The organism is Streptococcus catagoni, assembly GCF_011421425.1.
GTDB classification, from domain to species: Bacteria; Bacillota; Bacilli; order Lactobacillales; family Streptococcaceae; genus Streptococcus; species Streptococcus catagoni.
Genome location: NZ_WPCW01000002.1, coordinates 57,672 through 115,342, shown reverse-complemented (window position 1 = coordinate 115,342; position 57,671 = coordinate 57,672). Strand labels below are relative to the sequence as shown.

The window sequence follows — 57,671 nt, the reverse complement described above, 5'->3', positions numbered from 1 at the left end:
AGCTGTCTTGGCCCACTCTCCATTAACAGCCTCATAAAAATTATCCTTATAATCGACCATTTTTTCTCCTTAAATCTTTTTATTTCTTTTGAACAAGGTTCATTTTTATAATCTCTTATATTGTACCAAAAAATGACGACTTATGCACTAGGCTCTTGATATGACTTGCTTTTTACCAAATGAGACAAAAAAATTCCCTAGAAAATAATCTAGGGAATAACTGCCTTACAGTTGACATAAGTCTTTAGCTTCACGAACAATGTCTTTGAGACTAAGATGATAGGTATCTAACAAGTAATCATTCTTTCCAACCTGACCAAAACTTTCTTTAATACCCATTCTTTTAACCACAGTATCCTTTTCAGCTGATAAAAGCTCACATATGGCTGAACCAATACCCCCAATTTGATTATGGTTTTCCACTGTTAGAATTTTTTTACCTCTTAGCTGCTCCGCCAAATCTTCAGGAAGTGGCTTGACCCTAAAGAGGTCAATAACCTGGACAGAATAACCCTCTTTTAACAAGTGTTCTGCTGCTTCTAAAGCACTTGACACCATGATCCCTGAACTTAGGATAGTTAGGTGTTTTCCTTCTTTAAGGATCCGATAACCAGCTGAAAAATCTTCTCCACCTTGATAAATTGGCTTAGGCGTCTTACGGATTGTACGGATATATTTCAGACCATCCACTTCCAAAGTTTCTTCTAAAATTGCCTGAAATTGAATGTCATCACTGACTTCAAAGACCGTTGACTTAGGAATCAGCCTTATTAAACCAAGTTCTTCAAAGGGCATATGGGTTCCGCCATTCATTTCTGCACTAACCCCTGCATCTGAGCCAATAATAGTTGCATCTAACTGAGCATAGGCCAAGGAAATAAATAACTGATCAAAAACACGTCTGGAAGCAAAAGGTCCAAAGGTATGAAGATAAGGTCGATAGCCCTTGACTGAAAGACCAGCAGCTAAACAGACCATCTCAGCTTCCATGATTCCTAAGTTTACATAACGTTTTCCAAGCTTTTCTGCTAACTTATTAGTTGCCATTGAGCTTGATAAATCAGCTTCTAGAACAGTTATTTCTGGATGGCTTTGGCTAGCCTCTTCTAGGAAATCACGATAAACATGACGCATTTCTTTTACCTGTCTAGTCATCTGCTCACCTCCATTTCTTCTTTTAAAACCTTAGCAGCATTTTCCAAGACTTCCAGTTGAGCTTGATCCGGTCTTAAATGGTGGTTAGAATCCATTTTTTCAATGGCCTCTACTCCCTGACCCTTAATGGTATCTAATAGGATACATTTTGGTCTCTTACTATCTGAAGCTTTCAAAGATACAATAACATCATAGATTGCTGCAATATCCCCTCCATCTACAGTGACGGCTTCAAAACCAAAGGCTTCAAATTTAGCCTCTAGATCTCCAGTTTGACAAATCTCAGCAGTCAAACCATCTAATTGTTTTTTATTATTATCAACAAAAACAAAGAGATTAGCTAGGTCTTGATGGGCTGCAAATTGAAAGGCTTCCCAACACTGGCCTTCATTTAACTCCCCATCTCCTACAATGGCATAGGTATAATGACTAGAATCTTCTATTTTTTGAGCGTAGGCTATACCTGTCGCTACACTAACCCCTTGACCAAGCGATCCAGTTGTCATATCAATACCTGGGGTCAGATTGCGGTCAGGATGTGAGGGAAGTCTTGTCCCATTAGTATTTAAGGAATGTAGAAACTCTTCATCAAAGAACCCCTTCAAATAAAGGGTGCTATACAAAGCCGGACCGGCATGACCTTTTGACAGAACAAAATAATCACGATCTTTTTCTGCAAAAAGCTCTGGAGTCATAGGCATGACCTTTCCATAAAGAACTGCCAAAACTTCTACTATAGATAAGCTGCCTCCATAATGGCCAAAACCTAAGTTATTTAGAGTTTCTAAAGTATTGATTCTGATTTCCAAAGCTAATTCTTTCAGCTCTGCTAAACTTCTTTCACTTAAAGTCATGACCTAAGCCTCCTTTTTTGATTTCCCGACAAATGAAAGGCCAAAAAGAAGTGCCAAAATAAGAAGAATTCCAAGAGCAATAACTGTCGTACCGCCCATCTTATTAAGGAATCCTAAGATGATTCCTGATAAACCAAAGTCAGCATCTGAGAAGGTAGATCCTTCAAAACCAAGACCACCTAACACAGGCATTAAGAAGACTGGCAAGAAACTAATCAGTACACCTTGTAAGAAGGCACCCACAGTTGCCCCACGGACTCCCCCAGCAGCATTCCCAATAACACCTGCTGTGGCACCACAGAAAAAGTGAGGCACAACACCTGGTAAAATAACAGTTGTACCAGACATGATCATGATAGCCATACTCACTAGCCCACCAGCAAAACTAGAAATAAAACCAATCAATACAGCATTTGGTGCATAAGGGTAAACAATTGGACAATCTAAGGCAGGTTTTGAATTTGGAACCAACTTCTCTGAAATACCCTTGAAGGCCGGAACAATTTCACCTAAAATCAAGCGAACACCAGCTAAGATCACAAAGACACCAGCAGCAAACTGGCCAGCTAATTGTAGGGCATAGACAAGACCATGGGTTCCATTACTTAATTCCTTAGCAATCCAAGCTGGCCCAGCAAAGACAGCAACTATTAAGTAGATGATCGTCATTGAAAGAGTAATACTTACTGTACTATCACGTAAGAAGGAGAGACTCTTAGGAAATTTAATATCTTCTGTTGATTTAGCTTTATCACCAATTAAACTCCCAACAGTACCACTTAACCAGTAACCAAGAGAGCTAAAATGCCCCAGAGCAACTTTGTCATTACCAGTTAATTGAATCATAAATTTCTGAACAAAGGCTGGTGAAACACTCATGATAATGCCTAAAGCAAGGCCTCCAAAAATAATAAGAGGAGCTGATTTAAAACCAGACACAGACATGATAACAGCAATCATACAAGCCATATAAAGGGTATGGTGACCTGTTAAGAAAATGTATTTAAACTTGGTAAAGCGGGCAATGAGAATGTTGAAAATCATACCTGCAAACATAATCAGAGCTGTAGCTGAACCATATTTTGTCAAGGCAACAGCCACAATAGCCTCATTGTTTGGCACGACACCTGACAAGTGGAAGGCGTGCTCAAACATGGTTCCAAAAGGAGTTAAAGAACTTTGTACAATACCAGCTCCGCCTGATACCACAAGAAAACCAACAAAGGTTTTAATACCACCTTTAACAATATCTGGGGTCGCTTTCTTTTGAAGAAGTAAACCAATAATAGCAATTAAAGCAACCAGTATAGCTGGTGTGCTGGCTATATCAACTAAGAATTTCATTTCTTTTTCCTCCTAAATGAGCCCTTTTTCCTGACAGATAGTAGTCACAAGCTCTCTTAGTTCATCCATATCAATGATACTATTGAGAATACGAACATCTCCTAAATGACCAGCTGAATCTTCTAAGTCACGGCCAACAATCCATACATCTGCCGCAGAAGGATCTGCTCCACCTAAGTCATAGTGCTCAACTTCGACCTCAGTCACACCCAAATCTTGTAAAATCGCTTCAATATTCATCTGAACCATAAAGCTTGAGCCTAAACCTGAACCACAGGCTGTACCAATTCTTAACATATTATTATGCCTCCTCTTTAATGATTTCTTTAATATCCTCATAGGAACGAGAATCCAACAAGGCTTGAACCTGCTTTTTATCTCGTAAAATAGTAGTCAAATGAGACAAGGCTTTCAGATGCGTCTCATTGTCAATGGCTGCTATACAAATAAGAAGAAAAATCTCTTGTTTGGGATCATCAAGTAAATAAATCGGCTTTTCCAAAACAAGCATGGACATGCCAACTGCATTGACGCCATCTTCCGGTCTAGCATGGGGAATAGCAATCCCCTTTCCTAAATTAATGAAGGGACCAAATTCCTCCACCTTTGCAATCATGGCCTCTGGGTAAGTTTCCTTGATTTGGCCACTTTCTAATAAGGGCTGAGCCGCTTGACGAATGGCATCCTTCCACCCCAAGGTCTCAGAACTTACCTGATAGGTTTGTTCCGTTATAAGTTCATCTAACACTGGTCGTAAATCCTTTCTTTTTAACTCATGTCTTAATAATTTTCTTAAGGCAAAGCGTAATTCCTCTTCCTGATTAACAGTTGCATACTGGCCAATCGTTGACATTAACTGCTCAGTTTCTAAATCTTGGCCAATATCTGGAAAGTCCTGACCAACTAATGTGACAAGCTGATAAGATTGCTCCTCAGTCATAATCATCGGTACCAAATAACTGGGCTTTTCAGAGGCTATTTCAATGGTTGAGAATATCAGATCATAGCAGCTAGGATCCATCTTTGCTAGCTGATCAACCCTAGAGATTCCCTGAAAGGCTATTTTAGGAAACAATACTTTGAGGTTTTCCTTGACAATCAAAGAAGAGCTAACCCCGTTTGGACAGATAATCACAGCCTTAAAAGCCTTCTTCTGTTTAGGTTTTCCCTTGTTCAAATAACCACCAAAGTGAAGTACAAAATAAGAAATCTCACTATCTGCTATCTCAATGCCTAAGTCCTCAGCCAAGGGCTGCAAAGATTGTCTAACAAGATCAAAGAGCTCTGGGTATTTTTCCTTGATGTGCTGGGTATATTCATTGGCATTAGGCAAGCCATATCTCATCCGATAATAAGCAGGAATTAAATGGCGTTTTAAGTCTGACGTCAGCTGATCCATCTGCTTGAAATTCAAAATCGAAATATCCTGCATCTTACTAACAATACTGATCGTTAAGTCTTGAAAATAATCGTCATCAATCTGACCTTCTCCTTCAAAGGAAGCAGCCAATAAAAGGGAGAAATAGGCAGCATCATTTTTAGACACTATCTGAGCAGCTCCCAGCTGCCCATTCACATTAGCTACTAAGACTTTAGTCAACTCTCCTAATTGCTCAGAAACGGGAATAGCCTGGCAGCTAACATGATCCTTAACCCTTTGATAGCGACAAAGAATAAATATAAGCCCATACAAACATTCTTGCAAACGATCAAGTATGGGTGACATATTAAATGTTTGATAAAAATCCCTTACCTTTTGTTCCAACTGTTCATAAGACAGAGGATAGGACCATTCTGCTAAAACATAATCCAAAGCCCACAGGCCTACTGAAGACTTCAAAAGAGTACTAATGGTTGCAAAGGCCATTTGGTGCTTATGGAGCTCCTCACCGACCAAAGTGTAACCAACTGATCTGGTATAGCGAAGTTCCAAGTGAAATTCCGACATTTTTCTTCTCAAGGCCTTGATATCTGCAAGCGTTGTGTTCTTGCTGACCTTTAAAAAGTCCTGGTAATGATTATTGGAGACAAATTCTCTCCGGCAAAAAGTATAAAGGTAAATGAGGTTGATACGTTCACTCTGTGGAAGATAAACTTGACCTTCATTTAAAAGAGCAAAGATGCTCTCAGCATTATCTTTTACCTGAACAGGAATGGAATACCTGTTTTCAGAATAGATCAGTTTAGGGTAATCATTAGCCTGTAAAAAGTCATTAAGGGATTGAATTTCATCCTTAATTTCTTTAATAGAAAACTTGGTTTTAACTGTCAACTCATAAAGAGTTAAATCCTGATTAGTCATTAAGGTCACTAAAATAACTACTGCTTTACTGTCAACCATTACTTAACCTTTCTGTATTCATTCTATCGAAAACGGTTACATTTAACTAGACCTAATTGAGCCCAATCTCAAAAAGCAAAAAAACAGCTAGCCTTGTGCTCAATTGTCATCTGACCAGCCACCATCTTATTATGACAAAAAACCCAAAAGCCCTCAACTTAAGGCTTCTAATGACATCCCTAGTAGCTGAAATAAAGTTACTGTTAGCCACTCTCATAAGGAGGCAACTTCTTTAAAGGCTCTACTTTCTTCACTAATCCCCTTGCCTATCCTAAGATTTCTTGGGAAATAGCAAACTAAAAAGTGATGATCAAAAAATCATCACTTCAGTTTGAAGAAAAAGTCATTTTTTGCTAGCTTCCTTAGGTGTTGTCGGACAGGTTAAACATTCAGAGGAGTGACTGTTTAAGAAAACCAAAGAATTCCATAGCTAACTTTCGAGCCTAAGGTCTGGAAAGTTCCCAGTGTCTAAAATGTTGATATTAAAGGCATTTTAGACACTTTCAGTACAGCGGAGGTAACCTTAATAAGCTCGCGGTTGTTCGCAGAAATCGGAAATCTATTGATAGCCTGAAGAAGCTTCTTAGCCTATTGATCTAGGTAAATAGACTTTGTCTACGTTCTAAGTCTAGGAGATCTCCTAGTTTGTCTCATATTAGCGGGCTAAAATAGCTATACTTTGGTAAGCTTTTAAAATCAGGGAGTCGCTAATGCTCTGATCCTCATAATTACTAATTAAAAGCTGTCCATGCTGATAATCCCTAGGAAGTTCTATAGTAAGCTCCTCAGCATAAAAATTATTGAGAACAAGCATTTTTTGTCCTTCAAATTCCCGTTCAAAGGCATAGACCTGCTCACTGTCTTTAAATGCAGCCTTGTAGCTTCCTTCAGCTATCAGTGGCATTTCTTTTCTAAGTCTAATGAGTGTTTGATAGAAGGGGAAGATCTTACCATTCTTCTCATTTTCAACATTGATCTCTTTGTAAGATTTTCCCACTTTCAACCAAGGTTGGCCACTAGTAAATCCTGCATGTTGACTAGCATCCCATTGCATAGGAGTACGTGAATTATCGCGGGACTTAGCCTGAATGATCCTAAAGGCCTCGTCTGGCGTCTTACCTTCATCTAACATGATTTGATAGGCATTCAAACTTTCAATATCCACATAATCTGACATGGAATGATATTGCGGATCCAGCATGCCAATTTCTTCACCCATATAAATATAAGGGGTGCCACGAGATAAATGAATGGAAGCTGCTAACATGGTAGCTCCTTCATTTCGGAAGTTCTCCACGTCCACAAAACGGTTTAGGGCTCGGGGTTGGTCGTGGTTATTGTAAAACAGAGCATTCCAGCCATTACCAGCACTCATGCCTTCACCCCAAGAATGGAAAAGATCACGAAGGGCGATAAAGTCAAAATCCATGATTGTCCACTTTTGACCATCCTGGTAATCTACCTTTAGATGATGAAAATTAAAGGCCATGGACAACTCTTCACGTTCTGGAGCAGTGTAAAGAATGCAATTTTCAATGGTGGTGGAAGACATTTCGCCAACCGTTATAAAGGAATCATCTTGACCAAAGCTGGCTTGATTCATCATTTTCAAATAGTCATGGGTAATGGGTCTATCAGTATAAGCTGGCTTGCCATCATTGATTGGACAATCTGTAAGGACTTGGTCTTTACCAATCAGGTTAATCACATCAAAACGAAAGCCCTTAACCCCTTTATCACGCCAGAAATTAACCACCTTAAACAATTCCTCACGAACATTTGGATTTCGCCAATTCAAATCTGCTTGTGTCACATCAAATAAATGCAGATAGTATTTGCCAGTATCCCCAAAAGGTGCCCAGGCATTCCCTCCAAATTTAGACAGCCAATCTGTCGGTTGATCCCTTAAAATAAAGAAATCTTGATAGTACGAGTCCCCTGCCAAGGCCTTTTGGAACCACTCATGTTCTGTCGAACAATGATTGAGTACCATATCCAGCATAAAGTCAATCTTATACTCTTGACCCACACGAATGAGTTCTTCAAAATCTGCCATTGTCCCAAACTCAGGATTGACAGCTTTATAATCTGAAACATCGTAGCCATTATCCCTTTGTGGGCTTGGATAGAATGGATTCAGCCAGACCATATCAATTCCCAATTCACTTAAATAAGGGATTTTCTCAATAATACCACGAAGATCTCCCACACCATTACCCGTCGTATCCTTATAGGATTTTGGGTAAATTTGATAAAGGACTTTACTTTTATCTATTGTCATCTCTAAACCTTTCTTAAAATAGATACAGGAACTGTTGTCAGTTCCTGTATCTTTTATTGGGACAGATTATTTTTTCACTGCTGTCATTAACTCTTGATTACGAGCAACCTGACTTGGTAGAGTGAACTTAAGCTCTACTTCATAGGCATCTTGATTGGTCACCACAAGAGGCGTTTCTGTTGCATAACCAGCCGCTTTAAGAGCCTCCATATCAATGGAAAGCAATTTATCACCAGCCTTGACCATATCACCTTGCTTAACGTGCGAAGTAAAACCTTTACCTTCAAGATTTACAGTATCCATACCAACATGCATTAAAATTTCAAGACCCTCAGTTGAAGCAAGGCCTACCGCATGCTTAGTTGGAAAGAGCACCGTTACCTGACCATCTACAGGAGACACCAGCTCCCCCTCACTAGGTTGAATAAGCACCCCTGGTCCCATAATCCCTTGAGCAAATACTGGATCAAGAGCCTCACTTAAAGGCTTAACCTGACCTGTTAAAGGACTTTTTAGGAGAACAGCAGTAGCTGATTTAGTCATTGCACTGCTTGCTTGAACAGTTTCTCCTGTATTGATAGGATTTCCTGGAGCTGCAGCCGCTTTAAGAGCAAGATCATCCATTCTTGCTTCATCCTCAGTCTTCGTTAAAATATGTGACTTACGGAAGAAGAAAGTTAAAGCTACCGGAACAGCAATGGCTACTGCCATACAGATAAAGAAAGGAATCATATACTTAGCATTAATAGACATGAAGCCTGGAAGGCCACCAACCCCAATAGCATTGGCTTGAACATTGAAAGTTGTTGATAATAAACCAGCAATACCAGAACCCGTCATTCCTGCTACAAATGGGTAAATATATTTGACGTTAACCCCAAAGAGCGCAGGTTCTGTGACACCAAGGTAAGCAGAAATTGTCGCAGCAAGTGACACTTCTGCTTCACGTTCATCATGACGATTCATTAAATAATAGGCAAGTACTGCTGAACCTTGAGAAATATTAGAAAGAGCAATCATTGGCCAAAGACCAGTTGTATGTGTTGCTGTATCAGCAATTAACTGGGTATCAATAGCATTTGTCATATGGTGAAGCCCAGTGATAACAAGTGGGGCATACAAAGCACCAAAGATAGCACCAAACAACCACTTAACAGGACCAGTTAAACCTGCAAGAACAACAAAGGAAATACCCTTACCAATTGTCCAACCTAGAGGTCCTAAGACAGTGTGCGCCAGAATCAGTGCTGGCACTAATGATAAGAAAGGAACAAAAATCATTGAAATGACTTCTGGGATACGTTTTCGCCAGAAAATTTCAAGATAAGAAAGTGACAAACCAGCTAGTAAAGCAGGAATGACCTGTGCTTGATAACCAATACGGTTGATAGTGAAAGAACCAAAATCCCATACCCAGTTTTTAGCAATTTCTGAAGCAGGAGTGCTTGCCACTGCATAGGCATTAAGTAATTGCGGAGAAACCAAACAGATACCAAGAACGATACCAAGAATTTGAGTTGTTCCCATTTTACGTGTTACTGACCAGGTAATACCTACTGGTAAGAAGTGGAAAATCGCTTCACCTGGTAACCATAAGAAACTATTAACACCATTCCAGAAAGGTGAAACCTTTACAATGGTATTCCAAATAGGATCCCCAGCTGCGTCAAAAAGAAGTTTCCCTTTTTCACTTTGTTGCCCAAGAAATTCAAATGGAACACCCTCAAGAATATTACGGAAACCTAGGATAAGACCGCCAACAATGATAGCTGGGATAATTGGCGTGAAAATCTCTGCCAACATGGTCATCACACGTTGAATAGGATTCTGGTTACTCTTTGCAGCTGACTTAGCAGCTTCTTTAGAAACCCCTTCAATACCCGAAACAGCAGTAAAATCACTGTAAAATACTGGCACATCATTACCAATAATCACTTGGAATTGGCCTGCATTAGTAAACGTTCCCTTAACGGCAGGAATTTTTTCAATTTCCTTAACATTGGCCTTGCTATTGTCAACCAAAACAAAGCGCATACGTGTTGCACAGTGTGTTACAGCCTTGATATTTTCTTTTCCACCAATAGCGGTTAGAAGATTCTTAGCATCATTTTCAAATTTTCCCATTTGACTTCCCCTAGGTCCCTTTTCTCCACTTTAATCATTTGACCATGATTAAATAAAAAAATAAAAGTTTGAAATTCTTAAGTAGAATTCAGTCTACACCACAATTGTAATCGATTGCAAACTTGTAGGCAAGTTGTTAGCTTGAAAAAGAGAGCATTTTTGGTAAAATAAATGCAGTTGTATGTCTTAAAATAGACAAATTAGAAAGAATAGCATAAGATGAAAAAATACGAACATATTTTTAAAGACTTAGAAGCAAAAATTTCCAAAGAAATATATGCCATAGACGATTTCCTTCCCACAGAAATTGAACTCAGTCATGAATACCAGGTCAGCCGAGACACTATTAGAAAAGCCTTGAGTCTCCTAGCCAAAGCAGGATTGGTAAAGAAAATGCAAGGACGTGGAACACAAGTCATTAAACACCACCACATTCTATTTCCCATATCTGAGTTAACCAGTTACAAAGAACTAGTTACTTATTTCAATATGGACTCTAAAACCAATGTTATTGCCATTGATAAACTCATCGTAGACCAGGCTATGTCTAAATTTACTGGCTTTCCAGTACATAGCTTCATCTGGCGCATAACACGGCAGAGACTTGTGGACGGGGTTGCCTCCGTTTTAGATATTGACTACCTAGATAAGGGTTTAGTCCCCACAATCAGTCGAGAACTTGCCGAAAAATCACTCTATGAATACCTGGAAAAAGACTTGCACCTAGACATTGCTTTTGCCTTAAAAGAAATCACAATTGATCAAATCAATGATCGGGACAAAATTTTGTTAGACCTGGGTTCAGATCAGCATGTTGTTTCTGTTAAGTCCAAGGTCTATCTGGCCAACAATAACCAATTTCAATTTACAGAAAGCCGTCACAAACTAGAGAAATTCAAATTTGTAGACTTTGCAAAACGAAAATCAAAATAAAGAGGCATTTGGGAGAAAAATACCTAAACTAAGTGAATAAAGACAAAAAAATTGGGACACTGCTAGAATGCAGATCCCAGTTTTTTGATGAGAATCCTTCTTAGATAATTTCTTTACCGGCATTGGCACCAGATTGCAGGTTAAAAATTCTTTCAATATGAACAATACCAACTGCTTTTGGTTCATTCATCTTCCCCTGTGCCCAAAGCTTTGCTTCTTGGTAAATAGGGCCAGAATTTTTGAGCTCTGCTCTTCCCATAAAACGATAGCCCTTTAGGGCCTGGCGATCTATAAAGGCAACTTCAATTTTGCCATTATCCTGAATATTTTCCATGGTTTGGCCGCCAGTATTTTCATTAAAAATCAATGTTTTATCATCATAGTAACGCATAGATCTTTTAGGACCAATATTAGGGTTTCCCAAATGGTCTACTGTTGCTACTACGGCTAATTCTCTAGTAATTAGCTCTTTCATTTCTTCTGTTATCATAACACGTCCTCCTTCTACTTAAATCATACAAGATTGACAGTTTTTACTATCATCAAAGTGCTCGTCATCCGCATAGCTTTCACTTCCTGCCAAGACCTCCTGCCTTACGCGAACATAATAAATAGAGGCACATTTTTGTCTATAGGCCTGAATGTAGGCCCTATTCAAATCCCTGGTACTAGCTTCTTCTTTCATAAAAAGTGTCAGCGAGATCGCTTGATCAACATGCTTTTGTGCTGTTGAAACAAGATCAATGATTGGTTCTGGCCCCAGATCATAGGCTCCCCTTTGATAATACTTATAATTTTCCTCAGACAATTGGTAGGCTGGCACATAAACCCTTCCCAACTTACCCTCTTTTCTCACCTCCACTGGAGAAACCACTGGCTGTAAGCTAGGAGTACATGATGAAAGGTAACTAATAGAACCTGTAGGGGCAACGGCTAGTAAATGTGAGTTGGCTAAGCCATATTTTTTAATGTCTGCAACCAAGTCCTGCCAATCTTTTTGATCTGGCAAAGCAAAATCATACTGTTTGAATAGTTGCCTTACCTGCTGCGTTTCTGGCTCTACAAGCTCTTTCGTGTATTTCTTAAAATAAGAACCATCTGCATAAGCCGACTGGCTAAAAGCTTGAAAAGCCCCATGTATTTTTGCAAGATTCATAGAAGCTTTAAAGGCATAATAAGCCATACTATAGAAAAAACAATTGGTAAAGTCAATGGCTTCTCTGGAATCATAGTAAATCCCATTAGTAGCTAGAAAGCCGTGGAGATTCATAGCCCCTAAGCCCAGAGCATGATTAGCATTATTGCCTTTTTTGATAGATGGAGCACAATCCAGATTGGATGAACGTGACACCTGATCAAGTGCTTTTATGCTATTTGTAATCAGACTTTCAAAATGCCTTCCATCCAACATAGCTTCCGCAATATTTATTGAAGCCAGATTGCAGCAAACATCCTGTCCCAGCTCTTCAAAAGATAAATCTTCACTAAATTGACTAGCTGTATTAACCTGGGCAATCTCCGTGCATAGGTTAGACATAACAATCCTCCCCTCCTTATGGAGTGGATTTCTACGATTGACCGTATCTTCAAACAAAATATAAGGGTAGCCTGATTCAAACTGTAATTCCGCAATCATCTGAAAAAGCTGTCTTGCCTTAATATATGTTTTTTTGATATTAGGATTCTGAAGAAGCTTATCATACTCCTCTGTGATAGAGATATCTGACATTGGTTTGCCATAGACCCGCTCAATATCATAAGGAGAAAAAAGAGCCATATCCTTATTAGCCTTTGCTAATTCAAAAGTAATATCAGGAATAACTAGCCCCAGAGACAAGGATTTAATGCGAATTTTCTCGTCCGCATTTTCCCTTTTACTATCCAAGAAAGTCAAAACTTCCGGATGATGAGCATGCAAATAAACTGCCCCTGCACCCTGTCTTTGCCCTAACTGATTGGCATAAGAAAAGGAATCTTCTAGGAGCTTCATAACTGGAATAATACCTGTGGCCTGATTCTGAATATGCTTGATCGGCGCACCAAATTCTCGTAAATTAGTCAATGATAAGGCAACACCACCTCCTCTTTTGGACAACTGTAAGCTGGTTGAGATAGCTCTTGAAATAGATTCCATATTATCTTCAATCCGCAATAAATAACAAGATACAAACTCTCCACGTCTCTTTTTCCCAGCATTTAAAAAGGTCGGTGTAGCTGGTTGAAAACGGTGCTTTAAGATATCATCCAAGATGGAAAGAGCCAGTTCTTCTTCTCCTCCTGCCAGAAACAAGGCATTCATAAGAGCCCTATCTTGAAAATCTTCTAAGTAATACTTGTTATCATCTGTTTTTAAGGCATAGCTATTATAAAATTTCAAGGCCCCCATAAAAGTCTGAAAGGGTAGGACATCTTGCTTAGCTTTCTCAAAAATCTTATGGATAAAAGAAATATCATAGCTTTCCAATAAATCAGCATCATAATAATGGTGCTTTTTGAGGTAGGCCAATTTTTCATCTAAGCTGTCAAAGGTGAGAGTATTGGGTTTAATCTCATCTTCTAAATAGCATTTAATGGCTTCTTTATCTGCCCCAAAATGATAATGACCATTCTTATCTTTAAAGCGAGTCAGGGCATTATAGGACAAATAGTTTTTTCTTTGATTCATTCTTTTCCTTTCTCAGTCGTTTTTAAATAATTTTTGACAAGGTCAACATCATATTTTGTTCCCAGTAATTCAAACTGGTGTAAGAGGGGAACCTGCAACTTCTTAGCAATAAGCTGACCAGCTAAGGCAAAGGTATCTCCAAAATTAGTATTGCCAGAACCTATTACCCCTTGGCAGAAACCTCGATTTCTTTTATCATTCAAGAAGTGAATAACCTGCTTTGGAACTGCTCCTTTTATATCTCCTTTACCCCCAGCATAAGTTGGCACAATTAAAATATAGTTTTCTGTCACCTTAAGTGGGCTGCCATCAAGTGGAATCTGTAAACTAGGACAAGACAATTTTTCAACAAAACGCTTGGTGTTGTTGGAACGTGATGAGAAAAAGACTACTAATGGACTACTAATATTAAAATTCCCAATCTTCATCTTCAGTTTCCTCTCTAAGCCCCATGATGTAAGAAGATCCATTGCCAGAGAAAAAGTCATGTGTTTCATCTGCCCTAGCTGATAGCTGAGCAAAAATTTCTGGCGAAACATAGGTTTCTTCTTCAGAAAAAGGGGAGTCATAGCCTAGGTTTTGCAGAAATTTGCCTGCATTATAAATACTGAAAGAAATGGCCTCCTGAGCAATATCAAAACCTTCATAAAGCTCATATAAAAATGTTTTTTCCAGATCAATTAATTCATCTAACAATTGAAAAACAAAGCTTTTCATCTCTTCTTGCTTATCCTTTGGAAGCAATTTAATTTTTTGCTGATACTTGTAACCACTGTAATAATTATGAATAACCTTATCACGAAGAATCAACCTGATAATATCAGCTGTATTAGGTAAGATGCCTCGGGCAGTCAAATAAAATGGTAGATAAAAACCTCCATATAGCAAAAAGCCCGGCATCATTGCAGCTGCTACTTTTGACTTCAGAGGATCATCACCCTGATAATAGGGAATTAATTTTTTTGCACGCGCCTGTAAGCTAGCTGTCTCAACCACCCATTCATGAGCTTCCTCAATCTGCTGACTACTGCATAGGGTAGAAAAAATACTGCCATAGGACCTGGCATGAACAGCCACCATGAAGGCAAAGTTGGCATAGATAACCTGTTCATGATCTGTTTGTGCATGTTCAATCTGAGAAATATCTCCAACCGTAGCCTGTACAGTATCTAAGAGGGTAAGCCCAGTGAAAGTTCTAATAAGCAGCTCTTGCCATTTGGGATCTAATTGTTTCCATGAGCTCAAATCATTGGATAAAGGAATCTTCTCAGGTAGCCAAAAATTCTGAGTGACCCTATTCCAAACCTCCAAATCTTTTTCATCTTGCAGTTCATTCCAATTAACAGAACGCATGCTAGCCTTTTCCTTACCTAGGGCATAAGATAAAGGTGATTGAGACTTTTGATAGTAATTTAAAACCATAAAGCACTCCATTTGAATCTAATTATTTTTTATTTTTCTATACAAAAAACCTCTCAAGAACAGATGCATTCTTGCGAAAAACATCCATCTTGAAAAGTTTAATGATAGCTTATTCTTAACTCCAGGCATTGATCCCATTGTTAACTGTGTTATTGTAAAGCAAAGTTTGAACCCTTGATTTACTTTCTCCGATTTTCTGTTTTCTTAACAGGCTTGAATTAATAATAACACAAAATATAGGGGTGTTCAACCAAAAACAATACTAAATATAGTATCTAAGCAAAATGTAAAATAAATAAAAATTAACTTTTTTAGGTACACTTAATTTTTATAGTCCATGACAGTTGATTTTGAGAGCTCCTTTTCAAAAAAGAAGAAAAAACAGGAAAATAAATAAGAGCAAAAAATGGAGCTCAAAAAAAGAAAAGCCATCAAATAATTAATTTTCTAAAAATTATAAATCGCAAAGCAGAAACCCCAAAAAAACTGAAATAGAAGATAGAGACCTTTCTTGACAGATAGACTTTTACTTTACTACAATAGCTGTATGTTAACATTTTTAATACCAACAGCAAAAGAAATGAAAATTCCTGAGAAAAGTTTTTCTCCCCAGATTCCAGAAAAAAGTAAGACTATCCTTGAAGCCATGCTTTCTCTTTCTATGGACCAATTGGCAAAAGCCTATAAGCTCAGTCCCATAGCCAGCCAAAAAGAGAAGGAACGTTTGGAAGCTATTTACGCTTCTACAAGTCCCACTTATCCAGCCTATCAACTCTTTAACGGCCTCATGTATCGCTATATAAAACGTGAAGACTTAGAACAAAAATACTATGACTACTTAAGAAAACACGTCTTTATCACATCAGCCCTCTATGGCATTATTCCTATTGATTTCCCAATAGCTGAGCACCGCCTCGATTTTCAAACAAAGATAAAAATAAAGGAACTGTCCTTAAAAAACTTTTGGCGTCCTGACTACGATACCTTTCTCAAGAACAAAAATACTATTATTTCCTTATTATCAAGTGAATTCGAGGGAGTTTTCTCCAAAGAAAAAGAGCAATTGTGGATAAGTATCACATTTATGGAAGAAAAAAATGGTATCTTAAAGACTCATTCGACCATTTCGAAAAAGGCCAGGGGAGCTTTCCTAACAGCCTGTATGGAAAAACAGATAGAAGAAGTCGACCAATTAAAAAAACTAGCATTCAACGACTTTGCCTACTGTCCAGAAAAATCAACTGACAATAAATTTATCTATATCAAAAAAGAAGCCTGAAACTACCTGCTGCTTCAAGAATGAGATGGTAAAGACTGCGACTTCAGGCAGATTGACAGCATTGAAAACAAAAAGGACTTCCTTTTCTAAAACTAGAAAATGAAATCCTGAATAACTATTTGATCTAAACGATGGGAGTTTCTAGGAAAACTCCTCTTTTTTTATCCACAAAAACCCGACTTATTCACAACTTGTGGATAAGTATGAGGATAATTAGGGGAAAAGCTGTCACATCAGATTTAAAGCAGGGAGAAATCTAGTTTTTTTGAACTAATCTCTTTTAACTTGCTCATAAGATTGGTCTCCATCATTTAACTTCTCCCAAATAACAACTTGACCTTTTTCTAATGATTTTTGAACATCAATAATCCGCTGATTAGAAGAACCTCTGAACTGTAGCATGAGATTTTTCTTACTAATATCAAAACGACCATCCACCAGAATATCAATGAGACTTAACATCTCTAATTTATCTTCTGTTTCTTGCATCATTTCTTCCCAAGTATAGCCCGTCCACGACCAGATATCTTTTTCTGGCAATTCCATTCTGATGCGTTTAATCAAGGGAATCAGAATCCCTGTATTTAAAAAAGGCTCCCCTCCTAAAAGGGTTAATCCTTGCACATAGGGCTGCGCCAAATCTAACATAATCTGCTCTTCAAGTTCTTTGGTATAGGGAATACCCGCATTAAAGGACCAAGTCGCAGCATTATAGCAACCCTGACAATGAAACATACAGCCAGAAACATAGAGGGAATTTCTAACTCCTTCACCATCAACAAAATTAAAAGCCTTGTAATCAATAATCCGTCCCTGGCTTAGCTCTTCAGCCTTCCATTCCTTAGGTTTTGGATTATCCCAACACTTTTTCCCCATCTAAACTCATCACTCCTTTATCCAATAACGTTGGCAATTTCCTCTTGTATCTTGATACACACCATTATTGGCCAAAATTACTGCTCGACTTGCTAGATTAGCCTCGTCACAGGTTAAGAGTACCTCCCTTATCCCTTTTTGTCGGGCAATAAGCAGAGCTTCTTTTAACATGTTTTTGGCATGAGCCTGCCCACGTCTAGAGGGTCGGTCTGACAGAGTAACCAATATGACCATCTCTTTCAAGAAGATTTTGATTAAGAGTCAGCCTTAAACTTAAAAATCCCAGAGGTAGATTATCCTCATCAAAACCCACGAACTGGATAGAAGGTACCAAACCATCTTTAAGGTTAAAGCCAATCTCCAATTGATAATTTCTTTCCAGCCAATCCTCATAATTAAAATGTTCCCTATGCCAGAAACCACCATCATGGGCTGACTGATAGGCTTCAAACTCTGCCATCATTTCTAAAATGGCCTCTTGGTCCTCTAATAGGGGTCTTCTCAGTTCCATATTTATTCTCCTATTTCAGGTAGATTCAGGTCTAAGCTACCATAGCTCTCTGGAGACTGACTAATTTGCTGACAAATCCAATGGCTGAGCAAACTTGTCTCAGGCTTTACAGGGTTTACACCCTCTTTAATAGCCCTGATAAAGGCGCCTATTATAGACTCAAAACCTCTCTTGTATAGGGTTCTATCCCAAGAACCAAAAGACATTTTCTCTTGATGATTTCCTTTAAAAATAGTCAGTTCATCTAGATTTTCCAACTGATAAGTTGCCTCAGCTGTTTGTATTTCCATAAGTTCACGACGACTGCCAGATTGTAGGTTCATTGAAATACTAATCATTGAAAAAGCTGTTGTCAACTCTACAGATACCTGACTCAAAAGCTCTGACTCCACGTGATATTGAAAACTTCCCCTCAAAGGTTCTTCACCACTTAAAAATAGAGCAGTATCAAGAGGATGAATAAAGAAATCAAATAGCTTAAAAGTCAATACTCCAGGTCTATTGACATCATTTTTCTCCACTCTCACTTTACGTTTGCTTGACACAGTTGACAACTCCTTTACACGAGGAGCAAAGCGTCTATTAAAGCCAGCCATCAGAAAAGTTCCATTAGCTTTAGCTAGTCGATAGAGCTTGACTGTACTTTCAAAGTCCTCTGTCAAAGGTTTATCCATATAGACTGGTATACCTTCTTTTAAAAACAATTGAGCCATCTCAAAGTGTACCTTGGTAGCAACATGTATAAAAACACCATCTAAGTTAGCTTGAGATAAGTCCTTTACATCAGTGTAAAGATAAGATTTACCAAACAATTGGCCAACTTCTCTCCTAACCCTCTCATTTCTGGTAAAAAGATGCCATTCTATATCTTTTAATTGTCTCATATAAGGGAGGTAAGCTTTCTGAGAAATATCACCTAAACCCACAATACCTATTTTCAGCATGATAACCCCTCCTTCAATGACTCTAATTCTTACTTACTCTTTTTGGTTTTCTCCAAAAATTGTCTTTTCAGCGCTTGAACTTTTGTTTTCTTATCTGTTTTTTTCGTGGAATGTTTCTCGTGAAACTTTTCTACTGCTTGCATTCCCTTATAATCTAGTTGGTATTTTCCCATTACTCTTCCTTTTTTATCACTATTATTAAAAGGTTACTTAAAGAAGTAACCTAAGCTTAAAATATCTATCATACAGTGTTTTTGATTACTTATATACCAGGATATTTAATTGTTGAACCATTCATATGTTTGACACGAGCTGCTATTTCCTTATGACGTCCCTTAACCATTGGTCGTGCTTGAGGATTTCCCAAGTAGCCACAGGTTCTTTTCACCACATCTACTGTTTTAGGATCGTTATTCCCACAGTTTGGACAGGTAAAGCCCCGTTCTGTTGGTGTGAAATCTCCTTCAAACTGACATTTATAACACTTATCAATAGGCGTATTTGTACCCAAATAACCCACACGGTCATAAGCATAATCCCAAACAGCCTCTAAAGCTTTTGGATTTTGTTGAAGGACAGGATATTCACAGTAGTGAATGAAACCACCTGAGGCTCCAGCTTCTGGATAAACTTTTTCAAAATCCAGTTTTTCAAATGGTGTTGGATTTTTACGAACATCGTAGTGGAAGGAATTAGTATAATACTCTTTATCAGTTATGTTTTCAAGGATTCCAAACTTCTCAGTATCTAAACGACAAAAGCGATCTGTTAAACTTTCTGATGGTGTTGAATAAACAGAGAAATGATAACCATATTCGTCAGACCAAGCTGTACAAGCTTCTTTCATCTTCTTGATAATGGTTACTGTAAAGTCTTTAGCCTCTTTATTGTCTTCCCATTCTCCCCCGTAAAAGACCGAAGCCACCTCGTAAAGACCTATATAGCCTAAGGAAACTGTTGCTCTGCGGTTTCTGAATAATTCATCAACATTTCCAGTCTTTGCCAAACGTTTGCCAAATGCTCCATATTGATAAAGAATAGGTGCATTAGCAGGACTAGCTTCTTTAACACGTTCAACCCTGTAAACCAGAGCATCTTTTCCAATAGCCATTCTTTCTTCAAAAATTTCCCAGAACTTATCCATATCACCGTTTGATTCTAGGGCAATACGAGGTAAGTTAAGGGTCACAACACCTAAGTTCATACGGCCTGAATTAACTTCTACGCCATTTTCATCCTTCCAACCTTGAAGAAATGAGCGGCAGCCCATTGGAGCCTTAAAGGATCCTGTTAAATCGATGATCTTATCATAGGATAACATATCAGGATACATCCGTTTTGTAGCACATTCAAGGGCTAATTGTTTGATATCATAGTTAGGAGAATCTTCTTCTAGGTTTAAACCACGTTTTAATGTAAAGATCAGTTTTGGAAAAATTGCTGTACGGTGCTCACTTCCCAAACCATTAATTCTAATCGCCAAAATAGCTTTTTGAATTTCCCTTTCAAACCATGATGTACCAAGACCAAATCCTAGTGAGGTAAAAGGTGTTTGCCCATTAGATGTAAAGAGCGTGTTAATCTCATACTCCAATGACTGCATGGCATCATAGATATCTTTTTGTGTCTTTTTATAAGCATACTCTTCTCGCTTATCTTCAAGCACCCACTTCTCAGCATCAGCCATATGTTTCTTGTAATTTAATTCAGCATAAGGAGCTAAGAATTCATCAATACGATCAGCTGTACAGCCTCCGTACTGACTAGAAGCAACATTGGCAATGATTTGTGAAATCTGTGCTGTCGCTGTTTGGATTGACTTAGGACTTTCAACCTCTGCGTTCCCAATTTTGAACCCATTTGCAAGCATACCCTTAAAGTCAATTAAGCAACAATTAGTCATGGGTGTATAGGGACTATAATCTAAATCATGATAATGAATATCCCCTTTTTGATGGGCATTTGCCACATGTGGTGGCAACATTTTTAAGCCAATAGATTTACCAACAATACCTGCTGTTAAATCACGTTGGGTATTAAAAACATCACTGTCCTTATTGGCATTTTCATTGACCACAGATTGGTCCTTATTTAATAATTTATCAATTGAAAAGTTAATATCCGTAGCTTGTGAGCGTGCAAAATCACGTTGAGTCCGATAATTGATATATTCCTTAGCTATAGCATATTCATTAGCTGCTAGTAATTCATGCTCAACGATATTTTGAATTTCATAGATCTTAATATTGTTTGGGAAACGCTCTTGTATCTCAGCAATAACACGTTCAGAAATAGCTTCCAGCTTGGCCTCAAGTAAAGGAGACATCTTAGTCACTTGTACACTGGCTTTCAATAAGGCACTATAAATTTTTCCAGTATCAAAATTAACCAAACGTCCATCTCGTTTGATCACTTTAATGTCTGGCTGAACGATTACTCTATCTTCTTCTTGTGTCATTTTTTCATTTCTCCTTACTGGACTATTATATCACTCAATAAAAAAAAATCAATATCTTGTGGTAATATTTTAATCCAAACACAAGATATTGATTTATCCTTATTTTTGTTTATAAATATGAAATCCCTTTACAGCAAGCTTGGTGTCCCTAATATAATTTTTTCTCAACAATTTTTGAATTGAAAGAGGTAATTTTTTAGTCCTATTATGCACAAAATAAATGGCACTATTTTGCAACAATTCATCCTCTAGAATTTTTTGATGCTCTTTACTTTGCAAATTCACATATGGTGATGCAAATTGCGAAGCCGATTTGAGCTTACTATCTAAATAAATTTTTGAGGAATCATCCCAAACATAAATTTTCTCAGACGAGCCGACTTTTTGAGAAAGATAAGCTGCAACTTCTTGCCTGGCTGATCCTTGTTCAAACTGTTTAAAACCTTCTTGACCATTTAAGAATAAAGAAAGGAAGATCAAAACTAGAGGCAAATAGATAAACTTAGCAAAATAAATCCCTAATACCCGACCATTTCCTCTTTTATTCCTAACCCTACGGTGTGAGCTATGGCTTAATTGAGTATTCAATTTTTCACTAATGGGAATAGATATTAAGATCAGACCAAAAGGTAGGTAAAATAGGAAAAGATTGAGGTGATAATCCAAGGTCAAAACAGTCATGACTGCATAAGCTATAATGACAAAAGTCAGCAACCACTTGATCAAGGAATCTTCAACTTCCTTACGCTGTCTAAAAAATTTAGTCAAGCCTGTTAAAATACCAAAACCAAGTAAAACAAAGAATTGTAAAATACAAGCAAGAAGCAGAGGAAGAGTACCAACTTGAAAATAAGTAAACTGGTACTTAATAGCCTGTGCCAAGTAAGGACCTAGTATCTGTAAGTTTAAGATAAAGTAACCGGCAGTATAAAAAACCAGAAGCATTCCAAAAATAGCAGCTAAGAGTTGATAGAGCCCACGCCCAATTTGCTTTTCTTTACTATTATAAATAATAATAGTAAGAGAAGACAGAGCCCAAAAAAGAAGAGTTCTAGGCTCAATTAACATAGCAACCGCTCCATAAAAACCAAATAAAATAAAGGTTTCATCTTTTGTTAAATTGACAAAATACTTGGTCAAAAACCATAATGACATCAAAACAAAAGGAAGAGCAAATTGCACAGGGTAAAGGCCGCCAAAACCAATACTTACTGAAACTAAAAAGTACACTAATGTAAAGGCAGAAGCCACTTTTTGGCTACTAGAAAAATAGTTTACCAACTTATAAAAATAAATGCCCGTAAAATAAAAAGCAATTATTTCAAATAGGAGTAAACAGAGCGTTGAACCTAGAAGATAACTAATAGCAATTAGAACAAAATAAACTAAGCCACCTGTTGTAAAGACATCACTATAAGGAACCTGCCCCTTGGTCAGCATCATCCCAATGTAGAGATTTTGTGATTGCAAGCTATTGGCACCATCTGTAAAAATAGGCAGAGCAAAGCTCAGTAAAGCAGCTATTAAACTATAAAATAGAATGTAAAGTTTATGCAGTCCAAGAACCTTTGTTTCATATTTAGTGGTATGTAAAGTTGGACTGTCATTGTGGTGACGCAAGTTTTGTCCCTTAAGACTATCATCATTCATCTGACTCACACGTTTTCTCCTTGAATTGTCATAGAATAAGTATAACAAAATATAGTATTTAGTCAAAAAGAATTTTAATAGAATTAAACTTCTCAGAAAGACCAAGCCCACCTCAACCTGACTAGTCATATTAAGAAGATAGACAAGGTAAGAAAGCTTATTTATCAGAAAAATCTTATGACAGACAAAGCTCTTTGCCAACCTAGTGAGCCCTTAGACTGACTGTGTCGAGAGATGCTAAAAACCTTTTATTTAACAGCACGATCCTTTTGAACCTCAGGTCACAAAATAAAGAACATAAGATATCAAAAAGAAATAGCTCTCACCCCCATCACCCAAGAAGTGTATCAAAAAAGGCTTCTTTCAAACTGAAGTCTTCTTTTCACTATTTGCTGGAAACTTTATTAGCCTTTTTATCAATAAGAAAAACCCTTAGAGACAGAAGATCTAAAGGCTTTTTCTTCAATTTGAGATTCCAGAGGGTCTTTTACTTAGTCTTCGTCTAAAAAGCTATTGAAAACTTCTTCAATCATATCCCACTCAGCATCAGAATCCTCAGGAATAGGTTGTAAGTCGCCTTCAGTGCCATCTTCATTTTCTGTAAATGAATAAGCTTGAATTTCAATTTCTCCTGATTCATCTTCTTCAGAACCAGCAGGTACTAAAAGAACATAATTTTTACCAAATTCTTCTTTACCATCAATGGTTAATAAAATTTCAAATAAAGATTCATTACCTTGTTCGTCAACCAGTGTGATAACCTCATGTTCGTGGTTATGATCATGATGATGTGTCATTTTTTTCTCCTTAAAAGGTTCTATCTAAATAATTCTGTAAAATCAATTGCGCTGCTAACTTATCAATTACTTTTTTACGCTTTCCTCGACTGATATCAGCCTGCTCTATCAGCATTCTTTCAGCCTCAACTGTAGTGAGTCGCTCATCCTGATATAAAACTGGAATATTAAAAAGTTTTTCGATTTTCTCACCATATGTTTTACTAGCTTCCACACGAGGACCGCTAGTATTGTTCATATTTTTAGGGAGGCCAAGAACAAATTTATCTACCTTATACTCTTTTACAAGCTCTTCAAGGTGTTCAAATCCATATTCATTTTTATCTTCATCAATCTTGATGATTTCAAGTCCTTGAGCTGTAAAACCTAAGGGATCACTTATTGCTACACCAACAGTTTTAGAGCCAACGTCCAATCCCATTATTCTCATTTAACATCAATTCCGTTTCCTTGTAGATAATAGCGTACAAGCTCTTCAACAATTTCATCTCGTTCGTATTTACGGATTTGATTCCTTGCATCATTGTATCTTGGAACGTAAGCAGGGTCACCACTTAATACATAACCTACAATTTGATTAATAGGATTATAACCTTTTTCCTCTAATGATTGGTATACGGCTGTAAGGGTTTCACTTATCTCCTTTTTATCACCATCATCTAATTTGAAGCGAACCGTCTCATCTGTAAATCCCATACTTACACCTTCTTTCTAAATTAAGTACTCTGATTCATTATAGCTTATTTTTTCTATTTTAACAAGAATTCTAGCCAAGAGTCCGAAAAAAATATGATGCCTCCTGCAGTTAAAAAGGCATTAAAACTAAGCTAAAAGGACCTAACCCTGTGCAGTACAGGATGAAGTCCTCAAGGTCATATTTATTTAGTTTTCTACAAGCAGCACAGGCTTGAGTTTTTTTAAAGAGCCGCGCGAAGACGTGCTTCAGTATTTTCAATGTTACGGATAGAACGAGGTAGAAAAGCCCTAATATCATCTTCCTTGTAACCCACTTGAAGACGTTTATCATCAAGTAAAATAGGACTTTTAAGAATACGAGGATTGTCCTGAATTAAATCAACAACTTCACTAACACTCAATTCATCAATAGTGCAATTCAATGCCTTAGCGTAACGATTCTTAGACGAAACGATACTTTCAACTCCATTTTCAGTTTTTGATAAGATTGCCAGTATTTCTTCTTTTGTAAGTGGTTCTTTCCCTAGATTTTGTTCTTTATATGGGAGCTTGTGGCTGTTTAACCATGTTTTGGCCTTTTTACAGCTCGTACAACTTGAAATCGTATATATTTTTATCATGTTGTTTCTCACTTTCTTTTATCGTGATAAGTTCATTCTAACACAGTTTATATTTTTGAACATAGGTCTTCGGACCTATTTTGCAGGTTTAAAGTTTATTTTCCAATCAATAATTCCATTTATGGCAGCTAACATTCGGATTTGAAACCTATTAATCCTAAAAATTAAGCTTTATAAAATGAAATTCTCTTCTTTTCTCTATTGCTTTCTGTCTAAGTAGACAAATTTCTTTCAAACCCACACTTCTTTGATCTGCCAAGAAGGAAGCAAAACTCCCCCTAAACTGATTATTTAAAAGGCAAAAGCAAGTGGCAAATTACTAACAACTTTCCAACTAAAAAAACAGTCCGCTGGACTGCCTTATTAATCTTCTATTTCAATAGCATCAAGCTCTAGAACTAACTCATCCTTATCAGCTTTTTTATCTTCAGCTGCTACTTTCTTAGACTGAACACTTTCATCTTCTTCAATAAGCCCAACAGCAACCCTTACCTTATGGTCAATTTCCTCAAAAATCTCAGGATTATCTGCTAAGAATTTTTTAGCATTCTCAGAACCTTGACCAATCTTATCTCCTTGATAAGAGAACCAGGCACCTGCTTTTTGAATGATATCCATGTCTGATGCGATCTTAATAAGCTCACCAGTCCTAGAAATCCCTTCCCCATACATTATTTCAACTTCTGCAACCTTGAATGGCGGAGCAACCTTGTTTTTCACAACTTTAATTTTTGTTTCTTTACCAATACTGCTATCTTTTTGATCTCCAGTACCTTTGATTTGTGTATTACCACGAACATCTAGACGGACAGAAGAATAGAATTTCAAAGCACGGCCGCCAGGGGTAGTTTCTGGATTTCCAAACATAACGCCAACTTTTTCGCGAAGTTGGTTGATAAAAATTGCAATTGTTTTTGTTTTGTTGATAGAGGCAGATAATTTACGCATGGCCTGACTCATCATTCGAGCTTGTAAACCAACGTGGCTGTCCCCAATATCTCCGTCAATTTCAGCACGCGGAACCAAGGCTGCTACAGAGTCCACAACCACTAAATCAACCGCTCCAGAATCAATTAATTTTCCAGCAATTTCAAGTCCTTGCTCTCCTGAATCTGGTTGAGAGAGTAGAAGCTCATCAATATTAACTCCCAAAGAGGCTGCATAGGCAGGGTCTAGTGCATGTTCTGCATCAATAAAGGCTGCGATCCCTCCCTCTTTTTGAGCCTGTGCTACCGCATGTAATGCAACAGTTGTTTTACCTGATGATTCTGGTCCATAAATCTCAATAATACGACCTTTAGGGTAACCACCTGCTCCCAGAGCAATATCCAATGCCAGACTACCTGAACTCATGACCTGAACTTTTTGCTCAGCTCGTTCACCTAAGCGCATAACAGCGCCTTTACCAAAGTCTTTTTCTATATTTTTTAAAGCATCATCTAAGGCTTTACGACGGTCATCACCAAATTTTTTAGTGATTTCTTCTGTTTTCTTAACTTTTTTTGCCAAATCTTTCTCCTCTTCAAAAGGGAACTTCCTTTGAGATTGGAATTTTTCCAATCATTTTCTCTTCCCACACTATAAGTTAGTATACCAAATTTCAACTATTTAATAAAGTTTTTAGGACCAAGTTGAATGCATATAAACTTGCAATCTGCCTAATGTCATAGCGACTTCGTTGTCCTATTCGAACCTCTATTGATTCCACTGTTTTTTCGGTAGCAATTCCTATGAAAACTGTTCCTGCTTTATGACCTTCCAATTCATCTGGACCCGCAACACCAGTCAGACCAATAGCAATATCAGAAGCTGTCAATTTCCGTGATTGTTCTGCCATCTTTTTAGCCGTGAAATGACTAACAACTCCATGTTCTTGCAGCTGGCTAAGTGGAATGTCTAGCATTTTTGCCTTTTCCTCAATGCTGTAAGTAACAAAACCACCCTTAAAAATTTGCGACGCCCCTGAAAAATCTGCCAGGTTGGCTTGGAATAAACCTGCCGTCAAACTTTCTGCAGCGGTCAAAGTCATAGCCTTTTCTTTTAGTAACTCAACAACCTGTCGGGCTAAAGAATTGTCCTCTCCGTATCCATACAATAAGTCTGCTAATTTCTCACCTTCTAAGGTTTTTCTTTGCAATAGCTGAGCTTCTAAGCTATTGAGCTTGCTGTCTGCAAGTTCTTGATTGTCAGCCTTGGTTGACAAGCGAAGGGTTACCTCACCAAGCTTAGCGTAAGGGGCAATGGTTGGATCCGTTTGATTGTGAATAAAATCAGATAGAATCGTGACCAGGTGACTTTCACCTATCCCAAAAAACCTTAGAACTCTAGAATAAAGCTTATTATGATTTGTTGACAAAATAGGGAGCAAATACTCATTGACCATGGGTTTTAGTTCACTAGGAGGACCAGGTAAAAGCACATAACTGACACCATTTACCTCTAAAAAACCACCCACAGCAAGCCCAGTAATATTTTGTAAAGGAAGAGAACCTTCAATTATTTGTGCCTGCCGCTCGTTATTGGGAGTTCTTAAAAATTTTGAGCGACTTGCAAAAAAGTGATCTAATTTTTGATGAGCCACGGGATCAAAAACGAGTTCCTTCTTTAAATATTTAGCTAGGGTTTCTTTGGTTAAATCATCTTCTGTCGGGCCAAGTCCCCCACATAAAATGACTAAGTCACTTCGTTGACTGGCAATATCTATTACAGATAGAAGTCTATCCTCATTATCACCCACAGCAGTTTGAAAATATATATCTATCCCTAGATCAGCCATCTTTTCAGATAAAAATTGTGCATTAGTATTTACAATCTGCCCCGTTAATATTTCCGTCCCTACTGCAATGACTTCAGCCTTCATAGTACCACCTACTTATCTATTCGTAATTTGTTTCCATTTTATCACAAAAAGTAGACAATTTATTTTTTCAAAATCGGCTTCTTAAGAACGACTTGTTAGCTCTCTTAAAATTATAGACAATTAGGAATCAATGCACCATGAATGTCATGGTGCATTGAACTTTACTCTATAAAACAGCCTAAACCGATTGTGTTCTAACGTCACTTAAGTTTATGGCTCTAGCTCTCAAACGAAATAAAATAGTAAAAACACCACTGGTTCTTCTCCAGTGGCATGAAAAATCATTTAAAATCACAGTCTTCTTCATGATCATTGATCAAACCAGCAGCTTGCAAAAATGAATAGATAGTCTTTGGACCTAAAAATTTAAAACCTTGATTTTTCAAGTCTTTAGCCAGAGTTTTTGATAATTCTGTTTGAGCCGGCACTGGATGATCTTTGTTGATAAGGTTGTCAATCGGTTGACCACCCACATAATCCCATAAATATTTAGAAAAACTGCCATACCGTTCTTGAATTGCTAGCACAGCTTTTGCGTTAGCCACGCTTGCTGCCAGTTTAAGCTTGTGGCGGATGATTTGTGGATTCTGTAAAGCGTCAGCCATTTCTTTATCAGAAAAAGCAGCCACTTTAGCTATATCATAGTTATGAAAAACCTTCTTAAAAGCTTGGCGTTTCTTCAAAACAGTCAACCAGGAGAGACCAGATTGGTAACTTTCCAAGCAGAGCAATTCAAAGAGTTTCTGGTCTTTCATTACGGGTTTTCCCCATTCAAAGTCATGATAATGACAATAAATTTGATTGTCAACAGGTACCCAGGAACAGCGTTTCAATGGTCTACCTAGCCTTTCATCAACATTTTTAAAGCGGCTTTAATGTAGTGTTCTGTGGTTTCACCAGTACCTTCAAAGAAAGCACGGATTTTTTTCAGTTCACTCGCCTTATAACCAAGTGCTAGTAAGGCTTCAATAGCTTCATCCAGTGGTTCATTCTGACTTGATTGATTGCCTTGTACCTTAACTTCTCCTTGTGGTGCCTCAACAAACTTCCCTGCTAGATCTAGTACCATCTGCTGAGCTGTTTTTTTGCCAATCTTTGGAAACTTCATCAAATACTTGATATCACTATTATCAATGGCTGCAACCAGGCCCTTATTATCATCAACAGCCACAATAGCTAAGGCCGTTGTTGGTCCAATCCCAGAAACAGATATGAGTTTCAAAAAGACATCTTTTTCATCCTCACTATGGAAGCCAAACAAAAGATGGGCATCTTCTCTAATCACCTGATGGAGATAAACGGTGACCTTTTGATTGACACTATCAGTAAAGCTATAAGGGTTAGCTACATAGATAATATAGCCCAAGCCATTTGCTTCAACCACTATATATTTAGCTGTAATTTTTGTTAACTGTCCTTTTATATAATCAAACATACTAAACCTTTTTCTTTATTTTTGCGGCTATTACAATAAAATATAAGCCAAAACCTGCAATAAAAATAAACATGAGCTGAACGCCAAGTTGACCAGTAAAATGACTAAGTGATACCAGTAAACCTGCCAAAATAGCTCCTAATGGCTGAGCCATAGAGATAAAACCTGTATAAGAACCAATTTTTCTTTGATCCATCATATCTGCCCTAAGCACCTGATTAGCCGGTACATTAATCATCTCACCTATTGTAAAGAGGACAACAGAGATCCAGATACCTGTAAAGTGTGTAAAGCTAAAAGCAAGCAGCATACCAATTGTAAAGATAAGAGAACCTATAATAAGCTGTGATTTTAAAGACCATTTTTCAGTTATTTTATTAACAAGAGTCATTAAAGTCACAATTAAAAAGGTATTGGTAAAGACCATAATTGAAAGCATTTTAGCCCCAGTGATACTGTAACCCAAAATTTGGCATTGCTCAAAAGAGAGTTTCAAATGTACGGGAACATAATTATCCATCTGTAGCCAAATACAAGAAAATAGAATGGATCCTATTGTAAAGATAACAAAGGCCTTGTCTTTGAAAACCTCTTTATAGTTTAATAAGGTTCCAAGAACCCCTATATCATGGTCGAAGGTCTGGTCTTTTGGTTTTGTTTCACTGAACTTCATATAAGCAATTGCAAAACAAGCTACATTGACAATGAACAAAGCAATCAATAATTCTAAAAAATAATGATCATAGAAAAGTCCAGAAATTCCAGCCCCAAACATGACTGCAATATTAATGAACCAATAATTAATAGTGTAAACAAACTTACGATTATTAGTATCAGTTAGGTCAATAAGCATAGCCTCATAGGCCGGGCCATAAAAACAGGTTGAAATTTCCACCAAGAGGATTCCTGAAAAAGTCAGCCAAGGGAACACATGACCTGGCAAGTTGGCACAAATAGTTAGGAGCCATCCTGTACTTGTGCCAATTGAACCTATCACTACAACCTTTTTTCGACCTATAGCGTCTGACAAGTGCCCACCATATAAGGTCCCCAAAAAACCTGACAAACTAGTAACCATCATCAAAAGTCCAGTCCAAAAGGTTCCAAAATAAGTTGTATAATACATAGCCATGAAAGGAAATATACTACTACCTAAGGTAATAGTGATAAAGCGGACTAGCTGTCTGATCTGAAGATCTTTAGATAATTTAAAAAATTCTTTCATCTACCAACTTTCTAGTATTTTCCAAGTTCTCTTAGACTGCTATGATTCTCTTGAATTCTTCGAAACATTTTTTCCATATCAGCCTTGCTAAAATTAATCAGAACTGGTCGTCCATGAGGACAATTGTAAGGATTTTTACACTGCGAAAGCTGAACTAAAAGTTGCCTTGCAGAATAATCATCCAAGCTATGGTTAGCTTTAATGGAACGTTTACAGCTCATCATAATAGCTAACTCTGCACGGTAGGTTTTTATGGACACTTGATTAGTTAGTAAAAGCATGTCACACATTTCATAAACACCTGATTCAATTTCACTTTCTTTCATCCAAATAGGATGCTCTCTAAGAATAAAAGTGTTTAAACCATAAGGCTCCAGATAAATACCTACTTCATTTAACAGAGACATTTTTTCCTGTAAATTAATATAGTCTGACCCAGAAAATTCAAATAAATACGGAACAAGCAGCTGCTGTAAACTACTGTCAACCTGTCCAATCTTTTCTCTGTAATACTCATACTTCACTCTTTCCTGAGCAGCATGTTGATCAATGATGAATAAGCCATCTTTACCTTGAGCAAAAAGATAGGTCCCATGCATCTGCCCAAAATAATCTAATTCCGGAAAAACAGATTGCTCTTCACTCTCTAGTTTTTCAACCAAGTTGGAAAGTTTTTGCTTATTAGTAAAATCAAAGTCTGGATGATTGCCAAGACGATCTTCTTCATTAGGACGACTCGCATGTTTAACACTTGCCCTTTGCTCCTCTTTCTCAGGATAAGCTTGGCTGCTAGATTCCTCTACCTTTACATAGTTTACACCTCTGTCAACATCCGCCTGTAAATGATATTCTGTCCTTGGACTATCTTCAGAAACCATTGTTTCCTTAAGGAAGAAGTCGTTTTTTTGAGCATCATAGAAAAGTTGTTGAGACCGTAAGGGTAGAGTCGTTTGCTCTGGCTTTAGACCTGTTCCTGTAGTCCTCTTAGCTAAATTTTCCAAAGCATCTGGAATCAGATCTTGAGCCCTTAGGCTTTCTGAAATGGCTGAGCTAATTAAAGACATCAACTCTTTTTCCTTTGAAATACGGACCTCTTGTTTAGTTGGATGCACGTTTACATCAGCTAAATAAGGATCAATTTGAATATCAATAATAGCAATGGGGAAACGTCCAACCATTAATTTTGAACCGTAGCCATCAAGTATGGCTCTATTTAATAGAAAATTCTTGATGTACCTACCATTAATCAAAATAGTAATATAGTTTCTGTTAGCCCTGGTTAATTCAGGCAAGCTGACATAGCCACTAACTTCAAAATCTAAATCGGAATTTGAAATTTCCACCATCTTTTTAACAGCATTTAGACCATAAATACCTGCAATGGCTTGTTTGAGATCACCCGTTCCTGATGTCTTAGTTAATTCTCTACCATCACAAATTAGGGTAAAAGCAACTTCTGGATGTCCTAAGCTAAGGCGGTTGACAACATCAACGATATGAGCTAACTCAGCCTGTAAGCTCTTCATATATTTCAAACGAGCAGGAGTATTATAAAATAAATTCTTAATTCCTACCTTAGTACCAACTGGAGTAGAAATTGGAACTTGCTTTTCAATCTTTCCTCCCTTAGCAACAAGCATTGAACCATGATCAGAGTCGGCTGTTGCAGATTCTATTGTCAACTCACAGATAGAGGCCACTGAGGCAAGCGCCTCTCCTCTAAAACCCAGAGTTCTAATCCTAAATAGATCACTCTGATTTTTGATTTTGCTGGTTGCATGGCGACAAATACTCAAGGGCAAATCTTCCTCAGAAATGCCTTCACCATTGTCCCTTATTTTTATGGATTTTAATCCGGATTCTTCAATCTCTATAGTTATTTGACTACTGTTTGCATCTATGGCATTCTCTACCAATTCTTTCACTACACTTGCTGGTCTTTCAATAACTTCCCCAGCAGCAATCTGATTGGCGAGAATCTCTGGTAATTCGATTATTTTTTTCATGTTTCTCCTCGCATTCTTATGGTTATTATAACACAATTCAAAGTACAGTCATCTTTTTGTTGATAAAGCCCAAAGCAAAGCTTTGGGAATAGCTGAGCTAAAGAAATGAAGTTCATGGAGCAAATCTTATTACAGCCAAGAACTCTTAGACAAAGGGGGATGCTAAAAAATGAAAAAACTTGAGCCCCAGGCTCAAAAGCTAGGTATGAAATTCCTAGGAGAAGCAGCTTTCAACACCAGCCTTAAGACAATGATCAAAGGAAAAAAGTTATTAAAAAATTGAAGAAAAGTTTTTTCTTCAATTTTTTAGATTAAATTTTTAAGTTTCTCAAGCTCAATCATAGCTTGAATTGGTGTAATATTCACTAAGTCTACAGTCTTTAGTTTTTCAATGATTTCTTGATTCATAGGGCTTTGGAATAAGCTTAATTGCTGATTTTCATCGATCTCCATAGCTTCTTTTCTGAAGTTTTCTTTTGAATAGGAAACACTCTGTGATTGATTTTCAAGTTTTTGAAGGAGCTGAGAAGCCTTACCTAATAAATCCTCAGGTAAACCGGCAATTCTAGCAACGTGAATACCATATGACTTATCAGCTGGTCCCTGTGCTATTTTGTGTAGGAAGGTAACATCTCCATCTTTTTCCAAAGTTGCAACATGGACATTTTGAAGATGTGCTAACTGATTCTCCAGAGCTGTTAACTCATGATAATGCGTCGCAAACAAGGTCTTTGCCCCAACCTTATCATGGATGTATTCAATAATCGACTGAGCAAGAGCCATACCATCATATGTAGCTGTGCCTCGTCCTAATTCATCAAACAAAATAAGGGAATTGGGGTTAGCTCTTTTGATGGCATGATTGGCTTCCATCATTTCAACCATAAAGGTAGATTGTCCAGAAATCAGATCATCAGCTGCGCCAATACGAGTAAAGATAGCATCAAATATTGGTATCTGAGCCTTATCAGAGGCCACATAAGAGCCCATCTGAGCCATTATAATTGTTAAAGCTAACTGTCGCATATAAGTAGACTTACCACTCATATTAGGCCCAGTAATTAACTGAATGGTCGTTTCACAGTCAAACTGAATCGTATTTGGAATATATTCCTGTGCTCCCATTACCTTTTCTACGACAGCATGACGGCCATTAAGCAGATCAATGACATGATCATTATTAAAGACTGGACATACATAGTGGTTTTTCTCTGCAACCAGAGCCAAACTTTGTAAGACATCAACCGTAGCAATAGCCTTTGCTAATAGTTGCAATCTGTCTATATAGGTCTCTATCTTTGATCTGATACGCATAAAAATGTCGTATTCTAAATTAGAAGACTCGTCACGCGCTTCTAACATCTGACCTTCAATCTTTGCCAGCTCTGTTGTCCCGTAACGTTCAGAATTCTTTAAAGTCGCTTTCCTAAAGAAATGATCTGGAACCATGGACAGATTTGAATTGGTCACATGAAAATAGTAGCCATCTTTTCTATTAAAATCAATTTTGAGATTGTTGATGCCACTTGCTTGCCGTTCTTTTGCTTCGACTTCGGCAATCCATCCTGTACCTTCTTTCATTACCTTTCGATAATGATCTAGACGTTCATCAAAACCTGTCCTAATAATATTCCCTTCACTGATCGTTGCAGGGGCATCTGGATCAATAGCAGAGCTTATCAGACTTTCTAATTCAGGAAGAGTATCAATCTGCTTGATTATTTTCTCTAAGTAGGGACTGTCCATACCCTCCAAAATAGCTTTAATATAAGGAACCTGCGCCAAAGTATGGCCTAGTTGTAATAGATCCTTAGGATTAACCTTACCAAAGGCAACCCGACTGGTTAGGCGTTCAATATCATAAACCCCTTTTAAAGAATCACTCAGGTCTGAGCGTTCGATAAAGTTGTCTAAAAAGACCTGGATAATATTTTGTCTGTCCAAAATGGCCTCTTTTTTAACCAAGGGTCGATCAATCCAGGTTTTTAGAAGTCGCATTCCCATAGCTGTTTTTGTCTCATCAAGAAGCCAGTATAGACTGCCATGTTTCTTTTTGGTTCGACTATTCTCAACTAAATCTAAGCTGTTTTTTGTTGCAAAAGACATTTGCAAATAGTCTTTAATTTCATAGTGAACAAGCTTTTGTATATGAGAAAGCTCACGCATCTGTGTTTTATGAATATATTGTAACAGTTTACCAGCAGCTGATAACTCCAGGTCTGTCAAGTTAATGTCAAGCAAGTCAGTCTCTTCAGACACTTTGTTTTCATAGGAAAGAAGCAAATGGTCTTGACTCGAAAGTTGACACTTGTCTTCATCAGTCATATCAAAACCGATAACAATTTCTTTAGCCTTTAAGTTTAAAACTTCACCACAAACACTTGAAAAATCAGCAAGTTCTGTCACATAAAATTCTCCAGTGGCTAAATCCATATAAGATAGACCGTAATTTTTCCCATCAAAATCAACTGCCACCAAAAAATTATTAGAACTGCTTGCCTTGCTAGAATCTACAACCGTACCAGGCGTAATAACCTGAACGACTTCACGTTTCACGACCCCCACAGCCGTTTTAGGATCTTCCATTTGTTCAGCTATGGCCACCTTATAGCCCAGGTCAATAAGTACATCAATATACTGCTGAGCTGAGTGGTGCGGCACCCCGGCCATTGGGATCGGGTTTTCAGCATTTTTATTTCGGCTTGTTAAGCCTATCTCTAATAGCTGGGCTGCTTTAACAGCATCTTCATAAAACAACTCATAAAAATCACCCATCCTAAAAAGCAAAAAAGCATCTGGATAATCTTCTTTAATGTCCAGATACTGCTGCATTCCAGGAGATATTTTAAGATTTGTCATCTTTTAACTCCTTATTTATCTTCTCTTCTATGGTCTTTGTTACATATTGGATTAAATCACTAGCATCTTGCATTTTGTCACGGTAGTCATCAATAATGGGCCTATCTAATAGCTCCTCTTCTAATTTCTTAGACGCATCCATTGCTATTTGTGAGGCCTGACTCTTTTCTATTTTATCAAAAATAACCGCATCTTGTTGTTTCTTTTTCATGTCATAAACCATCTTTTGGATTTCAGCAGATGAGTTTATCTTTTTTTCAACCCTTTTATAAGCAATGATACTACTATGATTATTAATTGCAAGTAAAAGCTGTTCTAATGCATTGTCATATGTACTCATATGGTCATAGCTAGATCTTTTTCAAACTGGGATGCAATCTCTTCGGTACGGCAAATAACCAATAAGGTATCTGCCCCTGCAATGGTCCCTAAGATATCATCAATACCATCATTATCAATCAGATTAGCAAGGACATCTGCCTCACCTAAGTCTGTATGTAAAACAAGTATAAAGCCAGCTCTATTGACACTAATCATATAAAAACGAATGTCTGGGCTAAATGGTGAGCTGACAGGTTCTGAAAGACTGTAATAAAGCTTCCCTTTTTCGTCACGTAATTTTAATAATCCTATTTCTCTCAAATCTCTTGATAGGGTCGCCTGTGTGACTGTTATACCTTCTCTATGGAGGCAGTTCTTTATTTCTTCTTGGGTACTAATGTGTTCAGATTGAATAATCCTTCTAATCTGATCCTGACGTTCTTTTTTATTCATAAGATTCCATCCCAACTGTATAATTATCCTCTCAAATTATATCAAAAATAGATCACTTTTTCATCTAATTGCTGACTATTTTTCTAATACTAGAAAAAATTCTACTTTCAAAAACCACGTTATTGCCTGAAAAATGAAGAAAAGAAATTATTAGTCTATTTTAGAATTCTTTCTAGAAAAACTATTTACTTCTTTGACTTATTATAGTATAATTTCTCAATTGATTCCTCGTTTATTTTATTAAATTATGATAGAATGAAGTGACAAACATATTTAGGAGATACTAGATGGATACTAAAATTCTTATTGCAAGTGAAATTGCCAAAGTTGTTCCTGACTTAGAACAAGAAACAATTTACAACTTGCTTGAAACACCAAAAAATTCTGAAATGGGTGACCTTGCCTTTCCTGCTTTCTCTTTAGCAAAAGTACTTCGTAAAGCACCTCAAATGATTGCTTCAGATATTGCTGAAAAAATGGATGCAAGTGCCTTTGAAAAAGTTGTAGCCCTTGGTCCTTATGTTAATATTTTCTTAGATAAGAGTAAAGTTTCTGAAAAGGTTTTACATGATGTCATCACTGAAAAATCTGATTATGGACAAAGTCACATTGGGGATGGTCAAAATATTACTTTAGACATGTCAAGCCCTAATATTGCTAAACCATTTTCAGTTGGTCACTTACGCTCAACTGTCATTGGGGATGCTATTGCTAACTTATACTCAAAATTAGGTTACCAACTTTTTCGTATTAATCACCTAGGGGATTGGGGTAAGCAATTTGGCATGCTCATTGTGGCCTATAAACTTTGGGGTGATCAAGCAGCAGTCGAAGCTGATCCTATTGCAGAACTTCTAAAACTCTACGTTCGTATTAATGCCGAAGCTGAAGAAAAACCTGAACTAGATAAAGAAGCTCGTCTATGGTTTAAAAAATTAGAAGATGGTGATCAGGAAGCTTGGGACTTATGGAAATGGTTCCGTGACGAAAGTTTAGTTGAATTTAACCGTATCTATGAAAAATTAAATATTCACTTTGATTTTTACCACGGTGAAGCCTTCTACAATGATAAGATGGATCAAGGTTTAGAGATCCTCGAATCTAAAAACCTCCTTAAAGATTCCAAAGGTGCTAAGATTGTTGACTTAGAAAAATACGATCTACCACCAGCTCTTATCAAGAAATCTGATGGCGCAACGCTTTATATCACACGTGATATGGCAACAGCAATGTATCGTCAGAAAACATTTAACTTTGTTAAAAACATTTATGTCGTTGGACAAGAACAATCAAATCATTTTAAACAACTCAAAGCTGTACTTAAAGAAATGGGATTTGACTGGTCTGATGACATGATTCACGTTTCATTTGGTTTGGTAACTAAGAATAAGAAAAAATTATCAACACGTAAAGGTAATATCATACTCCTAGAACCAACTCTTGACGAAGCTGTTTCTCGTGCACTTTCACAAATCGAAGCTAAAAATCCTGACCTAGAAAGCAAAGAAGAAGTGGCTAAACAAGTTGGTATCGGTGCCATTAAGTTCTATGATTTAAAAACCGACCGCGATAATGGCTACGACTTCGATCTAGAAGCCATGGTTTCCTTCGAAGGTGAAACTGGTCCTTATGTTCAATACGCTTACGCACGTATCCAATCTATCCTAAGAAAAGCTAATTTTACACCTGATAGCAATGCCAACTACTCTCTAAATGATGCTGAAAGTTGGGAAATTATCAAACTTATCCAAAACTTCTCTAGAAACATTCAACGTGCTGCTGAAAAATATGATCCTTCAATCATTGCAAAATATGCTATCCAATTGGCACAAGCATTTAACAAATATTACGCACATACACGTATCCTAGATCAAACGCCTGAGCGTGATAGCCGTCTGGCTCTATCTTATGCAACTGCTACCGTCTTAAAAGAAGCCCTTCGCTTACTTGGTGTAGAAGCTCCTGAAAAGATGTAACATTCTTTTACAATAAACTATCAAAAAACCTTTTATGTCAGAGTTGACATAAAAGGTTTTTTCTTTTACCTTCTTATTTTTATACAGGTTTATCATAATTTTTACGCCTAATTTTAAAGTCTGAGCTAATAACCTCATCCACATCAACTATAGAAATAAAGGCATCTGGATCTAGATCAGCCAGGATTCGCTTAACTTCTCTAACCTCATTGGGACTTAGGGTAATATACATGACATTATATTCATTGCCAGAATAAGCTCCCTCACCCTTCAAATAGGTAACACCTCTGTTGATTTCTGTGAGAATAGCTGAAGCTGCTGCCTTGGAATGCTTGGTAATAATGATCATTCCACGGATAGTATAACCACCATTTTGAACGATTGTTAAGACTTGACTGAAAACAAAGCTAGCCACTAAAGTGTAAAGCATATGTTTCAAATCAATGTAGGAAAGCGAAGCAATTAAGACAAGGGCATCCACAAAGAGCAGAGTTTGCCCTAACTTGATCCCAAATTTTTCCTCTGCAATACGTCCTATGATATCAGTTCCACCCGTTGTAGCACCATATCTAAAAACAAGACCACTACCAGTTCCTGAAAACAAACCCGCAACCACAGAAACAAGCATCATATCGTTTTGAAGCCCCATCTCAATAGGTGCTTTTTGCCACAGCCAAATAAAAAGAGACATGGTTACTGTTCCATAAATCGTTAAAGCTAAGGAGCGTTTCCCAAAAATAAAGGCACCTAAAATAAACAAGGGGATGTTAAAAATAAGAGAGGAATAAGCTGGGTTAACCCCTACAAGAGCATGGGTAATGAGGGTTAAACCTGCTACACCTCCTTCGGCAAGCTTATTAGCCATATTAAAATTAACAAATCCAAAGGCATAAATAGCAACACCTAAAGTAATTAAGAATAACTCTTTTAATTTGTTTAATACTTCCAAATTCTTCACAATATCACCTCATATTCCCACAAAAAACTAGCTACTCTATTGAGCAAACTAGCTATTTCTTTTTTTTCGTATTTTCTTTTTAGGCAGAAAGAAATCTGGACTATTGATTTCATCCATATCAAAAATTGAAACAAATGCGCCTGGGTCAATCTCATTAATAATGGACTTAACCGCTCGAACATCTGTACGCGTTAAAGCAGCATAAATAACTTTTTTCTCTTTGGCAGAAAATGCCCCTTCACCATTGAGGTAGGTAACACCTCTTCCTAGCTCTTCAATGATAAACTGAGATATTTCTGTAGAAAAATCCGAAATGATAATAGTTCCTCGAACAGAATAACCACCATTTTGAACAAGATGGACCAATTTACCATACATAAAACTCGCTATTAGAGCATACATCATCTTAGGAAGCGAAATATAAGTTAGTGAAAGAACCATCACAAAGATATCAATACCTAGTAGAGCTTGGTTAACCTGTAGATCAAATTTATCTTCTATCAGTTTTCCGATAATATCGGCTCCACCAATTGTTCCCCCATTTCTAAAGACAATGCCGCCTCCTATCCCACCAATGATCCCGGCCATCAGTGAGACTACCAAACTATCATGATCGAGGTCAATGATTAAGGGAATTTGTTGGAAGACCCAGACAAAGAGATAAAGAGAAACAATTCCGATAATAGTGTAAATGGTTGAGCGTTTACCAAAGAATCGGACACCCAAAAAAACCAAAGGAAGATTGATAAGAAATCCCGAAATGGTAGGATTTATATTGAAAAGAGCTTTAGCAACCAGTGCTAATCCAGCCATTCCATTAGCAGCAATCCTATTTGCCATGTAAAAGTAGACAAAGGCAAAGGCATAAATAGCTGCCCCTAAAATAATAAAACATATATTCTTTATCTGTAATTTATTATCTACTACTTGCACCAAGTCTCCCCTATACTCTAGTCATCTTCCACAAAACGACCAATAATTCTAACATTTTCAGCTACTGATACAAAAGCTGTTGGATCTGTTGACTCCATTAACCACTTAAAGTCATTGTACTCTTCCATTGTGATGATAGTTATCAAGACAGTCTTTTGTCTATGCCTATAGGTTCCTTCAGCATGGTTGATACAAGTCACACCCCTGTTGAGCTTTTTATGAATATCTGAAATAACTTTTTCAGGATTTTCTGTGACAATCATGGCTTGCATTTTTTTCTGTTTCGTATATACAGCATCTGTTACACGGCTTGAAACAAAGATAGATACCATGGAATACAAGGCGTATTGCCAACCAAATAAGATACCCGCAAAAACCAATACCATACCATTTACAGCCAGGGAGATGCTGCCAACATCCTTGCCTGTCACCTTACGAAGGGTCAGGCTAACGATATCCGTTCCTCCACTTGAAATACGAGATTTCAAACTGTAGCCAATCCCAACACCCATAACCAATCCACCAAAAATCGCATTAATCAAGGGGTCAGATGTCAAGGTAATCTGAGGCATGATATGGATAAAGAGGGAACTCATGGATACAGTAATAAAGGTAAATATGGTAAACTTATGCCCAATCTTATACCAGGCCAAGATTAATAGTGGGATATTAACCAGATAGTAGGCAATAGAAATAGGGAAAACAAAGCCCGTTAGTCTCTGGCTTAAGGCAGATATAACCTGTGCTAAACCAGTTGCTCCACTGGCATAAATATGTCCTGGTTGAAAGAAGATATTAACAGCAATACTTGATAAGATACCATAAAGTAAAGATGCTGAAATCTTCTCCGCATACTTTTCCTTAGAGATACTTTTTAAGGCATGAAGTAAACCTACCTTTCGGGCACCTTTACTGATAACGTATTTTACTTTTTTCCTATAGGTTATTTTTTTAGTCATGATTATCTATTTATGATTATCTATTTGGAGGCTTAACTCTTCTAATTGTTTTCTTGAAACAAGGCTTGGAGCTTGTGTCATAGGATCAGTTGCTTTATTGTTTTTAGGAAAAGCAATGACTTCACGAATATTATCCTTACCTGCTAGCAACATCACCAAACGGTCAAGACCAATGGCAAGTCCGCCATGCGGTGGGAAGCCATAATCCATAGCTTCTAATAAGAAACCAAATTGTTCCTTAGCTTCTTCTGCTGTAAAGTCAAGTGCTTTAAACATACGCTCTTGCATCTCTTTTTGGTTAATACGCAGGCTTCCACCACCCAACTCATAACCATTTAAAACAATATCATAAGCAATAGCTCGCACCTTAGCCAAATCACCTTCAAGCTCATGAGCTGACTCCATTGTAGGTAAGGTGAAAGGATGATGAGCAGACATATAACGGTTTTCTTCTTCTGACCACTCAAACATTGGCCAATCAACCACCCAAAGGAAATTAAAGATAGAGTTGTCAATCATGTCAAAATCTCTAGCAATGCGATTTCGAAGAACTCCTAAAGTACTATTAGCAACCTCAAGCTGATCCGCCACAAACAAGACCAAATCATTTTCTTCCAAGTGTAAAGTTTCTGTCAAGTTAGCTTCAATACTTGTTAGGAACTTAGCGACTGGTCCAGCAAGTTTGCCTTCTGTCAACTTAAGCCAAGCTAGTCCTTTAGCACCAAATTGTTTGGCAAATTCTGTCAGTTTATCAATATCCTTACGTGAGTAAGAATCGGCTCTTCCTTTAACAACAATAGCCTTAACAGCTTCTGCTTCTGAAAAGACTTTAAAGTCCACTCCCTTGACAAGTTCTGTCAAGTCTTGCAATAACATCTCAAAACGTGTATCTGGCTTGTCCGAACCATAAGAGTTCATAGCTTCCTCATAAGCCATACGTGGGAATGGTAGACTAACTTCAATACCTTTGGTATCTTTCATCACTTTGGCAATCATACCTTCAACCAGATCTTGGATTTCTTGCTCAGACAAGAAAGAGGTTTCCAAGTCAACTTGTGTAAACTCAGGTTGACGGTCACCACGAAGGTCTTCATCACGGAAACATTTAACAATTTGGTAATAGCGGTCAAAACCAGCATTCATCAATAATTGTTTAGTAATTTGAGGACTTTGAGGAAGTGCATAAAAATGCCCTTGACTGACACGGCTTGGTACTAGATAATCACGCGCCCCTTCAGGTGTTGATTTTGAAAGCATAGGGGTCTCAACATCAATAAAATCAAGCCCATCAAGGTAATTTCGAATGGAATGAGTCACCTTAGCACGCAATTTAAAGTTTTCTAACATCTCTGGGCGACGAAGATCCAAGTAGCGGTAGCGTAAGCGTGTTTCATCACTAATGTCAACACCATCTTTAATTTCAAATGGTGTCGTCTTAGCACTATTTAGGATGATCAAAGCTGATACTTTCAATTCCACAGCCCCTGTTGCTAATTTATCATTAGCCTGTTGGCGTGCCTCAACGGTACCTTCAACTTCAATGACGTACTCACTTCTTAGGCTTTCTGCAGTTGCCATTAATTCACTTGATACTTCTTCTGGATTAATGACCAGCTGCATGATTCCTTCACGATCTCGTAAATCAATAAAAATGAGCCCACCTAAATCCCTACGACGACCTACCCATCCTTTCAAGACTATTTTATTTCCAATATGTTCTTCACGAACACATCCTGCATAGATGCTGCGTTTCATGTCATATCTCCATTACTTTTTATATTTCTTACTATTATAGCAAAAAGGCACTAAAAACCCCACCCATTTAAGAAAGTCTTTCTAAAGAATCTCTTTCTTCAACCACTAGATGCTCTAAAGACTAAATGTCAAAAAAATTTGATAGACTTTTGCAAGCATTTTCTCTATATTAAGCTTATAGGAGGAGAAAAAGATGCCACTAACCATTGGTGAAATGCTTAAAAAGAATAGGCAAGAAAGGAGTCTGACGCAAGAAGAAATAGCCAGACACCTAAATGTCTCTCGCCAGACTGTCTCTAACTGAGAAAATGATAGGTCTTACCCAGATATCATGATGATTATTGCTTTAAGTGATTTTTATCAGATTATCCTAGATCTCTTAATTAAAGAAGACCAGAAAATGATCCAACATCTGGAAGCGTCAACGAATACGGTCAACAGTCAGACAAAATTGTTGCGAGCCATCTTTATTAATTTACTTATCCTTCTTCTTTTTATGATTTTCAATCAAGCTATTAATCATAACCCTTACATTTTCTTAATATGTGCCATCTGTGAAATTCTCTCCACTAACTATCTCTTTATCCAGATTATCAATAAGATTTAAGAGGTCTATTATGCTCTTAGCTATCATTATTGTTTTCACTCTAACCTTATTGGAAGCCTTTTTTCTCAATTTTTTCATATACAAATTGGTTTCCTTAGATGCTAAAACAAGACAGTTTAAAAAAACTGTCTTGCCTCTTCTAGCCATTAGTGGTCAAAGAGGTGAAGGACTTCTTCTTTATCTCTTTAGTAGTAGAAACCATCCTAAGTTGACACCTTTGTCTCCTGAGGAAAAATATACTTTTCAAAGTTACCGGAAAAAAGCTAAAGTCACACTAAGCCTAATGGCAGGCCAGTTAATTGTGCTCGACTTATTTTTTCTATTCATAACAAAAAGGTGACATGTCCTATGTCGCCTTTTATCTTTTATAAACCAATCTTTGCTAATACTTGGCTAAAGTCACTTGAGATATCTTCAAAAGAAACCTCAACTTCTTCACGTGTTTGATTATTTTTGACAATCACTTGACCTTTATCTACTTCACTTTCACCTAAAGTGATAATGGCTTTAGCTCTAAAGCTGTCTGCTGATTTGAACTGTGCTTTGATTTTACGGCCAAGGTAATCACGTTCTGCTTTTAAACCTTGACGACGAATAGCTTGAACGAGCTCTAAAGCTTTGCTATTGGCTCCATCCCCAAGAACGGCAATATAAAGGTCTAGATTCTCTTCAATTGGAAGCTCAATGCCTAATTTGTCGATAATCATTAAGAGGCGTTCTAAACCAAGCCCAAAACCAAATGCAGCTGTTTCTGGTCCGTCAAAATAAGTCACCAATCCATCATAACGACCGCCGCCACAAACGGTCAACTCAGATCCTTCGATTTCTGTGATGACTTCAAAAATCGTGTGGTTGTAGTAATCCAAACCACGGACCATGTTAGTGTCAATTGTGTATGAGATACCTAACATATCTAACATCTCACGGACACCATCAAAGTGAGCTTGACTTTCTTCATCCAAGAACTCTAAGATAGAAGGCGCATTTTTAACCGCTTCAATATCTTCTTTTTCTTTGGAATCCAAAACCCGTAATGGATTTTCTTCCAAACGATGTTGGCTATCTTTTGATAGTTTGTCTTTTTGTGGTGTTAAGAAATCAATTAGGGCTTGGCGATAAGCTGTGCGACTTGATGGATTACCAAGGCTATTGATTGATAGTTTTAAGTTGTTAATACCAAGTGCATCAAATAAATCATAGGCCATAGCAATTGTTTCAACATCTGTAGCTGGATTAGCTGAACCGAAGCATTCTACTCCAATCTGATGGAATTGACGAAGGCGACCTGCTTGTGGACGTTCATAACGAAACATTGGCTCAATATAGTACATTTTAAGCGGTTTTTGCACTTCTGGAGCAAATAATTTATTTTCTACATATGAACGCACAACCGGAGCTGTTCCTTCTGGACGAAGCGTGATATGACGACCACCCTTATCATGGAAATCATACATTTCTTTAGAAACAATATCTGTTGTATCACCTACTGAACGACTGATAACTTCGTAATGTTCAAACATAGGTGTTCTAATTTCACCATAGTTATATTTTTTAAAAGTTTCACGTGCAACTTGTTCAACATACTGCCATTTTGCAGCGTCAGCAGGAAGAATATCCTGAGTTCCTTTAGGTTTTTGAAGCTTCATAGATTTAAGATACAAAAGGCTTGATAAGCTAAGTAAAAAACAATGACAGAAAATTCTAATTATCCACTGTTATTTTCTACATGACCTACAGTTTGTGTTCCTTGTCAACCCAAACTTAGCCCCGTCCTTTCCTTTTACATTTACTTATCCTTATTTTACCACAAATTTGATAGAGCCACACTGTTTACTGCTAGCTATTTCTATCTGGACGCCACAATCTTTTATTGGAGCTTTTTTTTAAATTTCCCTGACAAATAGGCTTCAAAGCTATAGCCTTTTTTAACAGCAGCTTCAAAGGCTAGCCCCCTTTTATAATTAAACCAAAATTCTACCATGGGTGAAATCAAATAGAGAAATATTCCAAAACTATTAAATACCAATGCTAAAAGCATAAGAAGAAGGTCCATCATCGAAAACCATAACAAACGCTTTTGGTAAAAAACATGCACCTGCTCTTTTCGTCCTGTAAACTGTTCCGATAGATTAGCCGTTGTTAGCTTGATTGTTATTCTATTTAACAACAATCCTGTCAGCAGATTTATGATCCCGAAAAAAAGAATGGCTACCCATTTATCATCATAGGCCACAAGCATTTTAATAGCTAGGGGAAAAAGGGCTAAGATCATATGGGCAAGAACATCTTGAATAAAGGAAGAAAATCTAACTTCTGTGACATTAGAGATGACCTGCGTAGGTCGATACCAAAAGTTAAAAACAATCAGAAATGAAATTAAAAATGTTCCTACAGCATAAGCAAATGCCGGCAAACCTACTTGACTGCTTGGAATTTTAATCTCTAAAACCAGTATAGTCATCAAAATTGCAACAATAGCATCGCTTAAAGCATCAAAACGCTTGATAATATTATGTGTCATTCTACAGCTTCTCCTCCATTAATACCTAATCATAGCACGACTTTAGCCATTTTAAAAATATCTTACTCAAAAAAATTAAAAACTTTGTCAAGTAACTTTACTTTACAAAAAACTTATGTTATTCTATTAAAGTTGATTTAAGATCAAGATATTAAGATTAATCGGAGGATAGAAAAAATGGCAGTTCCTGCACGTCACACGTCAAAAGCTAAAAAGAACAAACGTCGTACACACTATAAATTGACAGCTCCATCTGTACAATTTGACGAAACTACTGGAGATTTCTCACGTTCTCACCGTGTATCACTTAAAGGATACTACAAAGGACGTAAAATCGCTAAAGCTAACGAAGCTAAATAATAGAAGGGAGATACCATGCGCGTAAATATTACACTTGAACACAAAGAATCTGGTGAACGCTTGTACCTTACTTCAAAAAACAAACGTAACACTCCAGACCGTCTTCAATTGAAAAAATACTCACCAAAATTACGTAAACACGTAACCTTTACAGAAGTTAAATAAGGATTCATTACACGTCAATAGACGTGATGAAACACAAAAAACACCCCTGATTCTAGTAAAGTAGAATCAGAGGTGTTTTATTATGGTTAAAAAAGCCTAATTAATCGAAACAAAGTCAGCTAGAATCATCATGGAAACCTTAGGCATCATAAAGGCTAAGAGGTGGCCATGATGATTCTAGCTGACTTTGTGATTTTTATTTATTAAAACTGGCTTTTTATTATCAATAGTAATCAAGTACTGGAATACCTGTAACAATGGAGGCATCAGCTTGAGATGATTTATTATCAGAAACAGTAGTAGAAGTAACTGGAGTGGTTGATTGGACTGATATCCCACTTCTTGATTAGAAGGTGATACAGTTGTTAAAGTTTCATTAGTAGTAGCAGCATCAGCATAGGCAGTCGTATTTAAATGAAGAAAGACTAACTGTTAGAAAAGTCCCAAGTGTAACCCCACAAAGGCTCTTGTTGATTTTACTTTTACGTAACCCAAAGCGTTCTCTTTTCGATTGAAACATTTTTCTATAACCTCTCATAAAATAGTTAGTTAATCGGTTAAGTAACTTAAGTTACACTACACCTTTTACTATTACTTGACAACTCAAGTTTACTCATTAAAAATAGAAATGGTGACTTTATCAAGAATTAGTATTTTTATCATTGGTCTTACTAAAGGTTTCATGGTGTTTTTAATAGTATCCATCTAAAAAATAAAGATTTTTCACAACAGGACATGTTGAAAAGAGTCTGTCAAGACTATCAGTGAACTTCTAACCTTGATCATACAAGACATTGATAGGGAAAGCTGGAAATAAACAACTTGGTATAAAAGATGAGATGATTTGGAAAACTAGGGCTAAGACTGATTCAGGAAATCACAGAGGAGCTCTTTCTTGACAAAGCTTAGAAGATTTATGTGTGATAGAAATGAATATGCCATACTAAACAAATGACTTACTGAGCTTGGATTACCAAATTATGGCTTCCACCTTTGTCATCATCATTACCTTCTTTTTACCCTCATCATAAATCTAAATAAAATAAAAGCCGATTTTATGATACAATACAATTACTATTTGATTCGGAGGACATCATGCCATTTTTTTTAAGTCGTGTCATTAAAGGGATGATCATAGCCCTTGGTTTTATCTTACCTGGTGTTTCTGGTGGCGTACTGGCTGCTATTTTAGGAATTTATGAACGCCTGATTAACTTTTTAGCCCATATTCGTGACAATTTTGTTGAAAATTTTCTCTATTTTGTCCCTGTTGGTATTGGTGGCATCTTAGGTATTGCTCTTTTTTCATTTCCAGTTGAATTCTTACTGAAACACTTTCAAGTTCCTGTTTTATGGGGATTTGCTGGCGCAATCATTGGAACACTACCAAGTCTTATTGCAGAGTCAACCAAGACTTCAAAGCGAGACAGGACTGACTGGCTGTGGTTTATTTTAACCTTTGTCATTTCAGGACTTTTACTCTATTTCTTAAATAATCTGGTTAGCCAGATCCCAGCTAATTTCCTAAGCTTCATTCTAGCTGGTATCCTCATTGCCCTGGGTGTCTTAGTTCCAGGTTTAAGCCCATCCAATTTACTCTTAATTCTAGGTCTCTACTCGCCCATGCTTCAAGGTTTCAAATCATTAGACTTAGTAGGAACCTTCCTTCCTATTGCTCTTGGTGGCATAGTTGCTATTTTGACTTTTTCAAAGGCAATGGACTATACCTTACAGCATTATCATTCCCGTGTTTATCATTTCATTATTGGAATCGTCTTATCAAGTACACTTCTCATTCTTATTCCCAACAGCAGTAGTAAAGAAGCCATTTCTTACACCGGAGCTGGAATCCTAACATGGATTTTTGCTATCCTATTGTTTTGTTTAGGTATCTGCTTAGGTGCCTGGATGAGCAAACTTGAAGAAAAATATAAATAAACTGGTAGCTAGAAAATCTTTTTTTCTGGCTTTTTTACTAGATTCACAAAAAAATAACTAAGTGTCCCTCCTTTTAAAGGGAAAACCTTTGAACCTATCACAGCTTCTTTAAAAATCACACAAGAAAAAAGTATGGACGAAGCACTGTCCATACTCTTTTATATGATCCCTCTAAGAAGTCTACTTCTTTTTTGCCCCTTTTATAATATCTGTAAAGCAAGCCGTAAACTGAGCTGTCATCCCCCAGATGGTTTGATCTAAATTTTCATAAAAAGGAATGCTGGAACCTCTATTACTGAAAGAATAGTTGACACCATTTTTAATTCTATCAAAAGGAAAATTCGAATCTTCTTTAATACGAGATGCCAACTCATAATAGACGGGATAGCTGTCAAGCATCTTTTCTAAAGGTACTGTAAAGAGCCTGTCAACTTCCTCATTAGGTCTAATTGACTGCCAGTCAGAAATTTTCAATTCTCCTACAAAGCAGTGAATACTACGCTTTCCTTGAATGATATAATCTATCTCCCCCCAGACTAGGATCTCTTCTTTCCTAATATTAAGCTCTTCAACGGTCTCTCTTATTGCTGCTTGACAGTAAGTTTCCCCCTTTTCAACTTTTCCTCCGGGAAAAGAAACCTCTCCAGGCTGTGAAATATGTTGACTTCTAATCTCATAAAGAATCTGCCACTGATCCTTATCCCAAATAAGGGGTAAAAAGACAGCATACCGCTTTTCTTCCCCTAGAGGTTTAGGCTGATAAGTCTTAATAATTTCATCGTAAGCTTTAGACATGAATTCTTCCTCTTTATCTTAGTTAGAACCTATATTACAAAATTTAAAGTCAAAAGGTCAAGTAATACTTCCCTCAAATTGAACTTTAAAAAGAGCCAGCCACTTTTTCTGATTCTTGTATCTTAAACATACTTTACAGGCAAAATAGCAAAGCTTATAAGTAAAGGCTGCGGACTAATCATAAAAAGGAAAACTCATCTGAGCTTTCCTTTTTATACTGCTAAGCTTACTGGCAACAAATGAGCAAAGCTTGCCACATTGTTTATCTAGTTGCAAGTTTAGACAGCCTCCTTCAATCCTTTTTTAGGACGGTAGATACATAATGCTAGTACCATAAATGCCAATAAGAAAGCTGTTAGAACCATGATCTCATGTCCATTGTCACCTTTTAAGGAAATTGTCTGCCTTAGTCCAGAAACAATATAGGACATTGGTAAATAAGGATGGAGAGTTTGGAAAAACCTTCCACTTAATTCAATAGGATAAGAACCACCAGCTGAACCGACTTGTAAAAGTAACATGACCAGTGATAAAAATGAACCATAACGATCATCCCATCCTACCAAGGCTGTTACCATAGCCATCAAGGTCCAACCACTTAAGATGATGAAAAATAAAGTTTTCATATTGTAATTAGCTTCAAATCCCAAAAGTTGAATAGCAGCATATAAAACCACTGAACCCATTGTAGAAATAAAGCCATTAATAACAAATTTTTGCTTTGCCCAATCCATCTTATTTTTAACTGGTCTACCTGAAAGAGAGTCTGCAAAGATAACATTTGTTGAAAGTGCAACAACCATTAATGAAACGGAAATCATATAAGGAGCCATTGCAATACCATTATTTTTAACCTTGTCACTGTCTTTTTGTTTCATTGTTAAAGGTTCTGCCACTGATTTTGCATTTTTATCCTTAACAGAAACTAATGATAACTGATTAGATGCCTTCTTTAATGACGCATTTAAGCTACCTAAACCATCAGAAAGGCTTATTAAGCCGCCTGATAAGGTTCTGCCACCTTGAGCGAGCTTGTCGGAACCCGTTGACATTTGATTAGCTCCATCAGCCACTTTATTACTACCATTAATCAATTGTCCAGATCTACTATTTAGTAAAGTAGAGCCTTGATAAAGACTGCTAATACCAGTTGATATTTTTTCATTTTTACTTCTTAAAACATTTAAACCATTGGCTATTTTTGAACTTCCTGGTAAAACTTGGTCTGTCAAGCTAGAGTTGACAGCTACCAATCCAGTTGACAGAGTTGACAATGCTTGACTAGCTCCAGGCAAGGCTTGATCTGATTTAGAGGCCAAGGCCTTTACCTTAGTTTGGAGTTCTGATAACTGCCCTGTTCCTCCACCAGATAAGGCTTTTAATGCTCCTAGAGTTGTAATCATTGATTGTGCATTTTCTAAGATCGTTTTCGCAGATTCAGCAGTAGGTGAAGAGGCACTTGAAAGTGCATTGCTTAAATCTGCTTGCTGGGCAGGTGTTAAGCTTTTATAGGTTGTCGTTGCCTGTAAAGCAGCTAATTGGCTAGCCTGAGTACTTGCAATTGTCTGTGCCTGAATCAGGATGGTTTTTAAATTATTCTCAATACCACTAGTATCTACAGAAGGTGCAGACAAACCTGATACCGCATTGTTTAATTGTTGAATACCTTCATTAAGCTGAGGAAGTCCTGCAATCAATAGGTGGATTTTTTGGGAATCTTCCTGACTCATACCTGTCTTTGAGGCAAGTTCTCTTAAACCTGCATGTAATTTATCAGCTCCAACTGCTAATTGATTAACCCCATTTAAATAATTGGGCATATCATTGGACAGATGACCAATACCTGTATTTAACTTTGTCACTCCTCCTGTATAGTTAGAGATTCCAGAAGATAAGGCTGTGGTTCCACTAGCCAAAGTCTTAGTAGCATCAGATAAGCTATTCAAATGACCAGTGAGCTCTTGACTGCCGTTTTTGGCTTCATTAGACCCATTAGCTAATTGTTGACTACCATCAGAAGCCTTTTGAAGACCTGATTGTAAGCTGGTCATTTTTCTAAAAACAGACTTTGTATAAGTATTGGTAATATTATCTGAAACACTGTCTTTTAACTTCATCATGGCTGCTTCACTCATTTTAGAAGCAACCATTCCATGACCTCTACTAGTTTGATAATAGATACGTAATTTTTTAGGTTTATCTTCCATTAAAGTCGTTGCATTTTCTGAAAGATTCTCAGGAAGGGTTACGATCATGTAATATTTACCATTCTCTAAACCCTTTTCTGCTTTAGATTTACTGGTAAAGTGATAGTCTAAAGCCTTATTTTTAGACATGCTGTCTACCATGTCATCGCCGATTTTTAAGGTCTTGTCTTGAAAATTTGCTGGCTTATCTTGATTGACAACCGCTACGGGTAAATGCTTAACGTTACCGTAAGGATTCCACATGGAACCTAAAAAAGACAAATTATATAAGGCTGGCACCAAGGCCACCCCTATCATTGTAATGATTAATTTTGGATTTTTTATAAGTGCTTTCAATTCTTCTAACATTTTTTCTCCCAATTGAACACAGTGTGTAAAATTTATGATAAAATATATTATACAATCTTCCTAGAAAATTTCAAGAGTTTATGCTGGTTTTTTGGACACATAGTCTAAAAGTGTACAAATGGAGAAAGAAATATGCTAAATAGAAAAGAAAACACAAAAAAAGCATTACTAGATGCAATGGTTACCCTATTATCAACTGAAAGCTTCGACGATATCACTACTAAACGGCTAGCCATAACAGCTGGGATCAGCCGATCTAGCTTTTATACCCACTACAAAGATAAATATGAAATGATTGATTCCTACCAGCAGATGCTATTTCATAAACTCGAATACGTCTTTGAAAAAGAATACGATAATTGGGAACAAACTTTTCTAGAAATCTTCAAATTTTTAGAAAGAGAAAAATTATTATCAGCCCTCATCTCTTCAAATGGGACTAGAGAAATTCAAAGCTTTATTATCAATAAAGTTAGAATCATGATTATCACAGAACTAAAAAACAGAACTGTTCACAGAGATCTATCAGAAAAGGAAAAAGAATACCAAAGTATCTACCTGTCCTATGCATTTTTTGGCACCTGTCAAGCTTGGATAGGCCGTGGCAAAAAAGAAAGCCCTCAAGAGATGACCACTTTTATATTGAAAATGTTAGCCATTAACTAAAGCTTGACCTTTCTATATATAAAATAGCAGAGCTTAAAACGGCCTACATAAAGAAAACATCACAACTTGACACAACCCATCATTAGCAGAACCATTGATAAATCAATTCACTAGCTAACAACTTGTTCAAACCTTCCGAACAAGTTTTTATTATGTCACTTTAGTCAGCAAATTTAAAAACAAAAAAAGCCCATAATAACGGGCTTTTAAAGTATGTAATGTAAGAATTAAAGCATTTTGTTGTAGAACTTTAACGGTTTACAATTAGTGTAAATTTACAGTATCTAAACACTGATATTGCTGACTTTTTATGTTTACAGTTTAAAATTAGATACATTTAATTTTAACCCCAAACTTCACTAAAAACGGAACTAAAAATGACGAGTTCTGCAGGCAAGAAAAAAGGCACCTATTAAGGTGCTTTTTTAATTATCTCTATTATTTGATTGCGTACCAAACAAATAACCGGTCAATGAAAAAATTAGTAGTTTTATAATTTCAATAAAACTTTCTCCTACTTGGGTTAGTTGCCCTTTATGAAAAAAGAATTCAATTCCATAAACAATTGTTAGTAAACCAACACACCATCCCAAAAGATGATGACCTTTTATTGTATTAAAAACATCTTTTGGTACTTCATTTGGTTTTACTGTATTCGAATTGTCAAGTGGAAATTGATTGGAATGCTTAGGCTTATCTTCTTCTATTGGTATTTGTTCATTGGTGTTAGTTTGATCGTCCAAATTCGTATTCCTTTTCGTTATAAATATCTTGGTCACTTAAAAATTCTCTGTTAAGACTGTCAGCAATAGACCAAGCAGTATCTTTTTGATGTGTAAGTTGCGATAAAAATACGCCATCTAATTCTTTATATTTTTGCCAAACTTTTTCAAAACAATTATCAAAAGCTTCGTTAAGACCAAACTTTACAGTTAAATACTGATTATTAGAATTTATATAGTAGTTTGTTATTTTATTTGAGCCATACTTTTTAAAGGCTTGGTAAATATTGCTTACTACTGGTCCATACATCCAGACTTCGAATTTATCTTCGAATAATTTTTTTTCAGTATTTTTTAAATATTCTTTATATAAAAGAAATACTAATTTTTGAAGTTTCATAGGAGAAATATCTATATTTTCTTTTTTAGCTCTCACTAAAAATGTATTAGCAACATCTAATGCAGTAATCATATTAGCACCTCCTTTCTTATATTATAGCTTATTGAGATTTTATATACAAGATATAAACCATCAGTTGCTCTCTTTATTCTTCCAATTGCTCCAATGCTTTTTTATGAAGTCTATATACTGTATTTAGTGAACGTCTCATCATAAAAGCTATACGATTCCAAGAGTAGCCGTTCATGTACCTCAATTTAATAACTGTCACTTGGTCAGCAGACTTCAAACTGTTGACCTTTTTAAGCGTTTCAGAGCGCTCCTGAGTGAGTTCTGAAACTTCTTTAGCTATTTGTTCTTCTACTTCATGCAAAAGGCTAGAATCGCTCATATTGGACGCTATGGACTTAACTTGTTTTAGTGTTGCCATTTGTATGTTAAGCATTTCAGAGGAGATTTTTAGCCTTTTTAACTTATCTTTTATTACCAATTTACTACCTACTTTCTGTGTTAATTTTACTTATAAAAGTGATGAGATTGCTATTCTAAGCGTTTTAAGTCAGGGGGGTACCCCCCTTCACGTAAGATTTTCTAAATATTTGCGTAGTCGACCCTTCCCACCGGTATCCAGTTCAATTATTTTTGCGTTTTATTTTAGACGGGGGGTAGTTATCAACAAAAGCAAAGCGGATTTCCCGCCCTGCTTCACTTTATATTCTTATATTGCTTATAAACTGTTCGAATATTTGGCGCTTTCATTTTATCCCATAACTCTTTATTAGCGTTTGTAGATCATACGCTCTAACTTGTCATCATAGTGTAGAATATTTTCCATAAGCACCTGCCATGTCTTGACGTTCTCCAATAACTACCAAATCTTTTTGATTGCTGATAACATTGATGATTGCTTTTAATTCTTCGATACTAATATCAAGGTCGTGTTGACTAGACAAGTACAATTGAATGATAGTTAAGTCCTTGTTATCTAACTCACTGTTAGTCTTAACAGTTCCATAGTCAGTGACTATGTCTTGTTGCAGTCCTTGATAATTGCTTGAGATAGTATTGAATAGATACTCTTTAATATTTACAAATCCAGTTCCAAACACTACATCAGTTGTTAGTGCTTCATATACCTTTGAATAAGTTCCCATTACTTGTTACCTCCCATTAATTTATTAAGTGCCTTACTTACAATACTTGACTTAGGTTCTGGAGTAGGCACTGCCCTGCGTTCTTCTTCTTTAGCGAATTGCTCAATTAAGTATTGCTCATACTCTTCCTTACAATCAAGGTAAGCTTGTACAATATATTCTTCTTCTAGTAAGTCGCTTTTTTCAGCATCTTGTAACAATTGATTTATAAATAATTTTGGATCTTGGTTGTGAATACGTGCTACATTTGCGAATGTACTATCGACAAACTCATTTAATTCAGCATAGCTCTTAGGTTCAGGACGTACAACATAAATGTCATCTGCAAACTTATTAGTGTTATAAGTTTCATGGTTATTTGATAAATACATGCGCAATCTTATAAGTAATTCTGGTGCTTTAGAATAGCATTCTTCAAGAGCTCTAATAAGTGAATTTAGTAAAATATTCGCAGTATATGCCAACTCTTTCTTTTGTGAGTTGAACTTACTTTCTAATTTACTGAATTGATTCACAAAAGATTCTCTTACTTCAATACTCATTTCTCGTTTAGCACGAGTAGTAATTTTTTGATTGAGATTAATTTCTTGAATTTTAAGTGTATGTTCTTTAAAAAGACTTCTAAAAGTTAAGCGATTTTGAACAACATCGTCTCTTAGTTTTAAAATTTTAGAATCACTTGTAAGTAGTGGAATAACTGTCTCTAGCCCAAAAGTGTAATAATCGAATCCAGATCCAACTGATGTTCTAAAAGCAGAATCCATTCTGTTTTCAATTTCCTTGTAACCGTGTAGTTCTGCCTCTTGTTTGATAGCGAAATAAATTTGTTTTGCTTGTTCTTTTTCCATTAGTGTATACCTCTTATTTTTCTTAGTTTAGTTAATAGGAACCATGTCTTTTGCGTTCTGGTACTTTTGGTAATTTATAAGTATTGGTTTGATTATTCTTAGAAGCATTATTATTTAAGAATCCATAAAAATGGTCAAAACCTTTATTTTGTTTTTTTATAGACTGGATATGACGATGAATTAACTTTGGTTTCCTTTTTCTTATCTGAAATTACTCCAGCTTCTAAAGCATCGATACGCTTATTCTTAGTATTAAATACTTTTTGGGTTGCTTCTAAATGATCTTTACTATAATCCATTAATCTTTTTAAATCCTTATTATCCATGCTTACCTCCTTTCTTTAAATTATTCGATATCAAGTTAAAGACCAAAAAAAGAGGTACAACAAAAACTAATTAAAGTTAATGTTATACCTCTGGTTTTTCAGTCAGTATGTTATGTATAGCAATCTTAATGACTTAGAAACTATTAGGAAATCCGATTGCTAATAATTTTTAGTTAAGACCTCATAGCCAGTAATTTTGCCGTTCTGAATTTTGAAAAGAACTTCCCCAAACTCTGGTATCCTAACTACATCTAGTATACCATTTTTTGTGAATTTAATCAACTTACTGTTGTTATTTTCAATCATTTTTTACCTCTCTTAATCCCTTTTAAATCAATGATTTTAGCTATTTTTTCTACTAATAAAATTGACTTGCCAACAACTGCACTAGGTTTATTGTCGTAGTATTTTATAATGGCAGATGTTCGAGGATTTTTCCCGATACCGACCATAACATCGACTGTTGCCGATTCCTTACTGTTCATGAATCGATTCACTCGCTTTGTAAAATCTGAACCTGATTCATTAATTTCCTGCTCCATAAATTTAATTTTCATTTGTTTTTCTCCTTATACCATCTATATTTATGTAACATATCTTACATTCTGTTACATAATTCGGGTAACTAATAAATCCTTTGTTATCAAGGCACTATTGGTTTTCCTTAAATACCTATGTAACAAGACATTTTTATGTTACTTTATTATTTTTTAAGAACTAATGTTCCATTTTCCAACATCTCGACAATTGCATCTAAACATTGACTAGCATTTTCTAGTGATGCTCCTAAATCATCTATATTCATGCTTTCAAACTCCATTGACACATATTCAGCAAGTGAGTTACTTTCATTGATCCAATCAATCAGTGAATCAGCATCATATACTTCATTTGAGATATTTTTTGTTGGTTTAATTTTTTTGTATTTCATTTTATTTCCCCTTTTTTGCCTGCTCAATAGCTTCTTTCATTTTGATATATTTTCCTTTTGTAGAACGATCACCACCGAAGTATTTACCGTCTTTGCCTTTTTGCTCAATTTCTTCTTCAATTACACTCATGTTTATTTCTCCTTATTTAAAATGGCATCTTTTCATCAAATTCAGAACAAAGTTCAAACAAAACCTCGTTAATTTCTTCTGTACTTTGATATAAGATTGTCAGCTTGGTAAGCCCTTTATTTCTATTAAAAGTATCTCCGACTCCACAATTAATACTTAGAATCTCAATTCTATGGCTTCCAATTATGATATATCGGATATCTTCCAAAACCTTGAATAGATTAAAATCATTGTAAAAGTTATAAGTAAAGGAATGAATATCCAGTTGCAGTTCTTTTGAAGGTTCCCAAACATCACCATCTCTTAAAATTTCGTCATTTAGCCTAATTTGTTTCATTGTTTTCTCTCTTTTCTATATTTTGGAAAATAATTTCTTTGAACCCTAAGCTGATTGTGTCCATAGCCGACTTATTATCCAGCTCATGATTGTATAAATCAATAATGCTATGAGTTACAACCGTTAGAAAGTCGCCCATGTGCTTTAAATTGATGCAATTCCCTCCGTCTAAATTGTAGACAAAGTTTTCATATTCTTCTTTTGGTATAATCTTTTTCAATTTTTTCTCCTTAGTTGTAGGAAAAATTCCTACAAAATAATTTCTTTCCCACAGTGGAATCCCTTGATACATAAGGGATAAGAAGTAAATTGTGGGAAAATAGCAAAAATTTGCTCAAACTTTTTTAGATAGTAAACAAGGTTATATTTTGAATTTTTTATAAATGTTTTTAAGAAATCTATTATTTTTCCCACAAATATTCTAAAAAGCCAGTAGTATCAATGATTCCCAGTGTAGGAATGCATTCCTACAATTCCTACAAATAGTGTAAGAATGCAGTAATACCAATGGTTTTGAGTGTAGGAA

Annotated in this window: 58 protein-coding genes and 3 pseudogenes (1 of these 61 only partly in view); 9 read left to right on the top strand and 52 right to left on the bottom strand. The window is 36.6% G+C overall.

Annotated elements, in window-relative coordinates:
• The 9 genes and pseudogenes from HBN42_RS04435 to treP all read right to left on the bottom strand — a co-directional run.
• Nucleotides 1-60, bottom strand: partial view of a M13 family metallopeptidase gene (locus HBN42_RS04435; protein ID WP_165993868.1) — the beginning only. It extends 1,836 nt beyond the left edge of the window; only the first 60 of its 1,896 coding nucleotides appear in the window; it begins with the start codon at nucleotides 58-60; the stop codon falls past the left edge of the window.
• A 165-nt stretch (nucleotides 61-225) separates the two neighbouring features.
• Complete coding sequence (locus HBN42_RS04430; RefSeq protein ID WP_165993867.1) at nucleotides 226-1,155, bottom strand: transketolase family protein; 930 nt, start codon at nucleotides 1,153-1,155, stop codon at nucleotides 226-228.
• The gene (locus HBN42_RS04425) at nucleotides 1,152-2,009 is read right to left on the bottom strand and encodes a transketolase (RefSeq protein ID WP_165993866.1); all 858 of its coding nucleotides are present in this window, start codon (nucleotides 2,007-2,009) and stop codon (nucleotides 1,152-1,154) included. Before HBN42_RS04425 ends, HBN42_RS04430 begins: the two co-directional genes overlap by 4 nt.
• A gap of 3 nt (nucleotides 2,010-2,012) precedes the next feature.
• On the bottom strand, nucleotides 2,013-3,353 hold the full coding sequence (locus HBN42_RS04420) for a PTS ascorbate transporter subunit IIC (protein WP_165993865.1): 1,341 nt from the start codon (nucleotides 3,351-3,353) through the stop codon (nucleotides 2,013-2,015).
• 12 nt (nucleotides 3,354-3,365) lie between these two features.
• The gene (locus HBN42_RS04415) at nucleotides 3,366-3,650 is read right to left on the bottom strand and encodes a PTS sugar transporter subunit IIB (RefSeq protein ID WP_165993864.1); all 285 of its coding nucleotides are present in this window, start codon (nucleotides 3,648-3,650) and stop codon (nucleotides 3,366-3,368) included.
• A 4-nt stretch (nucleotides 3,651-3,654) separates the two neighbouring features.
• Nucleotides 3,655-5,694, bottom strand: a complete 2,040-nt coding sequence (locus HBN42_RS04410; RefSeq protein ID WP_165993863.1) for a BglG family transcription antiterminator — start codon at nucleotides 5,692-5,694, stop codon at nucleotides 3,655-3,657.
• 655 nt (nucleotides 5,695-6,349) lie between these two features.
• Nucleotides 6,350-7,975, bottom strand: a complete 1,626-nt coding sequence (treC, locus tag HBN42_RS04405; RefSeq protein WP_165993862.1) for an alpha,alpha-phosphotrehalase — start codon at nucleotides 7,973-7,975, stop codon at nucleotides 6,350-6,352.
• 66 nt (nucleotides 7,976-8,041) lie between these two features.
• A pseudogene (locus tag HBN42_RS10305) lies at nucleotides 8,042-8,494 on the bottom strand (PTS sugar transporter subunit IIA); the annotation flags it as partial.
• 104 nt (nucleotides 8,495-8,598) lie between these two features.
• Nucleotides 8,599-10,099: pseudogene (treP, locus tag HBN42_RS04400) on the bottom strand (PTS system trehalose-specific EIIBC component); the annotation flags it as partial.
• A gap of 219 nt (nucleotides 10,100-10,318) precedes the next feature.
• Here treP and treR point away from each other — a divergent pair.
• Nucleotides 10,319-11,032: a trehalose operon repressor gene (treR, locus tag HBN42_RS04395; protein ID WP_165993860.1), complete on the top strand. Its 714-nt coding sequence runs from the start codon at nucleotides 10,319-10,321 to the stop codon at nucleotides 11,030-11,032.
• 100 nt (nucleotides 11,033-11,132) lie between these two features.
• Here treR and HBN42_RS04390 read toward each other — a convergent pair whose 3' ends face one another.
• The 4 genes from HBN42_RS04390 to nrdF are packed head-to-tail and all read right to left on the bottom strand — an operon-like array spanning nucleotide 11,133 to nucleotide 15,119.
• The gene (locus tag HBN42_RS04390; protein ID WP_165993859.1) at nucleotides 11,133-11,522 is read right to left on the bottom strand and encodes a pyridoxamine 5'-phosphate oxidase family protein; all 390 of its coding nucleotides are present in this window, start codon (nucleotides 11,520-11,522) and stop codon (nucleotides 11,133-11,135) included.
• 18 nt (nucleotides 11,523-11,540) lie between these two features.
• Nucleotides 11,541-13,697, bottom strand: coding sequence for a class 1b ribonucleoside-diphosphate reductase subunit alpha (gene nrdE, locus HBN42_RS04385; protein WP_165993858.1), 2,157 nt, complete (start codon nucleotides 13,695-13,697; stop codon nucleotides 11,541-11,543).
• Nucleotides 13,694-14,125: a class Ib ribonucleoside-diphosphate reductase assembly flavoprotein NrdI gene (gene nrdI / locus HBN42_RS04380; protein ID WP_165993857.1), complete on the bottom strand. Its 432-nt coding sequence runs from the start codon at nucleotides 14,123-14,125 to the stop codon at nucleotides 13,694-13,696. Before nrdI ends, nrdE begins: the two co-directional genes overlap by 4 nt.
• On the bottom strand, nucleotides 14,106-15,119 hold the full coding sequence (gene nrdF / locus HBN42_RS04375) for a class 1b ribonucleoside-diphosphate reductase subunit beta (RefSeq protein WP_165993856.1): 1,014 nt from the start codon (nucleotides 15,117-15,119) through the stop codon (nucleotides 14,106-14,108). Before nrdF ends, nrdI begins: the two co-directional genes overlap by 20 nt.
• Before the next feature lie 547 nt (nucleotides 15,120-15,666).
• Between nrdF and yaaA the strand changes: the two genes are divergently transcribed.
• Nucleotides 15,667-16,398, top strand: a complete 732-nt coding sequence (gene yaaA, locus HBN42_RS04370) for a peroxide stress protein YaaA (RefSeq protein ID WP_165994179.1) — start codon at nucleotides 15,667-15,669, stop codon at nucleotides 16,396-16,398.
• 270 nt (nucleotides 16,399-16,668) lie between these two features.
• Here the strand turns inward: yaaA and nrdG are convergent, their stop codons facing one another.
• From nrdG to argR, 19 genes and pseudogenes are all read right to left on the bottom strand, one after another.
• Nucleotides 16,669-17,274: an anaerobic ribonucleoside-triphosphate reductase activating protein gene (gene nrdG, locus HBN42_RS04365; protein WP_165993855.1), complete on the bottom strand. Its 606-nt coding sequence runs from the start codon at nucleotides 17,272-17,274 to the stop codon at nucleotides 16,669-16,671.
• 9 nt (nucleotides 17,275-17,283) lie between these two features.
• Nucleotides 17,284-17,785: pseudogene (locus tag HBN42_RS04360) on the bottom strand (GNAT family N-acetyltransferase).
• Nucleotides 17,786-17,787: 2 nt separating this feature from the next.
• On the bottom strand, nucleotides 17,788-18,729 hold the full coding sequence (locus HBN42_RS04355; RefSeq protein WP_165993854.1) for a Gfo/Idh/MocA family protein: 942 nt from the start codon (nucleotides 18,727-18,729) through the stop codon (nucleotides 17,788-17,790).
• Nucleotides 18,730-18,758: 29 nt separating this feature from the next.
• Nucleotides 18,759-18,902, bottom strand: a complete 144-nt coding sequence (locus HBN42_RS04350) for a hypothetical protein (protein WP_165993853.1) — start codon at nucleotides 18,900-18,902, stop codon at nucleotides 18,759-18,761.
• Nucleotides 18,903-18,991: 89 nt separating this feature from the next.
• A complete protein-coding gene (gene nrdD, locus HBN42_RS04345) occupies nucleotides 18,992-21,187 on the bottom strand; it encodes an anaerobic ribonucleoside-triphosphate reductase (protein WP_165993852.1) in 2,196 nt (731 codons plus the stop codon).
• A gap of 99 nt (nucleotides 21,188-21,286) precedes the next feature.
• A complete protein-coding gene (locus HBN42_RS04340; RefSeq protein ID WP_165993851.1) occupies nucleotides 21,287-22,846 on the bottom strand; it encodes a DUF2079 domain-containing protein in 1,560 nt (519 codons plus the stop codon).
• A gap of 482 nt (nucleotides 22,847-23,328) precedes the next feature.
• The gene (locus tag HBN42_RS04335; RefSeq protein ID WP_165993850.1) at nucleotides 23,329-23,634 is read right to left on the bottom strand and encodes a DUF1292 domain-containing protein; all 306 of its coding nucleotides are present in this window, start codon (nucleotides 23,632-23,634) and stop codon (nucleotides 23,329-23,331) included.
• A 10-nt stretch (nucleotides 23,635-23,644) separates the two neighbouring features.
• A complete protein-coding gene (ruvX, locus tag HBN42_RS04330; RefSeq protein ID WP_165993849.1) occupies nucleotides 23,645-24,064 on the bottom strand; it encodes a Holliday junction resolvase RuvX in 420 nt (139 codons plus the stop codon).
• Nucleotides 24,061-24,330, bottom strand: a complete 270-nt coding sequence (locus tag HBN42_RS04325) for an IreB family regulatory phosphoprotein (protein WP_165993848.1) — start codon at nucleotides 24,328-24,330, stop codon at nucleotides 24,061-24,063. Before HBN42_RS04325 ends, ruvX begins: the two co-directional genes overlap by 4 nt.
• 221 nt (nucleotides 24,331-24,551) lie before the next feature.
• Nucleotides 24,552-24,950, bottom strand: coding sequence for a transcriptional regulator Spx (gene spx / locus HBN42_RS04320; RefSeq protein WP_165993847.1), 399 nt, complete (start codon nucleotides 24,948-24,950; stop codon nucleotides 24,552-24,554).
• A gap of 363 nt (nucleotides 24,951-25,313) precedes the next feature.
• A complete protein-coding gene (recA, locus tag HBN42_RS04315; RefSeq protein WP_165993846.1) occupies nucleotides 25,314-26,459 on the bottom strand; it encodes a recombinase RecA in 1,146 nt (381 codons plus the stop codon).
• Between the two features lie 91 nt (nucleotides 26,460-26,550).
• The gene (locus tag HBN42_RS04310; RefSeq protein ID WP_165993845.1) at nucleotides 26,551-27,810 is read right to left on the bottom strand and encodes a competence/damage-inducible protein A; all 1,260 of its coding nucleotides are present in this window, start codon (nucleotides 27,808-27,810) and stop codon (nucleotides 26,551-26,553) included.
• 281 nt (nucleotides 27,811-28,091) lie between these two features.
• A complete protein-coding gene (locus tag HBN42_RS04305; RefSeq protein ID WP_165993844.1) occupies nucleotides 28,092-28,643 on the bottom strand; it encodes a DNA-3-methyladenine glycosylase I in 552 nt (183 codons plus the stop codon).
• An 8-nt stretch (nucleotides 28,644-28,651) separates the two neighbouring features.
• The gene (ruvA, locus tag HBN42_RS04300; RefSeq protein ID WP_165993843.1) at nucleotides 28,652-29,245 is read right to left on the bottom strand and encodes a Holliday junction branch migration protein RuvA; all 594 of its coding nucleotides are present in this window, start codon (nucleotides 29,243-29,245) and stop codon (nucleotides 28,652-28,654) included.
• Between the two features lies 1 nt (nucleotide 29,246).
• A complete protein-coding gene (locus HBN42_RS04295) occupies nucleotides 29,247-30,470 on the bottom strand; it encodes an MDR family MFS transporter (protein WP_165993842.1) in 1,224 nt (407 codons plus the stop codon).
• Between the two features lie 11 nt (nucleotides 30,471-30,481).
• Nucleotides 30,482-32,476 carry a DNA mismatch repair endonuclease MutL gene (gene mutL / locus HBN42_RS04290; protein WP_165993841.1) on the bottom strand — a complete coding sequence of 665 codons (1,995 nt, stop codon included), beginning with the start codon at nucleotides 32,474-32,476 and terminating at the stop codon, nucleotides 30,482-30,484.
• Between the two features lie 306 nt (nucleotides 32,477-32,782).
• A complete protein-coding gene (gene mutS / locus HBN42_RS04285) occupies nucleotides 32,783-35,335 on the bottom strand; it encodes a DNA mismatch repair protein MutS (protein ID WP_165993840.1) in 2,553 nt (850 codons plus the stop codon).
• Entirely contained in the window at nucleotides 35,322-35,675 is a 354-nt protein-coding gene (locus tag HBN42_RS04280) for a YlbF family regulator (protein WP_165993839.1), read from the bottom strand. Before HBN42_RS04280 ends, mutS begins: the two co-directional genes overlap by 14 nt.
• Nucleotides 35,672-36,109, bottom strand: a complete 438-nt coding sequence (gene argR, locus HBN42_RS04275; protein WP_165993838.1) for an arginine repressor — start codon at nucleotides 36,107-36,109, stop codon at nucleotides 35,672-35,674. Before argR ends, HBN42_RS04280 begins: the two co-directional genes overlap by 4 nt.
• Nucleotides 36,110-36,396: 287 nt before the next feature.
• Here argR and argS point away from each other — a divergent pair, with 287 nt between their 5' ends.
• Nucleotides 36,397-38,085, top strand: a complete 1,689-nt coding sequence (gene argS / locus HBN42_RS04270) for an arginine--tRNA ligase (RefSeq protein WP_165993837.1) — start codon at nucleotides 36,397-36,399, stop codon at nucleotides 38,083-38,085.
• A 79-nt stretch (nucleotides 38,086-38,164) separates the two neighbouring features.
• Here argS and HBN42_RS04265 read toward each other — a convergent pair whose 3' ends face one another.
• The 4 genes from HBN42_RS04265 to aspS are packed head-to-tail and all read right to left on the bottom strand — an operon-like array spanning nucleotide 38,165 to nucleotide 42,690.
• Entirely contained in the window at nucleotides 38,165-39,043 is an 879-nt protein-coding gene (locus HBN42_RS04265; RefSeq protein WP_165993836.1) for a YitT family protein, read from the bottom strand.
• A gap of 48 nt (nucleotides 39,044-39,091) precedes the next feature.
• Nucleotides 39,092-39,976: a YitT family protein gene (locus tag HBN42_RS04260; protein ID WP_165993835.1), complete on the bottom strand. Its 885-nt coding sequence runs from the start codon at nucleotides 39,974-39,976 to the stop codon at nucleotides 39,092-39,094.
• A 17-nt stretch (nucleotides 39,977-39,993) separates the two neighbouring features.
• Nucleotides 39,994-40,935 carry a YitT family protein gene (locus HBN42_RS04255; RefSeq protein ID WP_165993834.1) on the bottom strand — a complete coding sequence of 314 codons (942 nt, stop codon included), beginning with the start codon at nucleotides 40,933-40,935 and terminating at the stop codon, nucleotides 39,994-39,996.
• Between the two features lie 6 nt (nucleotides 40,936-40,941).
• Entirely contained in the window at nucleotides 40,942-42,690 is a 1,749-nt protein-coding gene (gene aspS / locus HBN42_RS04250) for an aspartate--tRNA ligase (protein ID WP_165993833.1), read from the bottom strand.
• 193 nt (nucleotides 42,691-42,883) lie between these two features.
• Between aspS and HBN42_RS09985 the strand changes: the two genes are divergently transcribed.
• Together HBN42_RS09985 and HBN42_RS04245 are read left to right on the top strand one after the other, a co-directional pair.
• Nucleotides 42,884-42,994, top strand: coding sequence for a helix-turn-helix transcriptional regulator (locus HBN42_RS09985; protein ID WP_207927407.1), 111 nt, complete (start codon nucleotides 42,884-42,886; stop codon nucleotides 42,992-42,994).
• Between the two features lie 30 nt (nucleotides 42,995-43,024).
• Nucleotides 43,025-43,297, top strand: coding sequence for a hypothetical protein (locus HBN42_RS04245; RefSeq protein ID WP_207927408.1), 273 nt, complete (start codon nucleotides 43,025-43,027; stop codon nucleotides 43,295-43,297).
• A gap of 365 nt (nucleotides 43,298-43,662) precedes the next feature.
• Here the strand turns inward: HBN42_RS04245 and hisS are convergent, their stop codons facing one another.
• The gene (hisS, locus tag HBN42_RS04240; protein WP_165993832.1) at nucleotides 43,663-44,943 is read right to left on the bottom strand and encodes a histidine--tRNA ligase; all 1,281 of its coding nucleotides are present in this window, start codon (nucleotides 44,941-44,943) and stop codon (nucleotides 43,663-43,665) included.
• A gap of 221 nt (nucleotides 44,944-45,164) precedes the next feature.
• Nucleotides 45,165-45,818, bottom strand: coding sequence for a TMEM175 family protein (locus HBN42_RS04235; RefSeq protein WP_165993831.1), 654 nt, complete (start codon nucleotides 45,816-45,818; stop codon nucleotides 45,165-45,167).
• A 177-nt stretch (nucleotides 45,819-45,995) separates the two neighbouring features.
• On the opposite strand from HBN42_RS04235, the gene rpmF reads away from it, so the two are divergent.
• Together rpmF and rpmG are read left to right on the top strand one after the other, a co-directional pair.
• A complete protein-coding gene (gene rpmF, locus HBN42_RS04230; RefSeq protein ID WP_003085054.1) occupies nucleotides 45,996-46,178 on the top strand; it encodes a 50S ribosomal protein L32 in 183 nt (60 codons plus the stop codon).
• A gap of 15 nt (nucleotides 46,179-46,193) precedes the next feature.
• Nucleotides 46,194-46,343, top strand: coding sequence for a 50S ribosomal protein L33 (gene rpmG, locus HBN42_RS04225; protein WP_002982147.1), 150 nt, complete (start codon nucleotides 46,194-46,196; stop codon nucleotides 46,341-46,343).
• A 391-nt stretch (nucleotides 46,344-46,734) separates the two neighbouring features.
• Here rpmG and HBN42_RS10300 read toward each other — a convergent pair whose 3' ends face one another.
• On the bottom strand, nucleotides 46,735-46,863 hold the full coding sequence (locus tag HBN42_RS10300) for a putative cross-wall-targeting lipoprotein signal domain-containing protein (protein ID WP_165993830.1): 129 nt from the start codon (nucleotides 46,861-46,863) through the stop codon (nucleotides 46,735-46,737).
• Nucleotides 46,864-47,438: 575 nt separating this feature from the next.
• Here HBN42_RS10300 and HBN42_RS04215 point away from each other — a divergent pair.
• On the top strand, nucleotides 47,439-48,281 hold the full coding sequence (locus tag HBN42_RS04215; protein WP_165993829.1) for a DUF368 domain-containing protein: 843 nt from the start codon (nucleotides 47,439-47,441) through the stop codon (nucleotides 48,279-48,281).
• A 180-nt stretch (nucleotides 48,282-48,461) separates the two neighbouring features.
• On the opposite strand, the gene HBN42_RS04210 is transcribed toward HBN42_RS04215, so the two are convergent.
• The gene (locus tag HBN42_RS04210; protein ID WP_165993828.1) at nucleotides 48,462-49,076 is read right to left on the bottom strand and encodes an NUDIX hydrolase; all 615 of its coding nucleotides are present in this window, start codon (nucleotides 49,074-49,076) and stop codon (nucleotides 48,462-48,464) included.
• Nucleotides 49,077-49,354: 278 nt separating this feature from the next.
• Nucleotides 49,355-51,631 (bottom strand): YhgE/Pip family protein, encoded by a 2,277-nt coding sequence (locus HBN42_RS04205; RefSeq protein ID WP_165993827.1) that lies wholly within the window; start codon nucleotides 51,629-51,631, stop codon nucleotides 49,355-49,357.
• A 132-nt stretch (nucleotides 51,632-51,763) separates the two neighbouring features.
• On the opposite strand from HBN42_RS04205, the gene HBN42_RS04200 reads away from it, so the two are divergent.
• On the top strand, nucleotides 51,764-52,297 hold the full coding sequence (locus tag HBN42_RS04200) for a TetR/AcrR family transcriptional regulator (protein WP_165993826.1): 534 nt from the start codon (nucleotides 51,764-51,766) through the stop codon (nucleotides 52,295-52,297).
• 425 nt (nucleotides 52,298-52,722) lie between these two features.
• Here the strand turns inward: HBN42_RS04200 and HBN42_RS04195 are convergent, their stop codons facing one another.
• The 11 genes from HBN42_RS04195 to HBN42_RS04150 all read right to left on the bottom strand — a co-directional run bounded on the left by HBN42_RS04195 (nucleotide 52,723) and on the right by HBN42_RS04150 (nucleotide 57,365).
• Nucleotides 52,723-53,040, bottom strand: coding sequence for a hypothetical protein (locus HBN42_RS04195; RefSeq protein WP_165993825.1), 318 nt, complete (start codon nucleotides 53,038-53,040; stop codon nucleotides 52,723-52,725).
• The gene (locus tag HBN42_RS04190) at nucleotides 53,024-53,491 is read right to left on the bottom strand and encodes a Panacea domain-containing protein (protein ID WP_165993824.1); all 468 of its coding nucleotides are present in this window, start codon (nucleotides 53,489-53,491) and stop codon (nucleotides 53,024-53,026) included. The genes HBN42_RS04195 and HBN42_RS04190 overlap by 17 nt, the downstream gene beginning before the upstream one ends.
• A 73-nt stretch (nucleotides 53,492-53,564) precedes the next feature.
• On the bottom strand, nucleotides 53,565-53,909 hold the full coding sequence (locus HBN42_RS04185; RefSeq protein ID WP_165993823.1) for a DUF1492 domain-containing protein: 345 nt from the start codon (nucleotides 53,907-53,909) through the stop codon (nucleotides 53,565-53,567).
• A gap of 322 nt (nucleotides 53,910-54,231) precedes the next feature.
• Nucleotides 54,232-54,573 (bottom strand): hypothetical protein, encoded by a 342-nt coding sequence (locus tag HBN42_RS04180; protein ID WP_165993822.1) that lies wholly within the window; start codon nucleotides 54,571-54,573, stop codon nucleotides 54,232-54,234.
• Nucleotides 54,573-55,421 carry a hypothetical protein gene (locus HBN42_RS04175; protein WP_165993821.1) on the bottom strand — a complete coding sequence of 283 codons (849 nt, stop codon included), beginning with the start codon at nucleotides 55,419-55,421 and terminating at the stop codon, nucleotides 54,573-54,575. Before HBN42_RS04175 ends, HBN42_RS04180 begins: the two co-directional genes overlap by 1 nt.
• 143 nt (nucleotides 55,422-55,564) lie before the next feature.
• Nucleotides 55,565-55,747 (bottom strand): hypothetical protein, encoded by a 183-nt coding sequence (locus tag HBN42_RS04170; protein WP_165993820.1) that lies wholly within the window; start codon nucleotides 55,745-55,747, stop codon nucleotides 55,565-55,567.
• A 302-nt stretch (nucleotides 55,748-56,049) separates the two neighbouring features.
• On the bottom strand, nucleotides 56,050-56,304 hold the full coding sequence (locus HBN42_RS04165) for a hypothetical protein (protein WP_165993819.1): 255 nt from the start codon (nucleotides 56,302-56,304) through the stop codon (nucleotides 56,050-56,052).
• Between the two features lie 146 nt (nucleotides 56,305-56,450).
• Nucleotides 56,451-56,678: a hypothetical protein gene (locus tag HBN42_RS04160; protein ID WP_165993768.1), complete on the bottom strand. Its 228-nt coding sequence runs from the start codon at nucleotides 56,676-56,678 to the stop codon at nucleotides 56,451-56,453.
• 1 nt (nucleotide 56,679) lies between these two features.
• On the bottom strand, nucleotides 56,680-56,808 hold the full coding sequence (locus HBN42_RS10200; protein WP_268895583.1) for a hypothetical protein: 129 nt from the start codon (nucleotides 56,806-56,808) through the stop codon (nucleotides 56,680-56,682).
• Between the two features lie 16 nt (nucleotides 56,809-56,824).
• Nucleotides 56,825-57,145 (bottom strand): hypothetical protein, encoded by a 321-nt coding sequence (locus HBN42_RS04155; RefSeq protein ID WP_165993818.1) that lies wholly within the window; start codon nucleotides 57,143-57,145, stop codon nucleotides 56,825-56,827.
• Complete coding sequence (locus HBN42_RS04150) at nucleotides 57,132-57,365, bottom strand: hypothetical protein (protein ID WP_165993817.1); 234 nt, start codon at nucleotides 57,363-57,365, stop codon at nucleotides 57,132-57,134. Before HBN42_RS04150 ends, HBN42_RS04155 begins: the two co-directional genes overlap by 14 nt.
• Between the last annotated feature and the right edge of the window lie 306 nt (nucleotides 57,366-57,671).

Bases quoted from the DNA above. Each gene is read 5' to 3' on its own strand.
- spx (WP_165993847.1), bottom strand. From the start codon at position 24,950: ATGATAAAAATATATACGATTTCAAGTTGTACGAGCTGTAAAAAGGCC.
- HBN42_RS04415 (WP_165993864.1), bottom strand. From the start codon at position 3,650: ATGTTAAGAATTGGTACAGCCTGTGGTTCAGGTTTAGGCTCAAGCTTT.
- HBN42_RS04280 (WP_165993839.1), bottom strand. From the start codon at position 35,675: ATGAGTACATATGACAATGCATTAGAACAGCTTTTACTTGCAATTAAT.
- HBN42_RS04165 (WP_165993819.1), bottom strand. From the start codon at position 56,304: ATGAAAATTAAATTTATGGAGCAGGAAATTAATGAATCAGGTTCAGAT.
- argS (WP_165993837.1), top strand. From the start codon at position 36,397: ATGGATACTAAAATTCTTATTGCAAGTGAAATTGCCAAAGTTGTTCCT.
- yaaA (WP_165994179.1), top strand. From the start codon at position 15,667: ATGTTAACATTTTTAATACCAACAGCAAAAGAAATGAAAATTCCTGAG.
- HBN42_RS04180 (WP_165993822.1), bottom strand. From the start codon at position 54,573: ATGGGAACTTATTCAAAGGTATATGAAGCACTAACAACTGATGTAGTG.
- hisS (WP_165993832.1), bottom strand. From the start codon at position 44,943: ATGAAGCTTCAAAAACCTAAAGGAACTCAGGATATTCTTCCTGCTGAC.
- HBN42_RS04355 (WP_165993854.1), bottom strand. From the start codon at position 18,729: ATGCTGAAAATAGGTATTGTGGGTTTAGGTGATATTTCTCAGAAAGCT.
- HBN42_RS04245 (WP_207927408.1), top strand. From the start codon at position 43,025: ATGATTATTGCTTTAAGTGATTTTTATCAGATTATCCTAGATCTCTTA.
- HBN42_RS04310 (WP_165993845.1), bottom strand. From the start codon at position 27,810: ATGAAGGCTGAAGTCATTGCAGTAGGGACGGAAATATTAACGGGGCAG.
- HBN42_RS04170 (WP_165993820.1), bottom strand. From the start codon at position 55,747: ATGGATAATAAGGATTTAAAAAGATTAATGGATTATAGTAAAGATCAT.
- HBN42_RS04175 (WP_165993821.1), bottom strand. From the start codon at position 55,421: ATGGAAAAAGAACAAGCAAAACAAATTTATTTCGCTATCAAACAAGAG.
- HBN42_RS04160 (WP_165993768.1), bottom strand. From the start codon at position 56,678: ATGAAATACAAAAAAATTAAACCAACAAAAAATATCTCAAATGAAGTA.
- HBN42_RS04425 (WP_165993866.1), bottom strand. From the start codon at position 2,009: ATGACTTTAAGTGAAAGAAGTTTAGCAGAGCTGAAAGAATTAGCTTTG.
- nrdD (WP_165993852.1), bottom strand. From the start codon at position 21,187: ATGACACAAGAAGAAGATAGAGTAATCGTTCAGCCAGACATTAAAGTG.
- nrdF (WP_165993856.1), bottom strand. From the start codon at position 15,119: ATGGTTTTAAATTACTATCAAAAGTCTCAATCACCTTTATCTTATGCC.
- nrdG (WP_165993855.1), bottom strand. From the start codon at position 17,274: ATGGGGAAAAAGTGTTGGGATAATCCAAAACCTAAGGAATGGAAGGCT.
- HBN42_RS04325 (WP_165993848.1), bottom strand. From the start codon at position 24,330: ATGGGATTTACAGATGAGACGGTTCGCTTCAAATTAGATGATGGTGAT.
- rpmF (WP_003085054.1), top strand. From the start codon at position 45,996: ATGGCAGTTCCTGCACGTCACACGTCAAAAGCTAAAAAGAACAAACGT.
- aspS (WP_165993833.1), bottom strand. From the start codon at position 42,690: ATGAAACGCAGCATCTATGCAGGATGTGTTCGTGAAGAACATATTGGA.
- HBN42_RS09985 (WP_207927407.1), top strand. From the start codon at position 42,884: ATGCCACTAACCATTGGTGAAATGCTTAAAAAGAATAGGCAAGAAAGG.
- HBN42_RS04205 (WP_165993827.1), bottom strand. From the start codon at position 51,631: ATGTTAGAAGAATTGAAAGCACTTATAAAAAATCCAAAATTAATCATT.
- HBN42_RS10300 (WP_165993830.1), bottom strand. From the start codon at position 46,863: ATGTTTCAATCGAAAAGAGAACGCTTTGGGTTACGTAAAAGTAAAATC.
- ruvX (WP_165993849.1), bottom strand. From the start codon at position 24,064: ATGAGAATAATGGGATTGGACGTTGGCTCTAAAACTGTTGGTGTAGCA.
- HBN42_RS04255 (WP_165993834.1), bottom strand. From the start codon at position 40,935: ATGACTAAAAAAATAACCTATAGGAAAAAAGTAAAATACGTTATCAGT.
- ruvA (WP_165993843.1), bottom strand. From the start codon at position 29,245: ATGTTTGATTATATAAAAGGACAGTTAACAAAAATTACAGCTAAATAT.
- rpmG (WP_002982147.1), top strand. From the start codon at position 46,194: ATGCGCGTAAATATTACACTTGAACACAAAGAATCTGGTGAACGCTTG.
- HBN42_RS04155 (WP_165993818.1), bottom strand. From the start codon at position 57,145: ATGAAACAAATTAGGCTAAATGACGAAATTTTAAGAGATGGTGATGTT.
- argR (WP_165993838.1), bottom strand. From the start codon at position 36,109: ATGAATAAAAAAGAACGTCAGGATCAGATTAGAAGGATTATTCAATCT.
- HBN42_RS04295 (WP_165993842.1), bottom strand. From the start codon at position 30,470: ATGAAAGAATTTTTTAAATTATCTAAAGATCTTCAGATCAGACAGCTA.
- treR (WP_165993860.1), top strand. From the start codon at position 10,319: ATGAAAAAATACGAACATATTTTTAAAGACTTAGAAGCAAAAATTTCC.
- nrdE (WP_165993858.1), bottom strand. From the start codon at position 13,697: ATGAATCAAAGAAAAAACTATTTGTCCTATAATGCCCTGACTCGCTTT.
- HBN42_RS04430 (WP_165993867.1), bottom strand. From the start codon at position 1,155: ATGACTAGACAGGTAAAAGAAATGCGTCATGTTTATCGTGATTTCCTA.
- mutS (WP_165993840.1), bottom strand. From the start codon at position 35,335: ATGACAAATCTTAAAATATCTCCTGGAATGCAGCAGTATCTGGACATT.
- HBN42_RS04335 (WP_165993850.1), bottom strand. From the start codon at position 23,634: ATGACACATCATCATGATCATAACCACGAACATGAGGTTATCACACTG.
- nrdI (WP_165993857.1), bottom strand. From the start codon at position 14,125: ATGAAGATTGGGAATTTTAATATTAGTAGTCCATTAGTAGTCTTTTTC.
- HBN42_RS04420 (WP_165993865.1), bottom strand. From the start codon at position 3,353: ATGAAATTCTTAGTTGATATAGCCAGCACACCAGCTATACTGGTTGCT.
- HBN42_RS04200 (WP_165993826.1), top strand. From the start codon at position 51,764: ATGCTAAATAGAAAAGAAAACACAAAAAAAGCATTACTAGATGCAATG.
- HBN42_RS04390 (WP_165993859.1), bottom strand. From the start codon at position 11,522: ATGATAACAGAAGAAATGAAAGAGCTAATTACTAGAGAATTAGCCGTA.
- HBN42_RS04210 (WP_165993828.1), bottom strand. From the start codon at position 49,076: ATGTCTAAAGCTTACGATGAAATTATTAAGACTTATCAGCCTAAACCT.
- HBN42_RS04410 (WP_165993863.1), bottom strand. From the start codon at position 5,694: ATGGTTGACAGTAAAGCAGTAGTTATTTTAGTGACCTTAATGACTAAT.
- treC (WP_165993862.1), bottom strand. From the start codon at position 7,975: ATGACAATAGATAAAAGTAAAGTCCTTTATCAAATTTACCCAAAATCC.
- HBN42_RS04350 (WP_165993853.1), bottom strand. From the start codon at position 18,902: ATGGGAAAATACCAACTAGATTATAAGGGAATGCAAGCAGTAGAAAAG.
- HBN42_RS04190 (WP_165993824.1), bottom strand. From the start codon at position 53,491: ATGATTACTGCATTAGATGTTGCTAATACATTTTTAGTGAGAGCTAAA.
- HBN42_RS04215 (WP_165993829.1), top strand. From the start codon at position 47,439: ATGCCATTTTTTTTAAGTCGTGTCATTAAAGGGATGATCATAGCCCTT.
- HBN42_RS04235 (WP_165993831.1), bottom strand. From the start codon at position 45,818: ATGACACATAATATTATCAAGCGTTTTGATGCTTTAAGCGATGCTATT.
- mutL (WP_165993841.1), bottom strand. From the start codon at position 32,476: ATGAAAAAAATAATCGAATTACCAGAGATTCTCGCCAATCAGATTGCT.
- HBN42_RS10200 (WP_268895583.1), bottom strand. From the start codon at position 56,808: ATGAGTGTAATTGAAGAAGAAATTGAGCAAAAAGGCAAAGACGGTAAA.